The organism is Helicobacter sp. 11S02596-1 (assembly GCF_002272825.1).
Lineage (GTDB): Bacteria > Campylobacterota > Campylobacteria > Campylobacterales > Helicobacteraceae > Helicobacter_J.
Window position 1 is genome coordinate 1 of record NZ_MLAM01000016.1, and the last position, 45,561, is coordinate 45,561.

Consider the following 45,561-nt stretch of genomic DNA (forward strand, 5'->3'; position numbering starts at 1 on the left):
TTAAAACAAGATACCTTATTGGGCCATTTAAGAGTGCTGATGATTTAATCAAAACCAAACCCTTTGCTGATGGATTATCTAGACAAATCTATCATAACCCCAATGCCTATACGATTGTATATGAAGTCAGGGATGGGAAGTAATATTTCTTTGAGGCTTACGTCTTTTAAGGGGAAGGGGGGCTTAAATTGCGAAGACCACCTCTTATCCCGCAGGGTGGGTGGGCGAAAAAACTCCCCCAAACCCTGACCCGCCCCCTTAGTTGATAAGATGAAAAAGCGTAGCAGGCTGGGTTTGTTAGCAATAGGGTTTGAAAACCTTAGAAACCTATAAAACTAGGTTGATGACCAGCGGTAGCTGGGAATAACCCTATCCTTTAGGAACGAACGGGAGTTTTGCTCCCGTGAGTGATCTTCAGATTCAGTTTTTCAAAACTGAATCGAGTAAAACATTATAAAAGAACACTATCCGCAAATGTTCGCACTTCGTTATCAAGTGCTATGATCCCCTCTTGGGTTTGTAGATCTTTAAGCTCAAATTCAAATTTTTCCAAACTTTTTTCGACGATAGCAACAATATACCCAAAAGGGATTTTGGCATCTAAAAATTTTTTAACCGCAATTTCGTTGCTCGCATTCAAAATAACGCCTAAATAAGGGTTTTTTATCAAGGTATCCTTGAGTTGCCACAAAGGAAACTTCTTGGTATCAATGGGTTCAAATCGGATGGTTTGTATTTTTTCAAGCTCCATATTAGCGATGATAGGGGTTTGCAACGCTTTTTTTGCATTGATAGCATAAGCGATGGGGAGCTTCATATCCGGGCTGGCAAAATGCGCTGTAGTGCTCCCATCGACAAACTCAATCAAAGCGTGGATACTCGATGTCCGTTCGATATAGCCATCAATATTATCGGTTTTGAAAAGCCATTTGGCTTCGAGGACTTCAAAGAGCTTATTTACCATACTGGCTGAATCGATGGTGATTTTTTTGCCCATTTTCCAGTTGGGGTGCTGGAGGGCTTCGTGTGCGCTTTTGTAGGGAATATCTTGCGGGGGTGCATCGCGAAAAGCCCCGCCGCTTGCGGTGATGAGGAGCTTTTTGATGGGGCGATTGTTTTTGAGATACCATAGCCCAAAATGTTCGCTATCAATCGGGATAATCTTGCTTGTATCTATTAGCCAGCCCGCACTTACAAGGGATTCTTTATTTGCTAGGGCAAGCGTTTTGTCGCATTTGAGACTTTGGAGTGTGGGTGCTAGTCCGGCAAACCCGACCAAAGCATTCAGCACTAAAGAAGATGCTGATTCTTCTATCATCTCGAGAATCCCATCTGCACCCACATAGACTTTTGCACCTTTTGGCTGGAGTTTTTTGAGGTCTTTTGGCTCGATGATAGCGACTTTTTTGGGGGAATGGCGTGCGATCTGGGCATTGAACAAATCAATATTCCGCCCCGCACTCATACTCTCAAGGCAAATATCAAACCGCTGGGCGATTTCAAGGGCATTTACCCCGATGGTGCCGGTGCTTCCTAGCAGTATCATTTTGGATTCCTACAAGAGAATAATAGAGGTTTCTTTCCACATTTTTAGGAAATAAAGCAAAAAGTGCATTGTGATTGCCCCAAACAAGATAGCATCCATCCTATCAAGCACCCCGCCGTGTCCGGGCAGGATTTTCCCGCTATCTTTCATATCGGCGTTTCTTTTGAGATAGCTTTCATAAAGATCGCCAAAAATAGCACTCAAAGAAATCGCAAAGCTCACCAAAAGCGAAGCGATGAAATTCCCACTAAGCCCCCCCATACCGATGAAACTCCCGATGGCTACCGCAATGGCTAGACCAATGATAGCACCCTCTAGGGTTTTGTTTGGAGAGGTGGGGCTAAAGGGTGTTTTGCCAAAAGCCTTGCCCCCAAAATACGCCCCAATATCTGTCAATGCAACCACAACAATAAGCCATACAATCGCATCCACGCCAAAATCTTTGTAAATGGCAAAAATAGCTAAAAATGGGATACTCGGATAGATAAAAGGCAGAATCTGCTTGGGATCAAAAGATTTTTTGTAAGCCAAAAATCCTGCCATCACCATTGCGACAAAAATAGCTGATTCGATGGGTCTGCCATTGATTCCTGCGAGTATCCACACAACTAAAGCGAGCAGATACATCACAGGATGGGCTTTGCAGGCAAATAATTTGATCGCTTCGTTGAATCCAAACATATAGGCAATCCCAAGAATCGCCCAAACCAAAACGATATTATCAATATATAAAATCAAAGCCAGGCATAAAATCAGGACAACCCCGGTGATATAACGCTGTTTGTTGCTTGAAAAATTTTCTTTAAAGCTCATTTTTTCCTCATTTCTGTGGTGTTTTTTCGATATTTTCTATTGGGATGTGTCGGGGATTATAATGTAAAACTTATTAAACCTTCGTTATAATCGCCCCAAAATTTTGTTAAGAATTTGAGGTTTGCAAAAAATATGGATAATCGGAAAGATTATGATGTGATCGTCATTGGTGGGGGACACGCTGGCATCGAGGCGTCAATCATCAGTGCGAAAATGGGTGCAAAAACACATCTTTTGACGATTTTGATAGAAAATATCGGCTTAGCAAGTTGCAATCCTGCCATCGGGGGGCTAGGCAAGGGGCATTTGACAAAAGAAGTCGATGCGCTCGGTGGTGTGATGGGGATAATCACCGATCATTGCGGTATCCAATACCGCGTGCTGAATGCTTCCAAAGGTCCAGCTGTGCGGGGAACACGGGCACAAATCGATATGGATAAATACCGCGTATTTGCCAAAAATCTTGTCTTGAATACGCCAAATTTGAGTGTCTCTCAAGAGGTCGTCGAAGAGCTTATCATCAAAGATTCCCGTGCAATTGGGCTGAAAACCAGTGTAGGCAAGACTTATTTTGCCAAAAAAATCATCATCACCACAGGGACATTTCTGCGGGGATTGGTGCATATTGGGGAGAGCCAAAGTCAAAATGGTAGATTTGGAGAAAGCGCTTCGATTGGGCTTTCAAAGAGCCTAGAAGCGTTGGGTTTTAAAATGGGTAGGCTAAAAACGGGGACTTGCCCGAGAATCGATGGGCGGAGTATCGATTTTGAGCACCTTGAAATCCACAATGGCGATTTTCCCGCCCCGCATTTTAGCTATAAAACCGATACGATCGCATTCAATCCCACCCAGCTCCCTTGCTATGTAACCTATACCAATGAAGCCACGCACCAACTCATCCGAGATAATTTCTATCGTGCGCCGTTATTTACCGGTCAGATTGAGGGCGTGGGACCGAGATATTGCCCAAGTATCGAGGATAAAATCAATCGCTTTGCTGACAAAGAACGCCACCAGCTTTTTTTGGAGCCACAAACCGCTGAAGCGGTGGAATATTATGTCAATGGCTTAAGCACATCGTTGCCATTTGATGTGCAAGAAAAAGTTATCAATTCGATTGCGGGGCTAGAAAATGCCAAAATCACCCGTTATGGCTATGCGATCGAGTATGATTATATCGAGCCTACCGAGCTTTTTCATACATTAGAAACCAAAAAAATCCAAAATCTCTATCTGGCTGGTCAAATCAATGGCACAACTGGCTATGAAGAAGCAGCCGCACAGGGGATAATGGCAGGAATCAATGCGGTTTTGAGCCTCCAAAAAGAAGACAAACGATTTGATTTTGGCGGGCTAGATGAGCTTGTTTTGCGTAGAGATGAGGGCTATATCGGGGTGATGATTGATGATTTGGTTACAAAAGGGACAAAAGAGCCTTATCGGGTTTTTACCTCACGGGCAGAATATCGTTTGTTGCTCCGAGAAGATAATGCGATTTTTCGGCTTAGCGATTATGCCTTTAGGCTTGGCACGATGGCACTTAGCGATTATACGCTTATCAGCAAAGACAAGCAAGATATTGCTAGGGCGATGACACACCTAGAAAATACGATTTTCACGCCATCAAAGCAAAATTTGGCATTACTAGAAAGTATAGGAGAACCCCCGATCAATGACAAATGCAATGGTGTTTTGATAGTGGGTAGGGATGGGTTTGATGATGAAAAATTAAAAAAATTCTGCCCACAATTTTGCGATTTTAGCAACCGCGCGCTTGAGCAAATCCGCATCCAGTGCAAATACCACAGCTATATCCAAAAACAGCGTGAAAGTATCAATAAAATGGATCAAATGCTCCAGGTCGTAATCCCGCAGGATTTTGTTTTTGATGGTATTCCCGGATTGAGCTTAGAAGTGGTTGAAAAACTCAATAAATTTCGCCCCAAAACCTTGTTTAATGCTTCTGAAATCAGCGGGATCACCCCTGCTGGCTTAGATGTTTTGCATTTGTATATCCATTTGCGACAAGCTAGATAAAAAGATAAGTCAGATGAAAAAAGAGTTTATCCCTCCGCACAACCACGATTCCATTGATTTTATAGCTCCTATCGACCCTATTGGCGTGCTAAGCGAGCTGATTGCTTACCCTACTATCACGCCTCAAGAATGCGGTATTTATACATTTATCCAATCATTATTGCCTGATTTTGAATCCTTGCATATCAATGCAGGCGGTCGTGATGGGGACGAGGTAAAAAATTTATTTTTATTCAAGCGTTTCGGGCAAGCACAAACAAATCAAAGCGGGCATAATGATAGCGAAGATGGCAAAGCAAAGCCCTTGCATTTTTGTTTTGCCGGACATATTGATGTTGTGCCTCCAGGAAATGGCTGGCAAAGCGATCCATTTGTCCCAGAGATAAGGGGGGAATATCTCTATGGCAGGGGCGCACAAGATATGAAAGGCGGGGTGAGTGCTTTTTTGTGTGCGTTGCGGGATTTTTTGCGGGCAAATACTCCAAAAACGCCCGTGATATTTTCAGTTTTGCTCACAAGCGATGAGGAGGGTAGTGGCACGTATGGCACAAAAATCGTTTTGGAAGCGTTGAAGCAAAAGGGTTTGCTTCCAGATATGGCAATCGTTGCTGAACCTACGTGTGATAAGAGGCTTGGGGATACTATCAAGATTGGCAGGCGGGGTTCTATCAATGGGATTATTACTATCAAAGGCATTCAAGGCCACGTCGCTTATCCTGAAAAATGCCATAATCCTGTTGAATTGCTAGGAGCAAGACTTGGGGAACTTGCGGGCGTGTTTTTGGATGATGGTGATGAGGATTTTGCACCCAGTAAGCTTGTGATTACCGATATTCGTGGCGGGATGGAGGCGGTAAATGTTACCCCTAGTGATTTGAAAATAATGTTTAATGTTAGAAATTCGACCAAAACCCATCTAAGCGATGTGCGCTGTCATATCGAGAATGTTTTAGATGGCTTGCCGTATGATCTGGATCTCAAGCAAAGTTCTTACCCGTTTTTGACTTCATCGGATGGGGCTTTGGCAGGTTTGCTTCAAAATGCCGTGCATAAAACGTGTGGCGTTTATCCCGAGTTTAGCACAGGTGGCGGGACTAGCGATGCACGGCATTTTAGTGCGTTTGGCGTGGAAGTCATCGAGTTTGGCACGTGCAATGATAAAATCCACTCTGTCGATGAATGCGTGAATATAAGGGATTTGAATCTGCTTTATGAGACATTTATGAATTTTTTATCATCGCTTTATCAGGTGCAGGTTCTGCAAGCCCAATCTATCAAAAAGGAAATAAAATGAATAATAAAACCCTGCTTTTCAAATCTGATAAAATCGGCGAGGGCGATTTGGGAAATATCGTGAGTGTAGGCTTTATCGGGGCATTGTTGCAAGTCCCTGAAAAACTCTTGCCAAAAAAAATCGTCCTCCTCAATCGGGGCGTGTTGCTTAGCACGGAAAATACCGAGCTTGACAATAAAGACATTATCGCCAATTTAAAGAAATTGCAAGATTTGGGCGTAGAAATCCTTTCTTGTCGGACTTGTTTGGAGCATTTTGGGCTGATAGAGAAGGTTTTGGTAGGCAAAATCAGCAATGCTGTGGCGGTGCTGGAGGATTTATTGGGTAATGATGGCGTGATTTCGCTATAGCGTGATAAATTCACGAGCTATGCAAGGATAAAATAATGAAAAAAAGATTAACAAAATTCGTTCATTGTGCTGGTTGAGCTGCCAAAGTGGGTCTGGAAGACCTCAAACAAATCACGGCAAATCTCAACCAGCCCGATTATGCAGGCTTGCTTGTTGATTTTAGGGAAAATGACGACTGCGGTGTTTTTCGCATTGATACAAATACGCTTTTGGTCCAAAGTGTCGATGTTATCACGCCTATTGTCGATGATCCCTATCTCTATGGGCAAATCGCAGCGGCAAATGCGCTGAGTGATGTTTTTGCCAAAGGGGCGCGGGCGATTACGGCGATGAGTGTTTTGATGTGGGATAGGGAGCATTTGGACGCTAGCGATACAGCTGAGATTCTCCAAGGTGGGCTTTCTAAGCTTATCGAGGCGGGTTGTGCGCTTGTTGGGGGGCATAGTATTAATGACAGCGAGCAAAAATACGGCTTGAGTGTTACAGGCATCATCAACGATGGGATTTTTTGGCGCAATAATACAGCCAAGCCTGGCGATGTTATCATTTTGACCAAGCCGATTGGGAGCGGGATTTTAAGCACGGCACTTAAAAATGATCAACTCGCATTTGATGATGTATCCAAAAAAGACCTTGATGTTATCACTGCGATGGGTGCGCTTAATCTCAAGGCATCCTTGTGTGCAAAAAATTTCCCCATCAGTGCTTGCACAGATGTCAGTGGTTATGGGCTTATCGGCCATTTGTGCGAGATGATAAATCCAGAAATTTCGATTTGTGTGTATTTTGATAATATCCCGTTTTTTGACAGGGCGCTCGAATTTGCCGATTTGGGCGTTGTTCCCGGAGGTAGCTTGCAGAACAAAAAAGCGTTGGAGTCGGCTGTAAAAAACACGAGCGGGCGAAATGACATCATTTGCTACGACGCACAAACCTCTGGCGGGCTTTTGATCGCCCTAGATGAAAAAAATGCAACCAAATTGCTGGATTTGTTGTATGCAGAGGGTATTGAGGCAAAAATCATTGCGGGATGTATCCCAAAAAATGACTATGCGATTTATTTGAAATGATAATTTTTATTTTAGGCTCAAAATATGTGGCAAAACAACCAAAAATAAGCCAGAAATTAGAAATTTTAAGCTAAAATACGCCCCTCATTTTCGATTTTCATAATAATGCAATTGAAATGAAGCTCACACACGCTAGTTCTTCAAAGGTTGCGGCATTGCCGTTAAGGAGCGTGGAGGCAAAAACTGATTTAATACACAAGGAGAATACAATGGTAACTATGAAAGATTTATTAGAATGCGGTGTGCATTTTGGGCATCAGACAAGACGATGGAATCCAAAAATGAAGCGTTTTATTTTTGGCGTGAGAAAAAATATCCATATCATCGACTTACAAAAGACTTTGAGGTATTTTCGCTACACATATAATATCGTCAGAGACGCAGCTGCAGAGGGCAAGACGATTATGTTTGTAGGCACGAAAAAACAAGCAAATGAGACCCTCAAAGAATACGCCCAAAAGATCCAGATCCCTTATGTGAATTATCGCTGGTTAGGCGGTATGCTGACAAATTTTAGCACGATCAAAAAATCAATCCGAAAACTCGAAATCATCGAAGAAATGGAAACAAGCGGGCAAATTGATTTGCTTACCAAAAAAGAAAAATTGATGATTTTACGAAAAAAAGAAAAGCTTGACAAATATCTAGGCGGTGTTAGGCATATGAAAAAAGCCCCGGATATGATTTTTGTCATCGATGTGGTAAAAGAAAAGATCGCCGTTGCAGAGGCTAGGAGACTAGGAATCCCTGTGGTTGCACCTTTGGATACCAATTGCGATCCTGATATTGTGGATTATCCGATTCCGGGCAATGATGATGCTATCCGTTCTATCCAGCTATTTTGCAAAGAAATCAGTGAGGCAATCATCGAGGGCAGGGAGATGTCTGGCAAGGATGAAGAAATCATTCCGATGGCAGAAGAAGTGCAGCCAGCAAGTGATGATGAGAAACAAGAGTTGATCGAAGAAGTCAATGCTGAACTCGAAAAAGAAATGACAAAAGGGGAATAAATGGCAGAAATCAGCGCACAACTTGTAAAACAGCTTCGAGAAATCACAGACGCAGGGATGATGGACTGCAAAAAGGCATTGGTAGAGACAAACGGGGATATTGATAAAGCCATCGAGTATCTCAGAGAAAAGGGACTCTCTAAGGCTGCAAAAAAAGCCGATAGGATTGCGAGCGAGGGTGTGGTTTCCTTGAAAGTTTCACCTGATTTTTCTAAGGCTGTTATGCTTGAAATCAATAGCGAGACAGATTTTGTCGCTAAAAATGATGGCTTCAAAGAGTTGGTTGAAAAAACCAACAATCTCATCAAGGATAACACCATATCGAGCGTGGAGAATTTGTATCACATCGATGTTGATGGGATGGTTTATGAAGAATATCTCAAAACGCAAATCGCTAAGATTGGTGAAAATATCGTTGTTAGGAGGATTGCGAGTATCCTCCCACCTAGCAATGGTATCGTGAATGGGTATGTGCATTCCAATGGTAGGGTAGGGGTGATCATTTCTATCGTATGCGAAAATCCCCAGAATGCCGAAGCTTGCGGTGAGCTTTTGAGAAATATTTGTATGCACGCTGCGGCGATGAAACCCCAAGTCATTGATTTTAAGGCATTTGATGGTGATTTTATTCAAAAAGAAAAAATGGCATTGATTGCTGAATTGCAAAAAGAAAATGAAGAACTCAAGAGGCTTGGCAAACCCACAAAAACGATTCCTGAGTATGTCAGTCGAGCCGAACTTACCGATGAGATTTTGAAAAAACAAGAAGAGTTTTTCAAAGAAGAGTTAAAAAAACAAGGCAAGCCTGAAGCGATTTGGGATAAAATCATTCCCGGACAGATGGAGCGTTTCATCGCTGATAATACACTCATTGACCAACGTTTGACGCTTTTGGGGCAATTTTTTGTAATGGATGATAAAAAAACCATCGCACAGGTTTTGGAGCAAAAATCAAAAGAACTTTCCGATAATATCCGTATCGTTGATTATATTCGATTTGAACTTGGCGAGGGTATCGAGAAAAAAGTTGAGGATTTTGCAAAAGAAGTTGCTGCCCAAATGCAATAAAAAATAATTTCATTATTTTTTACTCGGTTTGTTTTGGAAAAACAAACCTGGAGACCATTCCAGCAGGCAAAGCCTACTTCCATTCCTAAAGCTACCATCTCATACCCAGCCTTTGGCTGTGTATTCGAGATAAGTTTCTAATGTTTTCATTTTGAATCACTTTCAAACCCAGCCCGCTATGCTTTTTCATCTAGCCTACTAGGGGAACGGGTCAGGGGATTTTCACCCGTCCACCCTGCAGACTTCGCAAGGAGGAGAGCCGTTAAAAAAGATAACTGCTTGTCTTTGGTAGCTCCGCACGGCGATTGCGATATGCGACAAAAGGAGCATAGCAGTCCGCCTAGAGGCTTTGCCTCCAAAAAGCGGTCCTCAGGTTCAATTTATCGAATCGAGTAACCATAATGAAATTCCAAAATACCTAAGATTTTAAGAGTTGCATAAATTCCGAGCGGGTTTTGGAATCTGACTTGAAAAGCCCTCGGATGGCGCTTGTCTTAACGCGCGCATTTTGTTTTTGAACCCCCCGCATACTCATACATAGATGTTGGGCTTCGCAAACGACCATCGCACCTTTGGGCGATAGGACTTCCATAATCGTTTCTGCAATCTCGGTGGTGAGTTTTTCTTGGATTTGAAGTCTCCTAGAATAAATCTCTACGAGCTTTACCAAGCCACTGATACCAGCGACTTTTTTATCGGGAATATACCCAATGCTGATGTGTCCGAAAAATGGCAGTATATGATGTTCGCACATTGAGTAAAATTCGATATTTTTGATCATCACCATTTCATCACAAGCACCTTGTTCAAACACACTTCCAAGCGCTTCTTTGGGGTTTTGAGCATACCCGCTGTATAAAAAATCCCATAATGCCTCCACCCGAGAAGGTGTATCTTTGAGCCCTTCTCGATGGGGGTTTTCGCCGATTTTGTCAAAAAAATAATTAAAATAATCCTGATGGTTCATTCTATCTTCCTAAAAGGGATTTGATTCTGTTTTGGATACTAGGGTGCGTGCTAAAAACTTCCGTAGTATCAAAGATATAGGCTGCTTTCCTTGTGGGATTGGTATCGATTTCTGAATAATCATTTGTCGCATAATCACCGCTAATTTTTTGCAAGGCTCGAATCATCGGCCTGGAATCTTCCATAATATACGCTGCCCCACTATCTGCCATATATTCTCTGCTACGGCTAAGATACATTTGTAAAAATAACGTAAAGATAGGCAGGATAAATTGCAATGCCAAAAGGATTGTTTTTGCGGTGTTCGCACCTCTTTCGTGGTTGTTACCCATAAATATCCAAACCGCACTATTAGCAACCAAAAGCATAATGTTGCTCAATATCCCCACACACATTGTCAGGCGAATATCGCCGTGGCGGATATGGCTAAGTTCGTGCGCCATCACGGCTTTGAGTTCATCTCTTTGAAGATTTTTTATGATCGCAGTGGTGAGGGCGATGAGAGAATTTTTTTCATCCCAACCGCTTGCAAATGCGTTCATATAAGGGGCTTCTAACACATAGAGTTTCGGTGTAAAGGGGGTTTGTGATTCCTTGATAAGTTCTTGGAGGATTTCATAAATGTATCTTTCAGTTTTGCTCAAAACCTTCGCAGGGTCGATGTGCTTGTATTCGCTTCCATTGAGCATAATGCCTGTAAAATTCTGAATCGAAATATAAATGATCGCTAAAGCCACAAGCAACATACACACCGTTACCGTGGGGAAAACCTGGAACGTGATGAGTTCTCTTATGCCTGCGCTTAATGAGAAGGCATTGATCCTGATAACATCGACAAGCAAGCCAATCAGAATAAAAATCAGGATATAAGTTATCAGAACCGCATTTGTTTTTGCGCGATTTTGAGAAATTATTGATTTAAAATCCATTGATGATTCCTTCTTGATTGCATTATTTGATGGCGGGCTTATTATCGCAGAAAAATTTTAATCAATTTTAATATCCCGATGGGCAAGTTCTTCGATAAGCGTTGTCGCATAGCTCCCTTTAGGGAGTGAAAATTCCAGCTCTACCCAAGCGTGTTCGGGGATATAGCGGTATTTGAGATTTTCAACCCAAATCCAAGCAAATCGCCTCGAACCATTGCTGTGGATTTTCTCATCATCAAAAGTATTTTCAAATTCCCTCGCTAACGATGTCGCACGAGGTGTTTTTGCCCCCGATAATAGCCCGGTTGGGACGATGTCTTTGTCAAAAAAACGTTTGGGATCTTCTTGGTCGTTTAGCTCAAAGAGCTTGCCGTGGGGATAATGACACATCCAATCACCCGGGAATAATTTGAAAAAATGCGCTTGCGTGCAGATGGATTTGATAGTCTCAAGCGGGAGAGAAATAGCGTGTTTTTTTAGTGCGATTTGGATTTCATTGGGCGTAAAATTTTCAAATATTTTGCTGATTTTTATCCGATGGCTTAGCCATTGGTTGAATAAAAAACTTTGGTAGCTAGAAATAAGAAAATCATTGATTTTTTTGTTTTTGAGTTTTTTTTCTTGGTGAGCGATTTTTTTACCCTCAATATGATTGTCGCCGTCTTTTCCAAATCGTTGGTAGCCAAAATAATTTGGCAAGCCATTTTTTGCGATGATTTGGAGGATAGAATCGATTTTTGCAAAGCTTGCTGGGGTAACTTTTTTGAGACGGATAAAAAAATCATTTCCCTTGAGATGACCGATTTTGAGTTTGTTGCTATGGTGGGAGGTTGCAAGGATTTTGATATTTTTTTCTTCAAGCAACGCCTGTTTGTCTTCGATGGCTGGGGCAAATTTTTTGTGGATTGAAATGTATTGCGTGGTGGTAGCCGATTTGTCTTTTAACCCTGCATAGCCAATCTCACCAGTCTTGCACCCGATAGCATTTGAGAGGATTTTTATCATCTCAAGCGTGCTGAGACCTTTTTTGCGAATGTTTAAAATCAAATGCTCGCCATCTTGGCTAAAAGGATACAAGGGGATTTCACGCACCATAAAATCCCTCGCATTTTGGGAAAAATAAAAGTCAATGCTGGAGTGATTGAGGGCGTAGGTTTTTTCCATCAAACCCATTAGATGATGGTCCGTTTCAGGAATGGAGATAGGCTCGTGAGGACTTCATAAGGGATCGTATCAAACATTGCTGCGATGTCAGAAGCATCATCAAAGACACAGATTCTCTCTTCTGTGCAGATACAAGAAAAGCAATCCATAGATGTGATGGGTAATATGAGGTAACCCCCAGCTGTTGTAAGTTTGCCTCTGTTGCCATTGTGCCGAAAAAAGCCATCCCCATACCCGATGTCATAGGTGCTAATCGTAGCACTTTCTTGCAAGATACTTTTCCCGCCATAGCCGATTTTTGCACCTTTTGGAAGTGTTTGTTCGCATATCTTATCTGCCCAGAGTGAGGCGACGGGCTTGAGATTTTTAGCGATGGGGAGTTCAAAAGTATTACCCAAATACCCATAAGCAGCGATACCTATACGGACCAAATCATCATCGATTTTTTCACTCCGAAGCGTGGCAGAAGAAGCCAAAGAATGGAATCTCGGGCAGGGGAATCCAAGCTTTTTGGAGAGATAAATAACTTCTTCTTTTGTCTGTGCGAAAATTTCTTGGGCTTCCTCAAAATCTGCGATTTTTTCGTCCCCGTAGCCGTTGTGTGTGAAAATCCCAAAAAGATTGAGTTTTTTGCTTAAAATTTTTTCGATAAATACGGCAAGTTTTTCTCTAGCGATACCATTGCGATTCATTCCCGTATTGACCTCAAGCTCGATGGAGCGGTTTTCTTCGACGTGATCGAGTGCTTGGAGTGTGTTGATAGATAGAGAAATATTTTTTGGAGCATTTGGGGATAATTTGCCATAAAATGCGGTGATATGTTTGAAAAGATGGGCGATTTTTAGCGCTTCAAATTCATTTTTGACAAAAACACTCTGGATACCATAGTCAGAAGCTAGCGAGGCGATTTGTTCGAGTCCGTGACCATAGGCGTTGTCTTTGAGAACCAGACCAAGCTTATTTTTGTCTTTGATGTGCGACACGATGGTATCAAGATTGTTTTTGAAAGCTTTTTTGTTGATGAGTATTTCAGACATTTTGAGTTCGGGGAAGTCCCCGAATGATTACTTTTTGGCAGGAAGTTTGGAGATAAAATCAGCAAGAGCTTCAATATCAGCATCCGAGACGTTTTTCATCTGTCCATACATAATCGCTTTCGCACCTCCGTTGTCGGTAGTTCCAGCTTTATAGCCTTTGAGATCTGCTAAGAGTTTGTCTTTTGGAAGACCTGCAATCGTTACGCCTCCTTTAGCACCCGGTGCAACTTTTTGTCCATTTGCGCCGTGGCAAGCAACACATTTTTTGTAAGATGCAGGCATTTCAGTAGCCATTGCCAAGCTTGCAACACCAAATAAAGCTAGAATCATAAGCTTTTTCATTGTATTCTCCTTTAGTTTTTGTTTAGTTTGCTTTTTTAAAGATTCGCTTTGCGTATCAAATAAACCTTTAAAACGATGGTATTCTACAAATTCCAACCTTAGACAAACCTAAGTTTCAGAGTTTGACTCTTGAGGTAAAAGCCCGCAAAAGTGAAAGTTGATCGATGTTTTCAAGACCGATACCCGTAGGGACACCTTGGGCGATTTTGCTAAATGTGAGATCTAAATCTTGGAGTTTATCCTCGATAAAAAGCATAATCGCATCATTGGCAAGCGTGGGAGAAAAAGCAAAAATGATTTCTTGGATATGATTTTCTTGGATATGATTTTTGAAAGCAGTAAAATCAATTTTTTCAAGCACTTCAATGACTTTGTATTTACCGCCAAAATCCCCGATTTCTTCGATGGTAAAGATATCTTTTGGATGGAGCACGACGCAGAGTTGCCCATTTTGACGATTTTCATCCAGACAGATTTCACAGATTTCGCTTTCGCTAAGTCCCCCGCATAGTTGGCACTTCCTGATATGATCGATCGCATTTTCTATGGAATGAGCGATTTTGAGTGCGAGGTATTTATCTTCGACACTGAGGCTATAAGCCATTTTTTGAGCGGATTTTTTTCCGATACTAGGGAGCTGCTCGAGGGCTTCAACCAGGGCAAAAAAATAATTCAGCGTATTTTTATATGTTTTCATACCTGCAATCATAGCCGAAGGAATTTTAACAATGGATAAAACTTTTTTGAGATAAAATTTCGCTTTTAAAATTTTTGTATGGGAGATAGGTTTGGAACGTTTTGATTATTATGAGATTTTAGAAATCAGCAAAACTAGCGATAAAGAAACCATTAAAAAAGCCTATAGAAAAATGGCGCTCAAATACCATCCCGACAGGAATCCAGACGATAAAAGTGCTGAAGAAATGTTTAAAAAAATCAACGAAGCTTATGAGGTTTTGAGCGATGACTCCAAACGCCAAATATATGATCGATATGGCAAAGATGGGCTTGAAAGTAGTGGGTTTAGCGGTTTTAGTGGCAGAGATTTTAGCGATATTTTTGGGGATTTGGGTTCTATTTTTGAGTCTGCTTTTGGTGGCGGGTTTGGTTCATCTAGGAAGCGCGAAGCGGGGGCGAAGTTTAAGCCTGATTATCTCTATGAGCTGAATTTGAGCTTCAAAGAAGCGGTATTTGGTTGCAAAAAAACGATCCAAACCCGCTATAAAATCCATTGCCCCGACTGCAATGGGAGTGGGGCAAAAGATGGTGCGATCCAGACTTGCCCAGACTGCTCTGGCAAGGGGCAAGTATTTATGAGGCAAGGGTTTATGACTTTTGCTCAAACGTGTTCAAAATGCTCTGGGACAGGGCAGATTATCAAAGAAAAATGCCCGACGTGCAAAGGTGGGGGTTTTAGTTTTGTCGAAGAAAGCTTTGAAATCAACGTGCCTGAGGGGATGGATAACGAAAATAGAATGCGTGTGGCAGGGCGAGGGAATCAGCAAAAAAATGGCACAAGGGGCGATCTCTACATCGTGGCATATGTCGCAGAAGATGATTATTTCATCCGTGATGGGGATGATATTTATATCGAAGTCCCTGTGTTTTTTACCTCTATTCCACTGGGTGCAAAAATCCCCATCCCATCGCTAAGGGGCGAGCTTGAGCTTGCTGTCCCGCCAAATGCTGAAGATGGTGCGCGGTTTGTATTCAATGGCGAGGGTGTCAAAGATGTCAATAGCAGGCATTATGGGAATCTCATCGCAGTGATTAAAATCGTTTATCCCAAACAACTCAACGAAGAACAAAAAGAACTTTTGATGAAACTTCACCATAGCTTTGGGTATGAAAGCGAACCACATAAAAATCTTTTTGAAGAATGCTTTGATCGGATCAAAAATTGGTTCAAACCTGAGGTAAAACCCAAGGAAAAAAGTAAAAAATAAACATCTATTTTTATTGACATTGCCCCCCCTCCCATCCTGTATAATCTATATAGTATTAATTCTTAAAAGGCGTTAATGCTAATAAAAATTTGCACAAGGAGAAAAAATGGCAGCTGTTACAGCAGAAAACAGAGATGGTTGGATTTTCGTTTATGATGAAAATGGGCAAGAGATATGGAATAAATATATCGATAAAATCGCAAGTGTAACTTGTTCAAGTGGCTATGTGGTAGTAACAGACCAAAACAACTGCGTAATAACCTATGATGAAAGAGGAAATCGCATATCCTCACGGCAGAGATAAAACCACAAAATAAGCCTTGCTTCAAATTCAATCAGTGGTAGCGGTCTTCAGGTTTGATTTATCGAATTGAGTAGAAAAATAATGATTCTTTTCCATAGCAATGTTTTCTAATAATTATTTCTCATACTCGCTAGAAGGGGGAATAGGGATTCCCGCCCGCCCTATCTGACTTGCGAAGTGCCATCGGACGGGCGGGGTAAAAGTTTCCCCCTTAACCCCGCCTCCCCCTGCACGCCCCCAATGCAACACAGGATTAAATGGCGTAGATTGCTTGGTTTGAAAGTGGTTTAAAATTGAAAACCTTAGAAACTCTACCCACCCACCCCAAGTTGATGACCAGCGGTAGCTGGGAATAACCCCATACTTTAGGAGCGAACACGGGTTTAATCGGTGGTAGCGGTCTTCAGGTTTGCCCCAGCGAACCGATACCTCTAAAATATATCTCCAATACACAAAGCAACGCTTTGGGTATGAGATGGTAACTTTAGGAGCGAACGGGAGCTTAGCTCCCGTGAGTGGTCTTCAGATTCACAACGTGAATCGAATAGAAAATAATGAAATGGTCTTCAGATTCAGTTTTTAAACTGAACCGAGTAAAAAATAATGTTTTTGTGAGGTTTACGCCTTTTAAGGGGAAGAGGGGCTAGCCATCTGCTATGCTTTTATCGGAGCATATACGTATCGGCGTGTGAGGCTAGCAAAGCCAAGCAGTTGGCTTTTTTAAAGGTTTGGGCGTCCGGTATGCTCCTAAAAGTCGCATAGAACCATCGCCGTGCGAGCCTAAAAAAGATAAGCAGTTATCTTTTTTAACGGCTCTCCTCCTTACGAAGTCCGCAGGGTGGGTGGGCAGAAATATCCCCCTCAAACTCATCGGGCGGGCGGGTGAAAGCCCCCTGACCCGCCCCCTTAATAGATAGTATGAAAAAGCGTATCAAAAAAGTATTCGCTTTACTAACCATTTTTTCAAGACTGCCATATGTTATGAAATGTATCCATACATAATAAACCATTGATTATTTTTACAAAAATTGCTCAAAACATCGTAAATAACGAATTTGAAAGGTTTTAAAAAGTAATAATACGTAATAAAAAGAATACAAGGAGAAAGTGAAGGTGGTGCCGAAAGTCGGACTCGAACCGACACAGGGTTGCCCCTACCAGATTTTGAGTCTAGCGCGTCTACCAATTTCACCACTTCGGCATTTAGAAAAAACTTATGGTGCGCTGAGCGAGACTTGAACTCGCACGAGTTGCCTCACCACCCCCTCAAGATGGCGTGTCTACCAGTTCCACCACCAGCGCACAAACCCCAAAAAAGGGGTAAGATTAAGAAACTATCTTATAAAAAAGGATTTGCATAAATTGCAATCATCGCGAAAGCCAAAGTATAAATAACTTGCGCTTCAATCAATGCAAGAGCGATGAACATTGTCATTAGAAGTTTTCCGCCGATTCCGGGATTTCTCGCTGTTCCAGAAATCGCTGCTGCTGCTGCGTGTCCCATACCGATAGCACCACCAAGTGCGGCAATGCCTAATCCAATCACGCCCCCTGCGATAGAATAGGATTTTATCATATCCACCCCGCTTATATCAGCGGCAAACGCAAAGCCAACCATACCAAAAAACATCATAAGAAAAATCTTCATTATAAACTCCTGCAAAAATTAAGCCCGTTCGGATTCATCCCCTACTAAAACTTTTGAAAGCGCATTATCTCCAAAAAATCATAAAGATAACTTTAAAGTCATTCTTTTATCAAATCTAGCTCGATTTTGCCTTTATTAAAGCCCAAAATCTGGCATTTAATCTTGTCTCCATCGTGGATTTGTTCTTTGATAAAGGGTGCTTTGTCTTTTTCAAAACGGCTGATATGCAACAACCCATCACCACCTTTTGGAAGCCCTACAAATACCCCAAAATCGAGCACTTTTTTGACTTCGCCCTCAAATATCTCTCCGATGTGATATTTATCTGAATCCGCCCTAGAATCGATCAGATTCAAAATAAAATGCTTGGCTTCCATTACGCCGTTATGGTTGCTTCCAGAGATTTTAACCCCACCATTTTCTCTATCTAAATCGATGCTAACCTTAAAACGCTCAATAATGTCTTTGATGACCCTGCCTCCTTGCCCAATAACTTCTACGATTTTGTTCGGGTGGATATTAAAAGCCTGCATACTGGGGAGAATATCGGTATTGAGGACAATTTCATCTCGGGCTTTTTCCATTATCTCAAGGATATGATTTCGGGCATTTTTTGCCTGAAAAAGGCATTTTTCCAAAATCTCAAACGAAACGCCCTTGAGCTTGGTATCCATCTGCATTGCTGTAATTGTATTGCGTGAGCCGGCGACTTTAAAATCCATATCCCCATCGTGGTCTTCTAAGCCATTAATATCGCTTAACACGGCGTATTTTTCTCCCTCTGCCACCAATCCCATCGCAACACCCGCTACCAATGCCCGCACGGGAATGCCACTCGCACACAATGCCAATGAACCCCCGCACACACTTGCCATCGAGCTTGAACCATTAGATTCCATTATCTCTGAGACCAGACGGATGGTTTTGGATTTTTCAAGAATGCTTGCTTCCAAAGCCCGTTTTGCCAAATTCCCGTGCCCGAGTTCTCGCCTGTTGGGAGATGAAATCGGACTTGCTTCCCCGACGCTAAAACCGGGGAAATTGTAATGGAACATAAATTTTTCTTTGTTTGCGCCTTTATCGCTTAGTGATTCTTGGAATTGTGCGTCATTTTCAGAGCCAATCGTGCTTACCACCAAAGCCTGCGTTTGCCCTCTGGTAAATAAAACCGAGCCGTGAGCAAAGGGCAAGATATTGGTTTGAATATCAATAGGGCGGATATCTGTGTATCCCCTGCCATCCGATCGGATACCGCTAGAAAGGATCTGCTCTCTGACAATTTTTACTTTTTGGGCTTCAATCGCACGCAAAATTGCCTTTAAATCCCATCCTTGAGCCTCTCCATAAGATGTAAAAACCTCTGTAGCGATTTTTTTCAAGCCCAAATTCCTCTCGCTTTTTGCCATCTGGGCAATCGCTGTAGAAATTTTTTCAGAAAAATGCTCCTTGATATAGGCAGTGATGTCAGGGTTTTCAGCAGGAATGTTAAATGCCATATCTAGGGGTGGCAATTTGTGGGTATCAAATGCTTGTTGGTATTGCAAACACCCTTTGGCAATCGATTTTTTGGCAATACTGAGTGCTTCGAGCAAATCATTTTCGGAGATGTCAAATGCGCTGGGTTCTGCATTCGTAGGTTCTGTATTAGGGGAGTGCGCAAGGGAGCGCATTTCTATCATCAATAAGTCATCATTGCTCCCTGATACATAAAGATCGAGGTTTGATTGTGCCATTTCTTCTGGGCTAGGATTGAGAACAAAGCGATTCCCGATCTTGCCTATTCTCACCGCACACACAGCTTGAAAAAATGGCAAACTTGAGATATATAGGGCATTAGCAGCAGCATTGAGGGCGCAAACTTGCAGATCGCTTTTTTTGTCATAACTCAAAACCATAATGGTTATTTGTGTGGGGTAGGTGTAGCCTTTGGGAAAAATAGGGCGCAATGTTCTGTCGATTAGGCGTGAGGTGAGGGTTTCAAATTCTCCGGGCTTGCCCTCACGCTTGATAAATCCTCCGGGAAATTTACCCACAGCGTAGGATTTTTCGATGTATTGGACCGTAAGGGGGAGAAAATCCTCCTCCACAGGTTTTTCATCAACAGCCACACTCGCAACTATAACGGTCCCGCCGTTTTGATACCACAGCGCACCGCTAGATTGCTTGGCGATGAGATCTAAGGTGTATTTTTCTACTAAATTTTCTTGATGTAATGTAATCACATTCACAGGCATTCCTTATTTTTTGCTTTCGATTTTGATATTTGGTTTTTCCAAAAGACCCGTTAGTATCGCTTCGACTTCATCCTCATCAACAGGGGGCAGAAGCTTGTAATAATGAGCGGTAGAGACAAAATGATCGGGTTTTGCTACGCTGATAACACCATCGCAGATTTCAGAGAGGCTTTCAGCGACATTTTTGGCGATCACTGGGGTGAGGACATAAACACTTTTTGCGCCCTTGGCAATGCAAGTTTGTATCGCTGCATTCATCGTTAGCCCGGTTTCGACACCTTGATCGACGATGAATACATCTTTGCTACTCAAAGAGCTTATCATCGAGCCTTTTCTAAATTTGTAAATATCTGCCAAAATAACCTCTTCATAAGCTCTTTTGGCTTCTCCATAGATATAATCTAGCGTGATTCCAAAAGAATCTATCAAAGCCTCGTTCATAATTATATCCATATTTTCACTCACAATTGCGATTTCACATTCAGGATTTAACGGGGCACAGATAGGCACGGTAAATAAAAAATCCAGCGCGACACCGAGTTTTTTTGAGACTTTTTCCCCAAAGCCAACCCCCGCCAAACTCGTTGCCAAAATGATGGCATTTTTTACATCCAAATGGTGGATTAATATTTCATTGATTAGGCGCATCAACGCATCATCTCGATTTTCAAATTTTAAATTCTGTGCTTCTGAAATGCCCATCATTTTTCCTTATTTTGTGATTCTATAAGACAACGCTGTCGTCGTCAGTGGTGAAAAATTTAACTCAAGCTTGATGTAGGTATTTTTCAAAACTTCCAAAGGATTGCCCGGATTGTTCGTCAAAATCGGTCGGCGCTGATTGACAAATTTGAGCCCGATACCAAAGCAACGGATATTTTTGAAGATACCTATATCCCAGTCTAGCAAAACATTGTTCTTGATGTCATAGCCTGCTGAAGCGCTCAATCCAAAATATCCAAAATCATTGCTAAAGCTCCCCCTGAGATAATTTGCTGAATTTTCAATGATTTTATTGATACCATCATCATTGAAATTTCTCTTGATATAATACGACAAATTCGCAAGCATATAATTATGCTTGTATGTTGCATTTAATGCTATTTCATCAAGACTATTGTAATAAAAAGAATAAAAAATACTGCCATAAATATCAAGCCCTTTCAAAGGGGAAAAACCAATTTTATTTTCCAGAGGGATGCGAGCGATGGAAATTTTGTCATCAAAATTTAGTGTTTGAGACATTTTCCAATAAAATAATTCCTTGCCTCCAAGCCCATAAAAATACTGCGTGAGCTTCAAGTCCATCTTTTTCCCAGAAATATTTGATCCCGTAACATTCGAAGGGTCCCATATATCGGTGTATGAGTGCCCGCCGATGGAGTAATAATCCAAACTATTGGGGGTATAGTTGTTTTTTGCCACTCCGGTGAGGGCATACATCTGGGGATCAAATAGACCATTTGAGATTTCAAAATAAGGTGCGCTAAAAATCATTGCTAGCTGGATGGTGTGAAAGACTTTGTCATAATCTTTTGCCAAATCGGTATTGAGAGAAACAGAATAAGCCGAATAAAGGATATTGCCAAACTCTCGGGTGCTTTTTTTGCCAAGATCGGGGATATATGTGCCCGATGGATTCGTAATGCTTAAATTGCTCAAATATAGATTGTTCCAGATTCCTAAAGAAAGATATTTTTTAAAAAGAGAAAATTGCATCCCTACGGGGATATTCAAAGAATTTTGAACATAGCCATAGCCAAGATCTCTGGTGGTATTTTTCAACTGATAATCCACAGAGTATAAAAGATTTTTGAAAAATAGAGGATTGAGATATTTGTGATACTGGAGATTGGGTAGGGATTGGAAAGTTTTATTATTATTAATTTTATTTAAGTTCAAAAAGTATTTAAAATCAATGCCGTAGTAATGGTTTTCTGTCTGGATATAGTAGTTGCCCCGAGACATATGCGTGCCATCGGTGATGGTTTTGTTGATACTTTCAAATCGCACATAATCCAAGTCGTTCATATACAAAAAATCCAGATACAAGCCATTGTCTATGGAGGCATCAAGTCCAAAATATTTTTTGAGCGGATTCCTGCTGGAATGCAAAAATTCAAACCCAAATACGTTTCGGTTTCTTAAATTATATTTTTTGTAATAATCTTCAGTATTGTGAAAAAATCTTGTATTAAAAATAAATTTGTCTTGTTCCCAATCGATCACCCGTGCTTCGATATTGCCCCCATAGCCTCGAGAGCTTCGGATTTGCGGGGTAAAGGTCATATCCCAAAAATCTTGGAGTGCCAAATAAAACGGCTGCATATAAATAAAACCCTCCGTGTTGGAGGTCGCAAATTCCGGATACAAAAGCCCTGTGGTTCTTTTGGTGCTAGTCGATAAAAACAAATAGGGGAAATACAGCACCGGGACATCGCCGATGTAGATTTTTGGATTCCAAAGCGAGAGATAAGAGCCATCTGAATTATAAGAACCCGATGTCGCATCAATATGCCAAATGGGATTTTCGATACTGCACCCTGAAATCGTAGCGTTTTTAAAGCTGTATTTTTTGTCGTTGTTTTGGGCGACATTCGCACTTAGCCACATCCCACTGATACCATCTTGCATATAAAAAGGCTCGATAACCTGGTATTTTTCATTCATATTAAGCACAATGTGATTGGCCCGAACAACAAATCCATCGCCCTTGTAGATTTTGATATTCCCATCAATGGTAGCAACACGATTTTTGGTGTCATAAGAGATCTTATCAGCAAGGATATACATATCTTGATTCAAAAGCACCGCATTGCCTGAAGCGATGACAATGCTACCTTTGGCATTGACGTTATCGGCTAGAAGTTCAAAAATTTTATTATTATTTTTATCAAACTTTTGGACAGCTGTTTGGCTTCCATAGGCAAAAATAAAAAAAATAAAAATAAATATTAATCGAAACAATGGATACTCTATTCAATCGAAATAACAATCGTTTTTGGTAGTTTATCGTGAAAAGTGCGTAAAAATTTGTCCTTGATGGTAAAAATAAATGGCAAAAAACAAGCCATTATTTCCAATGTCTTGATAAAACACCGCACCAAAGCCATCTTAAGGCTAGGTTTATCCAAACTCAAGATAGAGATAATCTTCATTTTGAATATTATTTTTCCTAGCGAAGCCCCTAAGAAGTATAGGAAAAAAAAATCATATAAAAAAATAAAAATAAAAATAAAAAATATAAATTTTTGAATAAAAAATATTTTGGCTTCAATAGTGGTAGCTTTTTTTAAAAAAAAATAATCACACAGCACCCAAACCAAGCAACCTACCAATAAAATATCCACCAAAAAAGCCCCCACACGATGAGAAAAAGGGGGGATATTTAGGTTTTCACGAAATAATATCTCCTCGATTTTCTCATCATTGATATTCATAGAGATTCCAAAGCCCTAAATCCAATATCATTGCGGTAAGCCATACCCTCAAAATGCACTTTATTCATCAAAGAATATGCCTGCTTTTTTGCCTCAAGTAACGTTTTTCCCCTGCCAACACTTAGCAATACACGTCCCCCTGAACTCACAAGCTTGCCATCTTTTTTGCTCACGCCAGCAAAAATCAAATGCCCGCTTGATGGGTCGAATTCATTGATACAATCTTTGATAAAAATCGTTTCAGGCGAAGCGTTTTGGTAAGGATAATCCTTTGAAACAGCCACCACACCCAAACAATACCCATCAAAAAACGCCACTTCAAAATCACCTAAACGATGATCTGACACCGCACGGCACAAATCTAGTAGTGGGGTTTTTAGAAGTGGGAGCAAAACCTCACATTCTGGATCGCCAAAACGCACGTTAAATTCAAGCAAATAAGGCTCAAGCTCGCCATCAATCACAATAACCATCACCCCTGCAAAAAGCACGCCAGAAAAAGGCATACCCTCTTGGGACATCCCTTTTAGTGTGGGTTCAATGATTTTGGTTTTGATTTTTTGCTTCAAGGATTCATCGCACAAAGGCGTTGGCGCATAAGCCCCCATACCGCCGGTATTAGGTCCTTCATCGCCATTTAAAAGACGTTTATGATCTTGGCAAACGGGCAATAAAACATAATCTTCCCCATCTGCTAGGGCAAAAACAGATAATTCATATCCATCTAAAAATTCTTCGATCACCACGCGTTTGCCGGCATTTCCAAAGCTTTTTCCATCCAGCATTGATTCAAGTGTCTCAAGAGCCTCTTTTTGGGTGGTAGCGATGATGACACCTTTGCCCGCACACAAACCATCGGCTTTGATGACGACAGGGAGCGTGAGTGAGGCGAGAAAAGATTTGGCAAGCTTGAGATCTGAGGTTTGCAGATACCTTGCCGTGGGGATATTATGACGGGAAACAAAATCTTTCATAAAGGCTTTCGAGCCCTCTAATTGAGCTGCTTGCTTGCTAGGACCAAAGACATTGATACCAGCCTTTTGCAATTCATCTGCCAAGCCCTCTACAAGTGGGACTTCTGGACCGATCACAACCAAATCAATACCGCATTCTTGGCTAAATCGCACTATCGCTTCAAAATCTTTGCAAGTAATATTCTCGCCGATTTCTTCTGTTGCGCCATTGCCCGGACAAAAATAAATCTTTTCTATGCGAGAATCTTCCAAAAACTTTTTCCCAAGTGCGTATTCCCTGCCACCACTGCCGATAATAAGTATTTTTTGTTTCATTTATTTTCCATTATTTTTTCTGGGATTCTTTTATGCCTACTCGATTCAGTTTACAAACTGAATCTGAAGACCGCTCTAACAGGCAAAGCCTGCTTTCGCTCCTAAAGTTCAGGGTTATTCCGTGCTATGCACGTCATCAACCCGGTTTTTATAGGTTTTTACTATGCCTACTCGATTCAGTTTAAAAACTGAATCTAAAGACCGCTCTAACAGGCAAAGCCTGCTTTCGCTCCTAAAGTTCAGGGTTATTCCGTGCTATGCACGTCATCAACCCGGTTTTTATAGGTTATTACTATGCCTACTCGATTCAGTTTAAAAACTGAACCTGAAGACCGGCTCATCTATTTTTTACTCGATTCGATAAATCGAATCTGAAGACCGCTTACACCGATTGAATCGGTGTTTGCTCCTAAAGTAACCATCTCACGCCCAAGCGATGCTTGTGCGTTGGAGATAAATTTTATCGGTTTCTCACTTGATTCCGTTTAAAAAACAAATCTAAAAGACCACTCCACAGGGTAAAACACTGCTTCATTCCTTAGGTTTTTTATATTTTGTGATTGTTGTTTTACCCAAATGACCGCTATCTTTTTGTGCGTAGCTCAATAAAGCCACAAACTAGACCAAGAGAACCTCATTAGGCGGCAGATTCTCGCCATCAAAGGCTACAAACGAAAATACCGAACACACAGAAATTACTACGTTAGCCTAAAAATACTTGATAACGAACTCGCCAAATTTTTAGAAACACGAATCATTCAGGCGGGGGTATTATAGTCCATTGAGCTTTAAAAATACCATAACTTAATAGATGATTTTTGCCAAATACAAACCATTGGGACTTACAGGCACACAAAACGCTCGTTTTTTGCATTCAAGCTGGCAAATGATGGCATCACGGCTGATTTCCCCTCGCGAATATGCCAACACAGCCCCAATCATCAGCCGAACCTGCGCCCTCAAAAACCCCTCAGCTTCCAGATAAATCACATTATAGATCTCAGATAAAATCTTGTGTTGATACAATCTAGCCACAAAAATCTCTCGCACATCGCTTTTAGTTTGGCTACCTTGTTTTTTGAAATAACTAAACTGATGGCGACCCAAAAAAAGCTCCAAGCCCTCAGCAATCCGCCCTATATCGCCATATTTTTCTTTAGAAACATATTTAGAAATAAAAGGATTTTTAAACTCATTGCCAAAAATATAACGATAAGCTCTTCTTTTGGCTTGAAATCTCGGATGAAAATCCATCGGCACTTCTTGGATGGATTTGATAAAAATATGCGGGGAGAGCTTTTGATTAAGCAGTGTTTTTATTTTTGCCAGATTGCTATCTTTTCGCACACAAAAAGAAATCATCTGGGCGGTTGCGTGCACGCCTTTATCCGTCCTGCCTGCGCCAATTATCTCATCTTCTATCCCCATTGTTTTGAGTGCCTTTTCAATGCGTTCAGAAACACTCATAATCCCTTGTGTCCTCTGTCTGGCAAACCCGCTAAAAGCACTCCCATCATAAGCGATTTTTGCGAGTAGTCGTTTCATCAATAAAATTTTAAAATAAAACGTTTATAGAGATAATATGAACCAAAAAGCCATACAAGTGGCAAGAAAAAAATCCCAATAAATGGGACATTTTGACTTGCGATGTGCATAATCAAAAAATAAATCCCCACGCCTGAAAGGATATAAATATAAGACATATTTTTATGGAATCGCGGGTTAGCAATGCCAAATAAAGGGATCAAAAACACGCTCACGATGGGAAAAATAGATGTCAAGATGGCTTGGGAAAATCGCCGTGCTTGGGCTGGGCTATCTTCAAAGGCTTTTTTCCAATAATTAATAAGATCATAAGAACTTAATTGCAGGGTTTCAGTTTGGTTTTTGAGATCCATCTGCTTGAAATCAACCTTTCTGATTTCGTTGTCTTGCGCAAAATACGCATCCCCATCATAGAGATTGAGTTCAAAAATCCCATTTTTATTATTGACAACTCCACTTTGAGCGACGATAAAGCTTTCTTGCCCAAGACCATTGCTTGAGAAAAGCACGAGATTATCATAATGATTGTGGTTGGCTTTATTGACATACACCAGCCAATCGCCCAATTTTTGACCAAATTCTCCCGGTCTGATATTAATATCGACTTTGCTTTTTTTCTCCGCTACAAAATCTGAATAAGCGCTTTTAGATAGCGGGATCATCACCAAAGAAAACATCAACAGCACCACACTCACCAGCAGGCTAATAGGGATAAATATTTTTAATACTTTTTTGGGTGAAATGCCTAGCGAAAAAAACACCAATAATTCATAATCATAAGAAAGTCTTGAAAGACCCAAAACACAGGCTGCAAAAAATGTAATCGGGATGATAAAAAAAACGGTTCCGGGCAAAGAATATAAAAATAATTGCGCCAAATCCAAAAAACCCATTTTTACCACTAAAGTAACGCCGGCTATCCCGATGAGTAAGACAATCGAAGATATAAAAAATAACACCAAAAAAAATGGAAAAAAAATCTGTGAAATCGCTAAAAAAATATATTGCTTAAACATCATAAACCTCTAAGAAAAAACCAAAAAACAATCCCAAAATAATAAAGGTAATCAAAGGGATCTTTGAAATCTTTTTGCCAAATAGTCTCAAAAATAGCGCCCAAGCACTCCCAAAAACACAGCCCAAGAAAATCCCTGTCAATGCCCCATCAAGCCCAAATAAAAATCCAGCTGAAGCGATAAAAATAATATCAGCTTCGCCTAAAATCTCACGCTTAGAAATCATATCCCCAAAAATCCTTAGCACAGCAAACAAACCTGCTAAAGCCAATCCTTCAAGCATTTTTTGAAAAAACCTTGCTATGTTGGGGTCAAAAGTAATCGCACCAAAAATCACCAGAAAAAATAATCCAAAATTCAACCAATCAGGCACGGCTAATTTTTTGGCATCAATAAATGCCAAAAGCAACATTACAGAAAAAACTCCCATCGCAAAAAACGCAAAAAATCCTTGATAAAAAAATCCAACCCCCAATCCTAATAGCGACAATAATGCCAAAACAGAGATATTTAAAGGTTTTGAAGCAAAAACATCGGAGCAATTTTTATCCCATCTACTGCCCCAAAAAATCGCCCATCCCAGAATGATTACAGCCAAAACACTCGGAGTAAAACCGCCTGAAGAAAGAAAGAAATATAAAAAATTGTCTTCACTAGGAGTAAATAAAAAAGATTCCATCAACGTTTCACGCCATCTAAAACCGGCACAAATAAGCATTTTTCAAGGATTTCAGGTGCTTGGAGTTGGTTGTTTTTTTTGCGATAGCGTTGGATGACTTGGCAATCCCCCTGCAACACAGGTGCGACAAGCACACCGCCTTCTTCAAGTTGCTCGATGATGGCTTCGGGTATCACATTCACGCAGGCTGAAAACAAAATCCTATCATAAGGGCCAAATGCTACCCATCCTTTTTGCCCATCATCAAGCTTGGTGTGGATATTGCTAACGCCTGATTTTCTGATCCGTTCATTTGCCTCCAAAAGAAGCTTCTCAATGCGTTCAATCGAAAATACCCTGCGGAACAATCGAGAAAGAACCATCGCCTGATACCCGCTCCCACAGCCGATTTCAAGCACGCTATCCCCGCCTTCTGGCAATAGATATTGCGTCATTTTTGCCACCGTTAGAGGCGAGCTAATCCACTGATCTGCACCCATTGGCAGGGCATCTAAGTTGTAGGCGAGATGTTTGAGGGAAGGGGGGACAAAAAGTTCGCGATTGATTTGAGAGATTGCTGTCTTGATTTTTTCTTCAAGAGGGAATTGCTTGGCGATTTCTTCGCACATCAAATGACTCTTGATTTTATACATTTTTTGATTCCAAACCGATGTAGATGTATTTTCGCATTTGATTGACCTCATTGAGATTGACTTCTTGGGCAACAACCTCGCGATTATCATCGCGATACACAGCACCATAAGGCGTGATGATAGCACTTCCTTTTGCCATTTGGTCATTAGCGCTATCGCTAGCAATCACAAAGGCCTGATTAGTTATTGCTAGGGCTTTGGTGAGGGTTTCGTAATGGTCTTTTCTGGCTTTTCCCCACTGGGCAGGCACAAAAATAATCTCGGCACCCCGAATGCGACCCCACAAATCAGCAAAACGCAATTCAAAGCAATTTAGTGCCCCACACGCCATACCATCGATAAAAAAAGGCGTAATTTCTTCGATGTCTCCGGGCTGAAAGTGTAAATGCTCTTCACCTAGCAGGAATAATTTGTGTTTGGATTGCTTATGGATTACTTCACCTTTATGAAAAACCTTGAGATTGTTATAAAAATAATTGCCATTTTTTTCGATCATCGTGGTTACAATGCTTTTGTCGCTTGAGATTTTCAAGAGATATTCGGTGGCTTTTTTGGAAAACTCGCTCGCTTCTTCCATTCGCTGGTAGGCAAAACCGCTAAATACAACTTCAGGCGTGAGCACAATCGCCCCCTCGCCACATTTGCCAATCAGATCGCCTACAAGTGTTAAATTAGCATTAAAATCTTGTTTTGTTTTGATTTGCAGTGCATACAATCGTTTAGAAGTCATCAAAATTTACGCTCCCTTTTGCATAATTGGTTACCTTTGCTTCAAAAAAGTTTGTTTTTTGCTCATTGAAGCTGGCAAATTGATCGACCCATTTGATGGGATGAGCCACGTTGTAAAGCTTAGAAATGCCTACCCGTGAAAGCCTGTCATCAGCGAGGTATTGGATATATTGATGGATAATCTCTGATGTCAATCCCAAGATCTGTCCTTGCGTGATATAATCCCCCCAAGCCGATTCGACTTCAACGGCTTTTCTAAACATCTCCACCACTTCTTCTTCGAGATTTTTGGTAAATAAATCCGATCGTTCATTTTTCAAGGCATTGATCATATTTTGGAAAAGCACCAAATGCGTCACTTCATCACGCTGGATAAAACGAATCATTTGCGCAGATCCTAGCATTTTCCCGCTACGTGCTAGGGTATAAAAGTAGCTAAAACCGCTATAAAAATAAATCCCCTCTAATATCTGGTTGGCAAACATCGCTTTGAGAAGATTTCTCTCTGTGGGATTTTTGGCAAGCTCCAAATACACATTGGCGATGTGGTCGTTTTTGCTTCTGAGTTGCATATCGGTTCGCCACATATCATAGATTTCATCCGTGTTTGCCGAGATGGATTCGACCATCACCGCATAGCTTTGGGAATGCAAGGCTTCTTCATAGGCTTGCCTGACTAAAATCAGATTGATTTCAGGGCTGGTGATATAGGGATTGACATTGTCGATGAGATTGTTGGTTTGGAGGCTATCCATAAAAATCAGCTGTGCCAAAGCCCTGTCATAGCCCAATTTTTCTTGCGGGGTGAGACCCCCGTTATAATCGCGCTTATCCGGGTTCATATTGACTTCTTCAGGAAACCACGTGTTCGCTAACATTAGCTTCCAGAGATTGTATGCCCATTGGTATTTGATCTTGTTGAGATCAAACATACTGGTAGGATTCCCACCAAATATTTTTCTATCATTCACGCCTTCTGTAGAGTTGGGATTGTAGATTTTTTTGCGCTCAACGACGTGATTATCCATTGCTGACCCCCGTTTTTAATTTAGAATTTTGAAAAAGTTTCAAAACCATATCGAAAATTTGCTAAGTAGCATATTAAAACGCCTCTTGATGGGATTTTCAGTTTTGTTTAAAGTTTTAATGAGTAAAATACGACCTTTAATTTTCATAGCTTCATAGTGATTCAAAATGCGGAAGTGGCGAAACTGGTAGACGCACCAGACTTAGGATCTGGCGCCGCAAGGTATGGAGGTTCAAGTCCTCTCTTCCGCACCACGCGATCAAAATTAAAACAAAAAATCAAATCCAAAAATACTCTCAAAAATCAAAACTACCCATCATTAATTTTTGTTCAGCAGTTTTATCCATTAATAATTGAGCCAAGAACTTTTCAGCATAAAAATTCATCTTCTGTGCTTCTTGGCGAGGCTTGCAGGCTAAAAATATCAGCAAAATCGTTTTGATGGTATTTTTCTAATGCTGCCCTGCCGATCATTGCGGCATTATCGGAGCAAAATTCTAATGGTGCGACCAAGAGATGGCAATCAAATGATGCGCACAGCCCAGAGATTTGCTCCCGAAGATAGAGATTAGCACTCGCTCCCCCTACGATACAAAAATTTTTTACCGGCTCTTGCTGGTCGATTTTGTTTTGTAAATATTTTTGAATATTTTTTTTCAAATGCTCACAAGCAGTCTGCTGGAAACCTGCAGAAATCTTGGCGATAAATGCTTCAGTGGTGGTGTTTTCTCGATTTTCTTGGGCTTTTAGTATAGCGAGTCTCACGGCGTTTTTGAGTCCTGAAAAGCTAAAACCTAAATAGGGGAAATGCTTGAGCGGGAGCGGGAATACCATAGCGGGCGTGTTGGGGTAATCTGAAGCGTATTTTTGGGCGTATTTTTCTATGATAGGGCCTCCGGGATAGCCCAAAGAGAGCATTTTGGCCACTTTATCAAAGCTTTCTCCAAAGCTATCATCCATACTGCTTGCTACAATCGACATTTTAGAAGCGCTTTTGGCTTCGATGATGAGTGTATGTCCCCCTGAAACCAACAGCACGCTAAGCGGGAAGCAGGTCTTTTTTTGATTGATAAAGAGTGAAAAAATATGCCCTTTGAGGTGATTAACACTAATAAGGGGGATATTTAGAGAAAAAGACAGGGCTTTTGCCATCATTAGCCCCTCAATGAGCGTGATATTTAGCCCCGGTTGTGTGGTAACCCCGATGGCTTTGAGGCAACCAAAATCCCCACCCAAAAAGGCTTTTGCCTTTGATAGGATTTGTGGGAGTGCCTGGGCGTGCAGGCGTGAGGCGATTTCAGGGACAACACCCCCATAAGCGCTGTGCGTGCTTTCTTGAGAAATCTTGGCGTGAAAAAGGAGCTTTGAGGTTTGAATTTGTGTGATAGCAATCGAGCTATCATCACAACTACTTTCGATACTTAAAATCATATTTTTCCGTTAATTTGGTGTAAAATTTCAAAAAATTATAGCCAAATAAGGGACAAAAATGCGGAGAATGCCAATAACACGGCGAATGAAAGCCGAATGGGAAACACAACGTGCTGTATTGATGGCATTCCCACATACGCAAAGTGATTGGGTGGATTATATACAAGAAGCGAGGGAAAATTTTTTGCATATCATCGCGCATATCGTGCGATTTGAAGATATTATCGTTTGTGTTGATCCCAGAGATACCGAGGGCAAAAAAATCTTAGAAAAGCTCCAAAAATCCCAAAATAAATTTCAGATCCAGATTGTCGAAGTTAGGAGCAATGATACGTGGGCAAGGGATTTTGGACCTATTAGCATTCAAGATGGCAAAGTGCTAAAAATGCTTGATTTTACGTTTAATGGCTGGGGTTTGAAGTTTGAAGCCACTGATGATAATCAAATCAATGCAAGACTTCTAAAAGCGGGGGTTTTTAAGCACGAAATGCAGAGCTTGCCATTTGTGCTAGAGGGTGGGAGTATTGATACGGACGGGCAGGGGAGAATCCTCACGAATACGCAATGCCTCTTATCGCCTCATCGCAATCCCTATTTGAGCCAATTTCAGATCGAACAAACCCTCAAAAATACGCTTGGGGCAGAAGAAGTCTTGTGGCTTCATAGTGGCTATTTGCAAGGCGATGACACCGATAGCCATATCGATACGCTCGCAAGATTTCTCAATCCTACTACCATCGCTTATGTAAAATGCGAAGACAAAAACGATGAACATTATGAAGAACTCGAAAAAATGGAAGCGGAGCTTTTGGAGCTCAAAACCCCAGCGGGCAAGCCCTATAATCTCATCGCACTCCCACTCCCAGATGCTAAATATGCTAATAATGGGGGCGATGGCGCGTTTAGCGAGCGTCTCCCGGCAACGTATGCGAATTTTTTATTTATCAATAACGCCTTGCTTGTGCCTACTTATGGGGATAAAAAAGATAACCAAGCCCTTGAAATCCTGCAATCACAATGCTTAGATCGTGAAGTTATCGGGATTGATTGCTCTACGCTTATTAGGCAACACGGGAGTCTCCATTGCGTAACTATGCAAATTTATTAAGGGCAACTTTATCGGCGATAAATTCACGGGTTTGCAAATTTATTAGCGGTTGTATAGCTTGAGTGCCAAATATAAGAAAATATACACAAAAATCGTTGTGAGTGGGATCGTCCAAGGCGTAGGATTTCGCCCCTTTATCTATCGTATTGCCCAAGATTTTGGTGTCAATGGCTGGGTGAGAAATCGTGGTGGGAGCGTAGAAATCCTCCTTGATAGCCAAGATCCAAAAGATTTTATCACCGCAATGGTTTCGCTCGCCCCTATTTCTGCTAGGATCGATAATGTCCGCACAAGCGTGCAGGAGTGCGATGAAAGCTTGAATGGCTTTGCGATCATCGAAAGCCAAAAAGACGCATTGGGTTTGGAGAGCAAAATCCCAAAAGATATGGCGATTTGCCCTGATTGCCTCAAAGAAATGCACGATGGGCGCGATAGGCATTATCGCTACGCATTTACCACTTGCACGAATTGCGGTCCGAGATATAGCATTATTTCTTCGCTCCCCTATGATCGCAAAAATACCTCTATGGCGAGTTTTTTGATGTGTGAAGATTGTCAAAACGAATACAATGACCCCAGTGATAGGCGCTTTGGGGCGCAACCAAATTCCTGCCTGAAATGCGCCATCCCGATGAAATTTTATACTGCGGGGGATGTCTGTGAAAATGAGCCTATCCAAAAATGCGCCCAAGCGATTTTAAATGGGGAAATCGTAGCTATCAAAGGGGTTGGGGGATTTGCCCTTGTGTGCGATGGGCGAAATACATCGGCAGTAGAAAGGCTACGAGAGAAAAAACATCGCCCCAAAAAGCCCTTTGCCTTGATGGCAAAAGATCTCCCGATGGCTTTGGAGTTTGTAAGGCTTGATGACAAAGAAATTTCCGCCCTCAAATCCAATGCCGCCCCGATTGTCTTGGCAAAAAAGAAATATAACCCCTTGCTCGCACCCGCCATCGCCCCATCTTTGGATACGCTTGGGGTGATTTTGCCCTATAGTGGGATACACCATCTGCTTTTTGATTGGCTGGATTTTCCGATTGTTTTTACGAGTGCCAACGTGAGTGGGGAGCCGATTATCACGAGTCTTTTTGAGCTGAATGAAAAGCTAGGCGACGTATTTACTAGCGTGCTTGATTATGAACGTGAGATTCTCCATCCTATCGATGATAGTGTGATGGCGATGCTCGGAGGAGAAATGGGCGTGATCCGTTTGGGGCGCGGGCTTGCCCCTTTGGATATAGAGCTTTTTGATCCAAATAGCACTGATTCTCCCGCAAATACCAATGCTTGCGTGCCTGATTGTGCTAAGCAAGTCGATAATGCTAGAGAGAAAAGCAAATCGGCTTTGTGCGTGGGGATGGGGGCAGAGCAAAAATCAAGCCTCACGTATGTCAAAGATAATAAATACTTGATTTCTCCTTTTATTGGGGATTTGAATAATCCTGCGAGCATATGCCGATATGAAGAGATTTTTGAGCTTTTTAGTGATTTGTATGCGTTAAATCCGGATGTTTTGATTCACGATAACCACCCAAACTATCACTCAAGCATATTAAGTGCTAAAAAATCCTTGCAATTACCTGCTAATAGGATTTCTATCCAGCACCATCGGGCGCATTTTTGTGCTGTTTTTGCTGAAGCAATGCTTCAGGATAAGGCTTTCACCCCCCAAACCAAAGCACTAGGAATCATCTGGGATGGCACAGGATTGGGCGATGATGGCCTCATATGGGGCGGGGAAGTGTTTTTGGGAAATCTCACGACTATTGAGAGGGTAGGGCATTTTGAAACATTGCCTTTGATAGGCGGTGAGGGGGCGATAAAAAATATCTACAAAATCGGCTATGGCTTGGCGTTGCAATATGGTTTAAAGGGGCTGATCGAGCGCTTTGAAGAGGGGCTTCCCAAACACGAAAGCACGCTATTAAAAACAATGTTTGAAAAAAATACCAACACAATCAGCACCACTTCGGTAGGGAGGTTGTTTGATGGGGTTGCTAGCTTGTGCGGGTTGCTCGGAGAGACCACCTATGAGGGCGAGGCGGGGATGATTTTAGAAAGCCTTGCAAACACGTGTGATTCTCAAGATTGCTATAGTTTTGAGATTTCAAATGATGTGGTGATTTATGCGCCAATGCTTTTAGAGATCCAAAAAGATATTTTGTCAGATTTTTGTGATGGCGACCAGATTGCCAAAAAAATGCCCGATAAAGTCGATAAAAACGCAATGCTAGCTCAAAATTTAGCAACCAAAAGATTGATTGCTAAAAAATTCATCAATACCTTGGCACAAATCGCATTTGCTTGGAGTGAGAAATACCCTGAAATGCCTGTGATTTTTAGTGGTGGGGTGTTTCAAAACAAGCTGTTATGCGAGCGGGTTCAAAGGATTTTTGAAAAAAATGGCAGAAAATTCTATATGCATAGGCTTTTACCCCCCAATGATGCGTGCATTTCCTTTGGGCAGGCTGTGTTTGCCCAGTATAATGCACCCAAAGAAAATAACTTTTGAGTAAAATAAAAACTAAAATAAAATAAAAATCAACCCCAAAAAGGATTCAAAATGAAAAAAATTACCTTAGCGCAGGGCAATGGCGGAAGAGAAACTAACGAACTCATAGAAAAAATATTTGAAAAACATTTGGGAAGTTTTTTGCTAGCAAAAGGCGAGGACGCTGGGCGGTTTTGTGTCCCGATGACACAAGCGTATTGCGTAAGCACGGATTCTTATGTCGTTAGCCCGATATTTTTTGCTGGTGGGGATATTGGCAAACTAAGCGTGTGCGGGAGTTGCAATGATGTTGCGATGATGGGAGCAAAACCAATGTATCTCAATGTCGGTTTTATCCTCGAAGAAGGGCTTGAAATCGCTAGTCTTGAAAAGATACTCCATTCGATGGCACAAGAACTCAACCACGCAGGGGTAAGTATCCTATCAGCCGACACAAAAGTCGTCCCTAGGGGGAATGTTGATAAGATTTTTATCAATACCACAGCGATTGGTGCGGTAGTAAAAGAGGGTATTTCTGCCAAAAATCTTCACGATGGTGATGTGATTATTTTGAGTTCGCATATCGGTAGCCACGGGTGTGTGATCTTTTCTTCACGCGCTGAGATTGATTTGCATTCGGATCTAAAAAGCGATTGCAAGCAACTTTATCCAATGCTTGCGGGTATTTTTGAGACCGATATTTCCATCTGCGCCCTTAGGGATGCTACAAGAGGCGGGCTTGCAGCGGTGCTGAATGAATGGGCAAATGCCTCGGGGGTGGATATTGTTTTGGAATCTGAAAAAATCCCGGTATTAAAAGAAGTGCAAGGGGTTTGTGAGATTCTGGGGCTTGAGCCGTATTCTTTGGCAAATGAGGGGGTTTGTGTGCTTTGTGTGAAAGCCTGTGATGCCAAAAAAGTCTGTGAAATGTTGCAATCCCATCCCGATGGGCGTGAAGCGGTAGTGATTGGCAAAGTCCAAGCACGCCATAGCGATACACCACGAGTGATTTTGAGCAATCCTTGGGGGACAAAGCGATTTTTGGATATGCCACAAGGCGAACTCTTGCCTAGAATCTGCTAAAACATTGATTTTTGATGATTATAATGGTATTTCAAAAACTTAGCGCTTCTGAGGAATAAATTTATGCAAGAAAATCAAAATATACCCGAATTTTTTCAAAAAGATTTGAAAAAATTTTATGCTTTTATCCAGAAACAATCCGAGCAAACGCAAGGGATTTATCGGATTTTTGAGGATGGGTGCGATGTTTGTGCTGGCAAAGCCGATGAGGCGGGCGATAAAAACAACGATAATACCAAAGAAAAGCAAGCCACGATTGCAATGCTTACTCACGTGTGCAAACGCATTGGGCTAGAGCCACAAAAGCCCGTGCTGATGGCATTGTGCGATCGGATTGCTAATCTCAAAGAGGGTCCGATTATCCAAGTTTTCAAGCAACAGCAGAAAACAAATTCTGAAATCTTGATTGCGCGACGATTTTTGCTGAATTTTGTCAGCAGTTTTTATGCCAAAAAACATTTCGAACTGATTGCTTGGGTGCAAAAAAATGGGCTTTTTAATGAATTTTATCGTGAGTTGCTTGTAGGCGTGCATACCATTGGTTTGGCGATGAATAATTTTTTTGAAAGCTGGCAAGATACGCTTATTGATGGGTTTAACAAAAATATGCAAAAGCTTCACGGGGACACAAAGGCCCACGAGTTGCTAGCACCTAGTATGGATACAGAAGAGATTTGCGAGGAAATCAATGATGGGATGGGTGATGGGCTCAATAATGCGCGCCAAAAAAAGCGGGTTTGTTCGGATCGGAGTTATTCGATTCCAAAAAAACTCGGCGATACGTTTATTTCTGTGCCGTATGCGAGCGCTTTTGACATCGAAATCAAAGAGATCAATAAGGCGATTGAAAAGCTACTTGCGAAACTCTCTGGGCTTGAAGATAATATTTATCATCAAGATAGGGCTTATTTGAAATATTTTGAGGCACTCAAAAATGCGTTTTCCCAAAAGGATAAAAATAAATTAATCCAAAGCTGGCGGGATGTGGATATAGCGTGGATGGCTATTTACACGCCGTTTCAGATAGGTCACCCGCTAGAATATTATGAAGATAGGTATCGGCATTCTGTAGCGCCTGAATGGGATCTAAGGATCAGCAATCCTGAAAAAATAGCTAATGATAGGGTGGCTAAAAGTGTGGCGAGTATGTTTGGAAATTATGCCACTAAGCTTGGTGCGAGCGAGAATCTCAAGGATTTTGTCGGGCAATCGCTCCAGCGTGTAAAAATCTATAATGGTTTACCCGCACTTTATTATGGTGCGGATATGAATGGGCTTTTTTCTGCTCAAGTTGTCCCCAATGACGAGGTGGTGTCAAAAAAATTTGGGAAAAAGATATTTGCCTTTGGGGATAAGATTATCCAAATAGCACGCAACAAACCCAAAATGAGGCTGAATTATGAAGTGTTTGAGGCGTCCTATTTGGAGGAAGCCCGAAAGATTTTGTTTGAAGATGAGGCATTGTGGCATTTGGTTTATGACATCACGACAAATGGCCACGAGTTTGGGCATATTCTCTGGATAGAACAAGACACCCAAAGGCTGATGAATGCGGATGGGGAATTTAAAAACATCGAAGAGTTTAAAGCCACGTGCGGGGGATTGGTCGCATTTTTTGCGGGGTCTTATAGCCAAAGGGAGTTTGAAGCGGTGATGAGCGATACGATCCGCCGAGGGGTGGGACTGATGGCGTGGCGGGAGCAAGAAGAGGTTTTGCCCTATTATTGCGAAGGGTTGATTCACCTATATGGTGCTTTTTTGAGCGGTGTTTTGAGATTTGACCCTAGCAACAAGCCGGTTTTGAGCGTGCAAAAAGATAAATATGAGGATTTGAAATCTTGGTATATGCAGGTTTATGAATCTTTGGCGAAGCATTATATGGCGAAATTGGGTGCTTATGAATGGCTGGGGCAATTTGTTTGCAAAACAGAAAAAGACTACCGCTCGAATCTTGCCCCTGCGGGTGCGTTTATACAATGGTATTGGCAACGCTACCAAGAGATTGGTCAAGAGGTTTATGCGTGATAAAAATTTTGTGATAATAAAAATATCAACAAAAAGTAGGGGAAAGTGCCTAAATTATCAACCCAGCGATGTAAATTTTTTGAATAATTTTGGATAAAAATAAAATGAAATATCTTATATAAGGGAGCTAATAAAATATATCAAGTCAAAATCATTGTTTGGATACAATGTCGCCTTTATCATAAATAAGGAGGATGTAAGAAGATGAACGCATTACAAGAGCGCCTATTGGAGGTTTTGCTAGAATTTAAACGGGTGTGTGATGAAAACAATTTGGAGTATTTTTTAGATTGTGGGACATTACTCGGAGCGGTGAGACATCAAGGCTTTATCCCGTGGGATGATGATGTAGATGTTTGTATGCCAAGAAAAGATTATGAACGCCTCATCGAGCTAGACAAGCAAGGGGTTTTTAAAGAAAAGTTTGCTTTCAAGCATTGGGACAAAACAAAAAATTATATTTGGGATTTTGGGAAATTAGATGATAAGACAACAACAGCGATCGAATCAACTATTGCCGATAATCGTGTGGATTACAAAAGTGGCGTATGCATTGATGTGTTTATTCTTGATGGGGGGGGGGGCGATATAAATCTAGCTAAAAAGCACCTTGGTTTTTTGACACATTTAATCGCTTGGAGATATTTTCGATATTGGAAACCATCACTAGAAAACAAAAGTATCCCAAAAAAAATCATTACTAAAACTCTCGCTATACTCGCAAACAGCAATCTTTGGATCGGTTTTTTAAAATGGCTCTACAATCGCAAAATCAAAGGATTTCCTTTTGATGTCAAAAACTCCGAAATGCTCGGGTCTATTTTTACGATGATGTGTTCAATGCAATGTCTCTATCCAAAATCCGTGATTTACCCGCTTAGCGAGGTTAGCTTTGAGGGGCATACATTCAAAGCCCCAGCAGATACTGCTATGTATTTGCGTGAAATGTATGGGGATTATATGCAACTCCCACCTGAAGAAGAACGCACCGGGCATTTACCTGCTTATGTAAATTTGGATTTACCTTATGAGAAGTTTGATTATTCGATGATTGAGAAAGGGTGATATTAAGGAAAGCGGTTCAAAATTGAAAACCTTAGAAACTGGGTTGATGACCAGCGGTAGCTGGGAATAACCCTGAACTTTAGCAACGTTCGGGGGCTTCGCTCCCGTGAGTGGTCTTCAGATTCAGTTTTTAAAAATTGAATCGCTTAAAAAATAATGATTCTTTTCCATAGTTATGTCGCTAATGATTTTTTCCTATACTACCTAGAAAGGGGTCAGGGGGGCTTAGAATTGCGAAGACCGCCCTTAATGGGTGGGCGGGTCAAAAAGACCCCTTTAGAACAATGGGTGGGTGGGTGAAAACCCCCGTCACGCCCCCTTAGTGGGCGAGATGACAGGGCGTAGATTACTTGGTTTGGAAGTGGTTCAAAATTGAAAACCTTAGAAACTGGGTTAATGGGCAAACATAGTGCGACCACAAACTCGGGTGGGTGGGTGAAATAACTTTAGGAACGAAAACGGGCTTTGCCTGTTGGAATGGTCTTCAGATTCATAACGTGAATCAAGTAAGCATAATGATTCTTTTCCATAGTTTATGTCGCTAGTGTTTTTTTCCTATACTAGCTAGAAAGGGGTCAGGGGGGCTTAAATTGCGAAGTCCGCCCCCCTAGACCCCTTAAACCCCTACCCCCTGACCCGCTCCCTTAGTAATTCCAGATAACAAGGCGTAGATTGCTTTTTTGTTAGTAATTCTACACAATAAACCTTAGAAACTTTGCCCGCCCGCCCCAAGTTGATATTCCTGTGTTAGTAGGATATAACTCGGGTGGGTGGGTGAAATACTTTAGGAACGAAAGCAGGTTTTGCCCGTTGGAGTGGTCTTCAGGTTTGGATTCTTAAATCCAAACCGAGTAAGCATAATTTTAAGAAACTCGGTTATAATTGATGGCTTAAAAATTTATTTAAGGACATTTCAAATGCCTAAGCACGGAATCGATATTATTTCTGCCCCCCCCCCCCACGAATCTAAAAGCCACAATCTAAAAAGCCTAAACTCCCCTAATATTTCTCAAACCCCTTGTATTTTTGTCTCAATGGGAGCAGACTTGCTCCACGCTGGGCATATCAATATCCTCAAAGCTGCCCGGGCGTTAGCCGAACAAAAATCCAAAGAGGGACAAAAGCATATTGTCATTGTTGGGCTTTTGAGCAATGAAGCCATTGCAGAGATCTCCACACCGGCATTTTTGAGCTATTCTCATCGCAAAAGTGCCTTGGAACATATCTCGCTTATCGATGCGATAATCCCTCAAGATACCCCATCATATGCGAAGATTTTTGATGAATACAATGTCTGTTATGTTATCCACGGCGATGATTGGAAGCATAATTTTTTGACCTATCTGCGCGATGAAGTTTTAAGGCTTCTGGAGCAAAAATTCCCCCAAAATGCGCTTTCTCATCTTGTAGAGATCCCCTATAGTCAAGACATCAATGATACCCATCTCAAAATCGCTCTGAAAAATCTAGGCATTTCTACCAACGCCCCATCAGCACGCCTGCGCCATCTATTGAGCTTGAAGCGCCCGTTGCGATTTATTGAGACACATTCGGCACTTTGTGCTTTGATTGCCGAAAATACCGAGGTTATTAGGGATAACAAGCCTATCACATTTGATGGCTTTTGGTCGAGCTCGCTAACAGATAGCGTCGTGCGTGGGAAGCCTGATATTGAGGTTTTGGATATTTCTACACGATTGCACACGGTTAATGAGATTTTTGAAGTTAGCCAAAAGCCACTCATCTATGATGGGGATACAGGCGGGAAGATCGAACATTTTGCCTTTATGGTCAAAACGCTCTGTCGCCAAGGTATCGCCGCAGTGGTGATAGAAGACAAAACAGGCTTGAAGAAAAATTCCCTATTAGGAAATGATGTCGCCCAAACCCAAGAAAGTATCGAGGAATTTTGCCTCAAGATCCAAGCAGGGAAAAATGCCCAGCCTAATAAAGATTTTATGATCTTTGCACGTATCGAGTCTTTGATCCTAGATAAAGGGCTAGATGACGCGCTCAAGAGAGGATTTGCCTATGTGGCAGCCGGAGCAGATGGGGTGATGATCCATTCTCGAAAAAGAGATGGCAAAGAGATTTTTGAATTTCTCCATCGTTTTAGAGAAAAAGACAGCCATACCCCTATCATCGTCGTGCCTACAAGTTTCAACACCATCCCAGCAAGCGAGCTTTCAAAAGCGGGCGCTAACATCGTGATTTATGCCAATCATTTTTTGCGTGCGGGATTTATCGCAATGTCAAAAACGGCAAAAAGTATCTTAGAAAATGACAGAACCCAAGAATGCGAGGGCGAGCTTTTGGGTATTTCTGAGATTTTGAAACTTATCCCCGGAACGATTTAGGGGGCATTTATGCTAGAAATGCAAGCATTGGGTAACGCCCTAAAAAATCTTGGATTCAAAACCGCAAGTGGCGTGCCGTGTAGCCTTTTGTCCCCGCTTATCAATTATTCGCTTGAGCATATGGAATATTTGATGGCAAATGATGAGGGTTCAGCACTTGGGATCATTAGCGGGATGGCGCTTGGGGGCAAGCGGGGGTTTGTGCTAATGCAAAATAGCGGGCTAAGCAATGCCTTAAGTATGCTAAGTAGTTTCAATGCGATTTTTCAAGTCGGTGTGCTGGGCTTTGTGAGCTTGCGCGGGGAACGTATCGATGGGATCAATCACGATGAGCCCCAGCACGAGCTGATGGGTAAAATCACCCAAGATGTCTTGAATCTTTTTGAAGTCAAAAATGATTTTCTTAGCCCCGATATTTCTGTGGCAAAACACCAGCTTGAGAGGGCTTGTGAATTTTTAGAACACAATCAAAGCTACTTTTTTATCGTGCGCCCTAAAACCATCGCACCATTTTCCCATACCCCTATCGCTATCACGCCCAAGCCCACCACGCATATCGAGCTTTTTGACTCTGAGTCTGTTAAAAACGACACAAATTCCCACCAATCCCCTTTAGATTCTTGCTTGCCTCATCGTATCGATGCCCTCAAAATCATTTCTGAACTTTTGAAACAAGAGCCCATCATCGGGCTTTTTAGCACCGGAAAATGCGGGAGAGAGGCTTATACCATCGCTGATTTGCCAAACAATCTTTATATGGTGGGTTCTATGGGTTATGTGAGTGCCATCGGGCTAGGCATTAGCAAAGCTAGCACCCATAAGGTCATTTGCGTCGATGGAGATGGGAGCTATCTAATGCAAATGGGACTAGAGGTGGCGAATGCTTTTTATGCGGGGGCAAATTTTTGCCAGATTGTCTTGGACAATGCGACGCACGACTCCACAGGGGGACAATTCACCCTCTCGCCACAATGTGATTTCCTCTCTCTTGCCAAAGGCTTTGGGTATGCCAATATTTATATTTGCGGTGATCTTGATGATTTTGCCCAAGCCCTCCAAAGCTTTGCTTATGGTAACTTCGCAGGTCCAAGCTTCATCTATCTGCGTATCAAATCAGGCAGTATTGATAATTTAATGCGACCCAAAATATCGCCCAAAGCAGTTGCCCGGCGTTTGTCTGATTTTATCGCCAAAGGGTTCTGATGGACGCAGTGATTTTAGCAGCGGGGCTGGGTTCTCGCCTGAAAGGAATCATTGAGAAACCCAAAGGATTTTTGAAACCCCGCAATCTAGGCGAATCCCTCATCCAAAGAAGTTTGCGATTGCTTTTTGAAGCAGGGATACAGAGGATTTATATTGGGGCAGGGCATTTAGCCCAGCATTATCACGCATTATCCTCGCAGACAAAAAATCTCACCATCATCGAAAATCCCCACTACCAAAACACAGGCAGTGCGCAGACACTCGAGATGTTTCGAGGTATTCTCAAAAATGATTTTTTACTTTTGGAGTCAGATTTACTCTATGAAAAATCCGCTCTTGAAATCCTTTTGGGCGATTTGCGAGCGGATTTGGTGCTGGCGAGTGATTTTACTTATAGTTCTGATGAAGTGTATTTGGAAATTTCAGATGGCAAACTCTGCAATCTCTCCAAAGACAAAAATGCCCTCAAACATATCGATGCCGAGCTTAGCGGGCTTAGCAAAATCAGTCTGGCTACATTTGAAACATTGCTGTTGGATACGAAAGACTATGAATACGCACTCAAGGGCTTTCCTGTTTGCATAGCAGAATTTTTATGGTGCGAGATCGATGATTTGAGCCATTTGGAGCGTGCAGAGTCTCAAATCATTCCCAAAATCTTATCAAAGGAAAAAAATTGAAAACCATCTTACTCAATCCCGGACCTGCCAATACCCATCTTAGTGTCAAACTCGCACAAGTTTGTGAGGATATATGCCCGCGCGAAGAGGAATTTGGCGATTTGATTGCCAATGTATGCCAAAAACTCTGTGCCTTAGTCGAAGAAAAAACCAGCGACAAAGCCGACTTGGCTTGTGTGCTTTTTGGCGGGAGTGGCACAGCGGCTGTGGAAGCAACGCTTGGCTCTGTGGTAGGGCAGGAGGATCGCTTGCTTATCATCAATAATGGTGCTTATGGGGCTAGAATGGCAGAAATTGCCAGATACGCCAAAATCTGCTTTGAAGAATTTTTAAGCGATGGGTTTAGCTGTGTTGATTTCAAACAGCTTGAAGAAGCCATCATCACCTACAAACCGCATTTTCTTGCCTATGTGCATAGCGAAACGACCACAGGATTGCTCAATGATGCGACAAAAATCAGTCAGATTTGCAAAAAATATGGCGTAAAAATCATCGCTGATTGTATGAGTAGCTTGGGGGCATACCCTATCAAACACGCAGAAATGGACTATATCATCGCCTCAAGCAACAAAAATATCCAAGCGATTGCTGGGCTGGGCTTTGTTATTGCCTCCAAGGCCGATATTTTGGAGGCGAAGCATTCTAGGAGTTTGTATTTGGATTTGTGCGAGCAGTTTTTATATTTCAGCAAACACAAACAAATGCGTTTTACCCCACCTGTGCAATGTGCCTATGCCCTGGATAAGGCGCTTGATTTGCTTTTGGTAGAGGGTGTGGCAAACCGAATGCAACGCTATCAGACATCGCATACAACACTGCGACTAGGCTTAGAAAAGCTAGGATTAAAACCCTATCCAACAAGCAATAACGGGCATATTATTACCTCTGTAGAACTCGCTGGGATGGACTTTAAGACATTGCACGATTTTTGCAAGGATTATGGTTTTGTCATCTATCCGGGAAAAGTCGCAGGCAAAGAGATGTTTCGTATCGCTAATATCGGGGATATTACGCACAAGGACATCGAACTATTTTTGTTCGTCTTAGAAAAATTTATCACAAATACAAAAGGTTAAAAAAATGCAACAAAATAAAACGTGGAAAGACATCTGGACACAAAAATCTGCCAACAATCAAGAAGAACTAACGTGGTTAAAACAAAAACTTCAATCAAATAGCACAACAGAAATCGGGGACTATCTACTCAAGCTCAATGGCTTTGATAGCAAGACGGGGGCGCTTAATTCTGGCTCGATACGTGCATTTATGGAAAAAAACCTCGCCCCCAAACTTGCAGGGTGTGAAAGCTTTTATGATGTGGGTTGCGGGAGTGGGGCATTTTTGTATCTTTTGTTGCAAGTTTTACAAGACAAAAATATCGCAACTTCTTATCGTGTCGGGGGTTGTGATTATTCAGAACCACGTGTCCGCATAGCAAATTTTGTATTTGAAAATATGCCAATAAATCCGTGCGGGGGGGGGGGCAGATAACATTACTTGATAATCAAGCATTTTTACCCTTGGAAGCTTCGCATATGGAGATTGGCGCTGATGGGGTGGATTGTTGCTTGAGTTTTAGCGTGTTTCATTATTTTCCCTCGCTCAAATACGTCAAATCGGTCGTGCTTAAGATGCTAAAAAGTTCCAAAAAAATCGTTTTATTGATGGATTTGCTCGATGTTGCCCGCAAAGAAGAAGATCTACAAGCAAAAGCAGCACTTGGTATCAAGGACCTCTATACAGGGGCATTGCAACATCTTTATATCCCTAAAGAATTTTTGGAAACACTCATAGATGAATATAACCGCACTAACACCCAATCAGTGAAATTTGAGCTGTGGCAACAAGATATTGCTGGGTATCAAAATTCCAAATACCGCTACAACGCGGTGTTTTATAAAGATTGCTAAATCATTCTTTGGATACAATGTTGCCTTTATCATAATAAGGAGGATAAGAAAATGGATGCATTACAAGAACGCTTATTGGATATTTTGCTGGAA

40 protein-coding genes and 3 tRNA genes are annotated in these 45,561 nt (G+C 41.6%); 20 read left to right on the plus strand and 23 right to left on the minus strand.

Annotation, left to right across the window (positions count from 1 at the left end; translation table 11 throughout):
- Nucleotides 1-451 precede the first annotated feature (451 nt).
- Nucleotides 452-1,546 (minus strand): 1-deoxy-D-xylulose-5-phosphate reductoisomerase, encoded by a 1,095-nt coding sequence (dxr, locus tag BJI48_RS08555; RefSeq protein WP_095334025.1) that lies wholly within the window; start codon nucleotides 1,544-1,546, stop codon nucleotides 452-454.
- Nucleotides 1,547-1,555: 9 nt separating this feature from the next.
- Entirely contained in the window at nucleotides 1,556-2,359 is an 804-nt protein-coding gene (locus tag BJI48_RS08560; RefSeq protein ID WP_095334027.1) for a phosphatidate cytidylyltransferase, read from the minus strand.
- A 132-nt stretch (nucleotides 2,360-2,491) separates the two neighbouring features.
- On the opposite strand from BJI48_RS08560, the gene mnmG reads away from it, so the two are divergent.
- The 6 genes from mnmG (at nucleotide 2,492) to tsf (ending at nucleotide 9,188) form a co-directional block, all read left to right on the plus strand.
- Nucleotides 2,492-4,396 (plus strand): tRNA uridine-5-carboxymethylaminomethyl(34) synthesis enzyme MnmG, encoded by a 1,905-nt coding sequence (gene mnmG / locus BJI48_RS08565; RefSeq protein ID WP_095334030.1) that lies wholly within the window; start codon nucleotides 2,492-2,494, stop codon nucleotides 4,394-4,396.
- A 70-nt stretch (nucleotides 4,397-4,466) separates the two neighbouring features.
- Complete coding sequence (gene dapE, locus BJI48_RS08570; RefSeq protein WP_095334101.1) at nucleotides 4,467-5,690, plus strand: succinyl-diaminopimelate desuccinylase; 1,224 nt, start codon at nucleotides 4,467-4,469, stop codon at nucleotides 5,688-5,690.
- Nucleotides 5,687-6,040, plus strand: a complete 354-nt coding sequence (locus BJI48_RS08575; RefSeq protein ID WP_095334032.1) for a DsrE family protein — start codon at nucleotides 5,687-5,689, stop codon at nucleotides 6,038-6,040. The genes dapE and BJI48_RS08575 overlap by 4 nt, the downstream gene beginning before the upstream one ends.
- A gap of 86 nt (nucleotides 6,041-6,126) precedes the next feature.
- Nucleotides 6,127-7,110, plus strand: a complete 984-nt coding sequence (gene selD, locus BJI48_RS08580) for a selenide, water dikinase SelD (protein WP_095334034.1) — start codon at nucleotides 6,127-6,129, stop codon at nucleotides 7,108-7,110.
- Nucleotides 7,111-7,319: 209 nt separating this feature from the next.
- Nucleotides 7,320-8,120: a 30S ribosomal protein S2 gene (rpsB, locus tag BJI48_RS08585; protein ID WP_095334036.1), complete on the plus strand. Its 801-nt coding sequence runs from the start codon at nucleotides 7,320-7,322 to the stop codon at nucleotides 8,118-8,120.
- The gene (gene tsf, locus BJI48_RS08590) at nucleotides 8,121-9,188 is read left to right on the plus strand and encodes a translation elongation factor Ts (protein WP_095334039.1); all 1,068 of its coding nucleotides are present in this window, start codon (nucleotides 8,121-8,123) and stop codon (nucleotides 9,186-9,188) included. It begins immediately after the preceding gene.
- Between the two features lie 418 nt (nucleotides 9,189-9,606).
- Here tsf and folE read toward each other — a convergent pair whose 3' ends face one another.
- The 6 genes from folE to recR form a co-directional block, all read right to left on the minus strand.
- Nucleotides 9,607-10,155 carry a GTP cyclohydrolase I FolE gene (folE, locus tag BJI48_RS08595; RefSeq protein ID WP_095334041.1) on the minus strand — a complete coding sequence of 183 codons (549 nt, stop codon included), beginning with the start codon at nucleotides 10,153-10,155 and terminating at the stop codon, nucleotides 9,607-9,609.
- Nucleotide 10,156: 1 nt separating this feature from the next.
- A complete protein-coding gene (gene htpX / locus BJI48_RS08600; protein WP_095334043.1) occupies nucleotides 10,157-11,083 on the minus strand; it encodes a zinc metalloprotease HtpX in 927 nt (308 codons plus the stop codon).
- A 57-nt stretch (nucleotides 11,084-11,140) separates the two neighbouring features.
- The gene (gene truD / locus BJI48_RS08605) at nucleotides 11,141-12,247 is read right to left on the minus strand and encodes a tRNA pseudouridine(13) synthase TruD (protein ID WP_095334103.1); all 1,107 of its coding nucleotides are present in this window, start codon (nucleotides 12,245-12,247) and stop codon (nucleotides 11,141-11,143) included.
- 8 nt (nucleotides 12,248-12,255) lie between these two features.
- Nucleotides 12,256-13,284 (minus strand): alanine racemase, encoded by a 1,029-nt coding sequence (locus BJI48_RS08610; protein WP_095334045.1) that lies wholly within the window; start codon nucleotides 13,282-13,284, stop codon nucleotides 12,256-12,258.
- A gap of 27 nt (nucleotides 13,285-13,311) precedes the next feature.
- Complete coding sequence (locus BJI48_RS08615; protein WP_095334047.1) at nucleotides 13,312-13,626, minus strand: c-type cytochrome; 315 nt, start codon at nucleotides 13,624-13,626, stop codon at nucleotides 13,312-13,314.
- A gap of 115 nt (nucleotides 13,627-13,741) precedes the next feature.
- On the minus strand, nucleotides 13,742-14,323 hold the full coding sequence (gene recR / locus BJI48_RS08620) for a recombination mediator RecR (protein ID WP_095334049.1): 582 nt from the start codon (nucleotides 14,321-14,323) through the stop codon (nucleotides 13,742-13,744).
- A gap of 91 nt (nucleotides 14,324-14,414) precedes the next feature.
- On the opposite strand from recR, the gene dnaJ reads away from it, so the two are divergent.
- Both dnaJ and BJI48_RS08630 read left to right on the plus strand, forming a co-directional pair.
- Nucleotides 14,415-15,572 carry a molecular chaperone DnaJ gene (gene dnaJ, locus BJI48_RS08625; RefSeq protein ID WP_095334051.1) on the plus strand — a complete coding sequence of 386 codons (1,158 nt, stop codon included), beginning with the start codon at nucleotides 14,415-14,417 and terminating at the stop codon, nucleotides 15,570-15,572.
- A 106-nt stretch (nucleotides 15,573-15,678) separates the two neighbouring features.
- On the plus strand, nucleotides 15,679-15,876 hold the full coding sequence (locus tag BJI48_RS08630) for a hypothetical protein (RefSeq protein ID WP_095334053.1): 198 nt from the start codon (nucleotides 15,679-15,681) through the stop codon (nucleotides 15,874-15,876).
- Between the two features lie 1,114 nt (nucleotides 15,877-16,990).
- Here BJI48_RS08630 and BJI48_RS08635 read toward each other — a convergent pair.
- The 14 genes from BJI48_RS08635 to BJI48_RS08700 form a co-directional block, all read right to left on the minus strand.
- Nucleotides 16,991-17,077: transfer RNA gene (locus tag BJI48_RS08635), tRNA-Leu, on the minus strand.
- A 16-nt stretch (nucleotides 17,078-17,093) separates the two neighbouring features.
- Nucleotides 17,094-17,178: transfer RNA gene (locus BJI48_RS08640), tRNA-Leu, on the minus strand.
- 37 nt (nucleotides 17,179-17,215) lie between these two features.
- Nucleotides 17,216-17,524, minus strand: coding sequence for a F0F1 ATP synthase subunit C (locus BJI48_RS08645; RefSeq protein WP_095334055.1), 309 nt, complete (start codon nucleotides 17,522-17,524; stop codon nucleotides 17,216-17,218).
- 98 nt (nucleotides 17,525-17,622) lie between these two features.
- A complete protein-coding gene (locus tag BJI48_RS08650) occupies nucleotides 17,623-19,758 on the minus strand; it encodes a polyribonucleotide nucleotidyltransferase (protein WP_095334057.1) in 2,136 nt (711 codons plus the stop codon).
- Nucleotides 19,759-19,761: 3 nt separating this feature from the next.
- Nucleotides 19,762-20,460, minus strand: coding sequence for a phosphoribosyltransferase family protein (locus BJI48_RS08655; protein WP_095334059.1), 699 nt, complete (start codon nucleotides 20,458-20,460; stop codon nucleotides 19,762-19,764).
- Between the two features lie 9 nt (nucleotides 20,461-20,469).
- Entirely contained in the window at nucleotides 20,470-22,725 is a 2,256-nt protein-coding gene (gene lptD / locus BJI48_RS08660) for an LPS assembly protein LptD (RefSeq protein ID WP_095334061.1), read from the minus strand.
- Nucleotides 22,726-22,733: 8 nt separating this feature from the next.
- Entirely contained in the window at nucleotides 22,734-23,198 is a 465-nt protein-coding gene (locus BJI48_RS08665; RefSeq protein WP_095334063.1) for an RDD family protein, read from the minus strand.
- On the minus strand, nucleotides 23,195-24,487 hold the full coding sequence (gene purD, locus BJI48_RS08670) for a phosphoribosylamine--glycine ligase (RefSeq protein ID WP_095334065.1): 1,293 nt from the start codon (nucleotides 24,485-24,487) through the stop codon (nucleotides 23,195-23,197). Before purD ends, BJI48_RS08665 begins: the two co-directional genes overlap by 4 nt.
- Nucleotides 24,488-25,291: 804 nt before the next feature.
- Nucleotides 25,292-26,032 carry a tRNA pseudouridine(38-40) synthase TruA gene (gene truA, locus BJI48_RS08675; protein WP_095334067.1) on the minus strand — a complete coding sequence of 247 codons (741 nt, stop codon included), beginning with the start codon at nucleotides 26,030-26,032 and terminating at the stop codon, nucleotides 25,292-25,294.
- Nucleotides 26,032-27,048: an LptF/LptG family permease gene (locus tag BJI48_RS08680; protein ID WP_095334069.1), complete on the minus strand. Its 1,017-nt coding sequence runs from the start codon at nucleotides 27,046-27,048 to the stop codon at nucleotides 26,032-26,034. The genes truA and BJI48_RS08680 overlap by 1 nt, the downstream gene beginning before the upstream one ends.
- Nucleotides 27,041-27,727, minus strand: coding sequence for a prepilin peptidase (locus tag BJI48_RS08685; protein ID WP_180763101.1), 687 nt, complete (start codon nucleotides 27,725-27,727; stop codon nucleotides 27,041-27,043). Before BJI48_RS08685 ends, BJI48_RS08680 begins: the two co-directional genes overlap by 8 nt.
- Complete coding sequence (locus BJI48_RS08690; protein WP_095334073.1) at nucleotides 27,727-28,359, minus strand: protein-L-isoaspartate(D-aspartate) O-methyltransferase; 633 nt, start codon at nucleotides 28,357-28,359, stop codon at nucleotides 27,727-27,729. Before BJI48_RS08690 ends, BJI48_RS08685 begins: the two co-directional genes overlap by 1 nt.
- Nucleotides 28,352-29,089 carry a carbon-nitrogen hydrolase family protein gene (locus BJI48_RS08695; protein WP_095334075.1) on the minus strand — a complete coding sequence of 246 codons (738 nt, stop codon included), beginning with the start codon at nucleotides 29,087-29,089 and terminating at the stop codon, nucleotides 28,352-28,354. Before BJI48_RS08695 ends, BJI48_RS08690 begins: the two co-directional genes overlap by 8 nt.
- Nucleotides 29,079-30,116 carry a ribonucleotide-diphosphate reductase subunit beta gene (locus tag BJI48_RS08700; RefSeq protein WP_095334077.1) on the minus strand — a complete coding sequence of 346 codons (1,038 nt, stop codon included), beginning with the start codon at nucleotides 30,114-30,116 and terminating at the stop codon, nucleotides 29,079-29,081. Before BJI48_RS08700 ends, BJI48_RS08695 begins: the two co-directional genes overlap by 11 nt.
- A 168-nt stretch (nucleotides 30,117-30,284) precedes the next feature.
- Here BJI48_RS08700 and BJI48_RS08705 point away from each other — a divergent pair.
- Nucleotides 30,285-30,369 (plus strand) — tRNA-Leu (locus BJI48_RS08705).
- A 115-nt stretch (nucleotides 30,370-30,484) separates the two neighbouring features.
- On the opposite strand, the gene tsaD is transcribed toward BJI48_RS08705, so the two are convergent.
- A complete protein-coding gene (tsaD, locus tag BJI48_RS08710) occupies nucleotides 30,485-31,546 on the minus strand; it encodes a tRNA (adenosine(37)-N6)-threonylcarbamoyltransferase complex transferase subunit TsaD (RefSeq protein ID WP_095334079.1) in 1,062 nt (353 codons plus the stop codon).
- Between the two features lie 67 nt (nucleotides 31,547-31,613).
- On the opposite strand from tsaD, the gene BJI48_RS08715 reads away from it, so the two are divergent.
- From BJI48_RS08715 to BJI48_RS08765, 11 genes are all read left to right on the plus strand, one after another.
- Nucleotides 31,614-32,654 carry an agmatine deiminase family protein gene (locus BJI48_RS08715; RefSeq protein ID WP_257874448.1) on the plus strand — a complete coding sequence of 347 codons (1,041 nt, stop codon included), beginning with the start codon at nucleotides 31,614-31,616 and terminating at the stop codon, nucleotides 32,652-32,654.
- A gap of 58 nt (nucleotides 32,655-32,712) precedes the next feature.
- Nucleotides 32,713-35,166: a carbamoyltransferase HypF gene (gene hypF / locus BJI48_RS08720; protein ID WP_180763102.1), complete on the plus strand. Its 2,454-nt coding sequence runs from the start codon at nucleotides 32,713-32,715 to the stop codon at nucleotides 35,164-35,166.
- A 51-nt stretch (nucleotides 35,167-35,217) separates the two neighbouring features.
- Nucleotides 35,218-36,228 carry a hydrogenase expression/formation protein HypE gene (hypE, locus tag BJI48_RS08725; RefSeq protein WP_095334086.1) on the plus strand — a complete coding sequence of 337 codons (1,011 nt, stop codon included), beginning with the start codon at nucleotides 35,218-35,220 and terminating at the stop codon, nucleotides 36,226-36,228.
- Nucleotides 36,229-36,291: 63 nt separating this feature from the next.
- Nucleotides 36,292-38,253 carry an invasion protein CiaB gene (gene ciaB / locus BJI48_RS08730; protein WP_095334087.1) on the plus strand — a complete coding sequence of 654 codons (1,962 nt, stop codon included), beginning with the start codon at nucleotides 36,292-36,294 and terminating at the stop codon, nucleotides 38,251-38,253.
- 204 nt (nucleotides 38,254-38,457) lie between these two features.
- Complete coding sequence (locus BJI48_RS08735; protein WP_095334089.1) at nucleotides 38,458-39,318, plus strand: LicD family protein; 861 nt, start codon at nucleotides 38,458-38,460, stop codon at nucleotides 39,316-39,318.
- Nucleotides 39,319-40,235: 917 nt separating this feature from the next.
- A complete protein-coding gene (gene aepX, locus BJI48_RS08740; RefSeq protein ID WP_343286673.1) occupies nucleotides 40,236-41,675 on the plus strand; it encodes a phosphoenolpyruvate mutase in 1,440 nt (479 codons plus the stop codon).
- Between the two features lie 9 nt (nucleotides 41,676-41,684).
- Nucleotides 41,685-42,878 (plus strand): thiamine pyrophosphate-dependent enzyme, encoded by a 1,194-nt coding sequence (locus BJI48_RS08745; RefSeq protein WP_095334091.1) that lies wholly within the window; start codon nucleotides 41,685-41,687, stop codon nucleotides 42,876-42,878.
- Nucleotides 42,878-43,558, plus strand: a complete 681-nt coding sequence (locus tag BJI48_RS08750) for an NTP transferase domain-containing protein (protein WP_095334093.1) — start codon at nucleotides 42,878-42,880, stop codon at nucleotides 43,556-43,558. The genes BJI48_RS08745 and BJI48_RS08750 overlap by 1 nt, the downstream gene beginning before the upstream one ends.
- The gene (locus BJI48_RS08755; protein ID WP_095334095.1) at nucleotides 43,555-44,634 is read left to right on the plus strand and encodes an aminotransferase class V-fold PLP-dependent enzyme; all 1,080 of its coding nucleotides are present in this window, start codon (nucleotides 43,555-43,557) and stop codon (nucleotides 44,632-44,634) included. Before BJI48_RS08750 ends, BJI48_RS08755 begins: the two co-directional genes overlap by 4 nt.
- A gap of 4 nt (nucleotides 44,635-44,638) precedes the next feature.
- A complete protein-coding gene (locus tag BJI48_RS08760; protein WP_095334097.1) occupies nucleotides 44,639-45,049 on the plus strand; it encodes a class I SAM-dependent methyltransferase in 411 nt (136 codons plus the stop codon).
- Between the two features lie 44 nt (nucleotides 45,050-45,093).
- Nucleotides 45,094-45,468, plus strand: coding sequence for a hypothetical protein (locus BJI48_RS08765; protein WP_095334099.1), 375 nt, complete (start codon nucleotides 45,094-45,096; stop codon nucleotides 45,466-45,468).
- The last annotated feature ends 93 nt before the right edge of the window (nucleotides 45,469-45,561 follow it).

Excerpts from the sequence above, each read along its gene's own strand:
- tsf (WP_095334039.1), top strand. The coding sequence starts at position 8,121 with ATGGCAGAAATCAGCGCACAACTTGTAAAACAGCTTCGAGAAATCACA.
- hypE (WP_095334086.1), top strand. The coding sequence starts at position 35,218 with ATGAAAAAAATTACCTTAGCGCAGGGCAATGGCGGAAGAGAAACTAAC.
- purD (WP_095334065.1), bottom strand. The coding sequence starts at position 24,487 with ATGAAACAAAAAATACTTATTATCGGCAGTGGTGGCAGGGAATACGCA.
- BJI48_RS08560 (WP_095334027.1), bottom strand. The coding sequence starts at position 2,359 with ATGAGCTTTAAAGAAAATTTTTCAAGCAACAAACAGCGTTATATCACC.
- BJI48_RS08575 (WP_095334032.1), top strand. The coding sequence starts at position 5,687 with ATGAATAATAAAACCCTGCTTTTCAAATCTGATAAAATCGGCGAGGGC.
- BJI48_RS08665 (WP_095334063.1), bottom strand. The coding sequence starts at position 23,198 with ATGAATATCAATGATGAGAAAATCGAGGAGATATTATTTCGTGAAAAC.
- truA (WP_095334067.1), bottom strand. The coding sequence starts at position 26,032 with ATGAAACGACTACTCGCAAAAATCGCTTATGATGGGAGTGCTTTTAGC.
- BJI48_RS08760 (WP_095334097.1), top strand. The coding sequence starts at position 44,639 with ATGCAACAAAATAAAACGTGGAAAGACATCTGGACACAAAAATCTGCC.
- BJI48_RS08735 (WP_095334089.1), top strand. The coding sequence starts at position 38,458 with ATGAACGCATTACAAGAGCGCCTATTGGAGGTTTTGCTAGAATTTAAA.
- BJI48_RS08680 (WP_095334069.1), bottom strand. The coding sequence starts at position 27,048 with ATGTTTAAGCAATATATTTTTTTAGCGATTTCACAGATTTTTTTTCCA.
- recR (WP_095334049.1), bottom strand. The coding sequence starts at position 14,323 with ATGAAAACATATAAAAATACGCTGAATTATTTTTTTGCCCTGGTTGAA.
- rpsB (WP_095334036.1), top strand. The coding sequence starts at position 7,320 with ATGGTAACTATGAAAGATTTATTAGAATGCGGTGTGCATTTTGGGCAT.
- dxr (WP_095334025.1), bottom strand. The coding sequence starts at position 1,546 with ATGATACTGCTAGGAAGCACCGGCACCATCGGGGTAAATGCCCTTGAA.
- truD (WP_095334103.1), bottom strand. The coding sequence starts at position 12,247 with ATGGAAAAAACCTACGCCCTCAATCACTCCAGCATTGACTTTTATTTT.
- BJI48_RS08715 (WP_257874448.1), top strand. The coding sequence starts at position 31,614 with ATGCCAATAACACGGCGAATGAAAGCCGAATGGGAAACACAACGTGCT.
- BJI48_RS08690 (WP_095334073.1), bottom strand. The coding sequence starts at position 28,359 with ATGTATAAAATCAAGAGTCATTTGATGTGCGAAGAAATCGCCAAGCAA.
- BJI48_RS08700 (WP_095334077.1), bottom strand. The coding sequence starts at position 30,116 with ATGGATAATCACGTCGTTGAGCGCAAAAAAATCTACAATCCCAACTCT.
- htpX (WP_095334043.1), bottom strand. The coding sequence starts at position 11,083 with ATGGATTTTAAATCAATAATTTCTCAAAATCGCGCAAAAACAAATGCG.
- aepX (WP_343286673.1), top strand. The coding sequence starts at position 40,236 with ATGCCTAAGCACGGAATCGATATTATTTCTGCCCCCCCCCCCCACGAA.
- folE (WP_095334041.1), bottom strand. The coding sequence starts at position 10,155 with ATGAACCATCAGGATTATTTTAATTATTTTTTTGACAAAATCGGCGAA.
- BJI48_RS08745 (WP_095334091.1), top strand. The coding sequence starts at position 41,685 with ATGCTAGAAATGCAAGCATTGGGTAACGCCCTAAAAAATCTTGGATTC.
- BJI48_RS08610 (WP_095334045.1), bottom strand. The coding sequence starts at position 13,284 with ATGTCTGAAATACTCATCAACAAAAAAGCTTTCAAAAACAATCTTGAT.
- BJI48_RS08650 (WP_095334057.1), bottom strand. The coding sequence starts at position 19,758 with ATGCCTGTGAATGTGATTACATTACATCAAGAAAATTTAGTAGAAAAA.
- BJI48_RS08685 (WP_180763101.1), bottom strand. The coding sequence starts at position 27,727 with ATGGAATCTTTTTTATTTACTCCTAGTGAAGACAATTTTTTATATTTC.
- tsaD (WP_095334079.1), bottom strand. The coding sequence starts at position 31,546 with ATGATTTTAAGTATCGAAAGTAGTTGTGATGATAGCTCGATTGCTATC.
- BJI48_RS08615 (WP_095334047.1), bottom strand. The coding sequence starts at position 13,626 with ATGAAAAAGCTTATGATTCTAGCTTTATTTGGTGTTGCAAGCTTGGCA.
- BJI48_RS08750 (WP_095334093.1), top strand. The coding sequence starts at position 42,878 with ATGGACGCAGTGATTTTAGCAGCGGGGCTGGGTTCTCGCCTGAAAGGA.
- BJI48_RS08630 (WP_095334053.1), top strand. The coding sequence starts at position 15,679 with ATGGCAGCTGTTACAGCAGAAAACAGAGATGGTTGGATTTTCGTTTAT.
- BJI48_RS08765 (WP_095334099.1), top strand. The coding sequence starts at position 45,094 with ATGGAGATTGGCGCTGATGGGGTGGATTGTTGCTTGAGTTTTAGCGTG.
- mnmG (WP_095334030.1), top strand. The coding sequence starts at position 2,492 with ATGGATAATCGGAAAGATTATGATGTGATCGTCATTGGTGGGGGACAC.
- BJI48_RS08655 (WP_095334059.1), bottom strand. The coding sequence starts at position 20,460 with ATGGGCATTTCAGAAGCACAGAATTTAAAATTTGAAAATCGAGATGAT.
- BJI48_RS08645 (WP_095334055.1), bottom strand. The coding sequence starts at position 17,524 with ATGAAGATTTTTCTTATGATGTTTTTTGGTATGGTTGGCTTTGCGTTT.
- BJI48_RS08695 (WP_095334075.1), bottom strand. The coding sequence starts at position 29,089 with ATGACTTCTAAACGATTGTATGCACTGCAAATCAAAACAAAACAAGAT.
- ciaB (WP_095334087.1), top strand. The coding sequence starts at position 36,292 with ATGCAAGAAAATCAAAATATACCCGAATTTTTTCAAAAAGATTTGAAA.